Origin of the sequence: Kosmotoga sp. DU53 (assembly GCF_001639905.1) — a bacterium.
GTDB lineage: Bacteria > Thermotogota > Thermotogae > Petrotogales > Kosmotogaceae > Kosmotoga > Kosmotoga olearia.
Map to the genome: position 1 here is coordinate 57,234 of NZ_JGCK01000014.1, position 40,984 is coordinate 98,217.

The following is a 40,984-nucleotide window of genomic DNA, read 5'->3' on the forward strand; positions in this document are numbered from 1 at the left end:
GCTTATGACCTTACCCTTATCGCTCTCAAACTAGCTGAGAGAAAAGAAGTTAGGCTTCCAGTTATGGTTAACCAGGATGGCTTTATTATCTCCCACGGCGTGGAAGTCGTAGAGCTTCTTGACGATGACGTGGTTAAGGAATTTATCGGAGAATCCACTCCGATGTACTCTCTTCTTGACATAGATCACCCTGTCACTTACGGGCCACTTGACCTCTACGATTATTACTTCGAACATAAACGCCAACAGGTAGAAGCTATGGAAAATGCTTATAAAATCTTCCCGGAAATCGCCGAAGCATTTGAGAAGATTTCCGGTAGGAAATACTGGTATGTTGAACCTTACAAAGTTGATGACGCTGATTATGTAATGGTTGCTCTCGGCTCAACAAATGGAAGCATCAAATACGTTGTAGATGAATTGAGAGAACAGGGGAAGAACGTTGGTCTTTTGAAAATCACCATGTTCAGACCCTTCCCGAAAGAATTTATAAGAAAATATCTTGACGGTAAGAAAGGTGTTATCGTTCTTGATCGTTCACTGAGTTTCGGCGCGGAAGCACCTCTCTACTCCGAGATCAAATCTATCCTGTACGAGGCTAACTCCAGGCCTGCTATCGGCTCTTATGTCTATGGTCTCGGTGGAAGGGACATAACACCCGCAATGATAAAACAGGCTTTTGAAGATGCACTCAGTGGTAATCTCAACAGCGACGAACAACGTTACCTCGGCTTGAGAGAGTGACTTGGGGGTGAAATGGTATGGCTATTAATGTGATACAGCTTGCAAAGGAATTCGCCAAAAAGGATATCGGTATAACTCAGGGTCATCGTCTTTGTCCAGGATGCGGCGCACCTAACACGGCAAAGATGGCCTTGATGGTTGCCAAGCACCTCGGGTACGAACCCGTTGTGGGTTTTGCCACAGGTTGTATGGAAGTTTCTACCACAATCTACCCATATTCCGCATGGAGTGTTCCATACATCCACAACGCTTTTGAAAACGTTGGGGCTACCATAAGCGGTGCTGAGACAGCATATAGAGCACTCAAAAAGAAGGGTAAGCTTCCAACGGATAAACCAATAAAGTTCTTCGCTTTTGCAGGAGATGGCGGAACCTACGATATAGGGCTTCAGTCTCTTTCAGGTGCAATTGAAAGAGGTCATGATTTCGTTTACATCCTTTATGACAATGAAGGATATATGAACACTGGAAACCAGAGAAGTGGTTCCACACCTCCTGGAAGCCAAACAACAACGGCGCCCGTTGGAGAAAAAATACCCGGAAAGCTGCAGCTCAAAAAGAATATTGTAGAAATTGTTGCGGGGCATGAAAATGTTTACGCCGCCACAGCTGCTATCGGCGAACCCATTGATTACATGAACAAGCTCCAGAAAGCCATCGAATTCGACGGGCCCGCTTTTATAGCTGTTATGGCTCCATGTGTCAGATTTTGGAGAATTAAAGAAGATTCTGCTCCGGCTATCTCAAAACTTGCTGTCGAAACCCTGTACTGGCCGTTGTACGAATACGAAAGAGGAATCTACAGAATAACCAGAAAACCGAGAAATATAAAACCGGTAGAAGAATTCCTGAAGGCACAACAGAGGTTCAGAGCCCTTCTCAATCATCCTGATAGAGATAAAATAATCGATATGCTCCAGAATTATGTCACCAAGAAATGGGAAAGGCTCCTCGCTCTGGAAGAAGCTACAAAGGATAAACCACTTCGTTAAAATTAATGTTTAAATGGAAAGCTTGCTATGATATAATCCGTAAAGTCAGGGGAGGTTAATCGCCTCCCCTTGTTGGTTGAGGTTTTGTGAGGAAATATAATGGTGTGTGGAGGGAGTTGAAGAACCAATGCATGAAACAAGATGGATGAGAAAAATTCAGGTACCGATCATCTGGACGATCGCTATACTTTTTGCTGCCGGGGTTATCTGGTGGTCAGTGGCAACCTATATGTCCGGTAAAAGTCGTGAAACTGGAAGCACGACACCCACCAACAGTGCAAGACCCGAGGACGCCTTTGCGTATCTTACCAAAGACGGTACCCCCCTCGAAGATCCTATTTACTGGATCTCTTATTCTGAATATGATGATACTGTTAGAGATGTTTTATCCAGTCTAAGTCAACGGAACATACAGCTTGATCCTTATTTCAAAGGTTCGGCTGGAATGAGCGAGATCGATGTTCGATATATGGTTCTTCTTGATTTAATCGATCAAAAAATAACTCATATATTACGCAAAGAAGCACAACATCTATCCAACAGAAGATGAGATAAACACCAGGGTTGAGGAAATAGTTTCTAAATATACCAGCGATGAAAATTACAAAGCACAAATAGAGCAATATTACGGTTCTGTTGAGGCTTTCAAGGAAAAGGTCAGAAAAAGTATTTTCCCTTCAGTGTTAAAGGAAAAGGTTCAGAACGATGTCTTGAAAGATGTTGATCAAAAACTAAAGACTTATTTTGAGGAAAACAAAGATGAGATAAAGAACAAATACGAACGGGTTGAAGCAAGTCACATACTCTTGACTTCAGAAGCCAGTGCTCTGGAACTAAAAAATGAGCTTTTAAACGGTGCAATTAATTTTTCAGATGCAGCAAGTGAATTTTCTATCGATAGGAATTCAGCTGTTCTGGGCGGAAGTCTTGGAAGTTTTGGACACGGACAGATGGTAAAGGAATTCGAAGATGCTGCTTTCTCAGCAACCCCCGGAGAAATTGTTGGGCCGGTTGAGACTAAATACGGTTTCCATCTGATAAAAGTTGCAACCAAAACAGTTTTCGATACTTTCGATGAACTTAAGTCAAGCAGCGCTTACGATCAGTTCAAAAATGATTATGAAAGTGACGAATTTAAAAAATGGTTTGAGAATTACAAGAATAACGAAAAATTCGGATATGTTATAAACGACGAAGAATTGAAAATCTACAACGAATTTAAAAAAGTCCAGAATGCTGGAAATACCGATGAATATCTCAAAAAATTGAGTACCACCATTTTCAACGAAAGTGGTGGAATTTCGGTTGAAGGTAGTTATTTGCCAATTGCAATCTTTGTGCAACTTTCAGATGAAAAACTAAACAACCTGAAATATGAACTCAACGACCTTAAAGAAATGAAAAAGTTGAGCGAAACCACACCTGCTACTATTTTGTCCTTGAGTAATGAAGAGATTGAGAAAAAACTATCAGAACTCAATGACAGCACAGATACGAAGTTGAAAGATCTATACAGCGACGCAAAAAAATTGAAGGAATATCAATCTAAGTACGGCGAAGATATAAATTCTGTGAATGAATTACTGGAAACAAAACAAAAGGAATTTGACGAACTGAACAGCAGATTTGCTACAGCCGTGAAGTTTCTTTACAACATGATGCCCTATTCCTTCGAGGTATTGAACTACATGTATCGTGTCGATTCTGAAAATCCAGAGGTTGTCCTAAGATACAATGAAGGTGTGTACACTCATAATTTAAAACCATTACTGGATAGTCCAAGCACTTTACAGAGTTATCTTGATTATTACAAACAGCAACTTGGTGATAATGCGAGAATGTTTCTTATAGACTATCCGCTGCAGAAGATAGAGAGGGATTTGAATACCAAAATTATAAATGCAACCAATGCGGCAACAGATTTGAAGGTTTCAGCCCTTTACCTGCTTGTGGATGCTTACGAAAAATTAGCATCCTTGCCGGATCAAAACAACATCCTGGTTGAACTGTACTTGAGAGGTGAAAAACGTTATCTAAACGAGCTGAAAAAACTTCTCCCAAACGATAATGATGTTGCGTCTAAGCTTGAATTCGTAGAAAAGCAAATTGAAGAACTTCAGCAAGAAACAACCCCACCGGCCACTGAGTAATAAAAAATTCGGGGTGGCCTGAAAGCCACCCCGAATTTTTCTAAACGTGCTTTTTGTTTTTTGGCTGGGGCGGGAGGATTCGAACCTCCGGATGTCAGATCCAAAGTCTGATGCCTTACCAGCTTGGCTACGCCCCAATGCAAAACTAATTGTAGCATTGCTAAATGATACTGTCAAGAACGCAATAACCTGACCATGGGGGTGAATAAATTGGAAAATATCAAAGTTAAAATCAACAAACTCAACACCGAAATTGAGGTGCCGAAGGGAATAGCTTTTTATGAACTCGCCGAAAGGTTTCAAAAGCACTACGATTCTCCCATAATGGCTGCAAGAATGGAGAACTCCCTTGTTGAGTTGCGAAGAAAGCTAGAAAAAGACGCGGTAATCGATTTTATTGATCTTTCCAACATCGATGGTATAAGAATCTACACAAGAGGAATACTTTTCATTCTCTTTATGTCTGTCAGGGAGGTTCTTGGAAAAGTCAAGCTTTACGTCCACCATTCGCTGGGTTCCGGCCTGGTTTGCGAGGTCGTTGGAAAAAACGTGGGAAAGGAAGAACTTGAGAAAATAGAATCAAAGATGCGAGATATCGTTGAACAGGATCTCCCTTTCTCAAAAGAAACCATCGATAAATTTGAAGCCATCGAACTGTTCAAACTAGATCAACAGATGGAAAAATCTTTGTTGTTCAAGTACAGAAAAAAGAGTACCGTAAACATCTATAAATGTGATAACTACTTTAATTATTTCTACGGTTATATGCCCATGTCCACGGGCTGTCTCAAACACTTTGAACTCTTGCCCTATGGAGAATATTTCATTCTGAACCTTCCCACCCCTTCATCTCCAAACAAAGTTCCAGCGTTTGTTGATCAGCCAAAGCTGGCCTCAATATTCATGGAGCATGAACACTGGGGGAAAATCTTAAATGTCAAAACTGTTGGAGAACTGAACAAGATAATAGCAAAAGGTCCTGACAGCATAGCTGAACTGATAAAAATAGCCGAGGTTCTTCACGAGAAGAAAATAGCTTACATTGCTGATAAAATAGTTAATAGAAAAGGAACCCGGTTGATCCTAATCGCTGGACCTTCAAGTTCAGGAAAAACAACCTTTTCGAAACGTCTAATGATCCATTTGCGCGTTCATGGATTGAGACCCGTTCAGATTTCTCTCGACGATTATTTCGTTGACAGAGAAAAGACACCGAAAGATGAGAACGGCGAGTATGATTTCGAATCCATATATGCCCTTGATCTGGAGCTATTTAATCAGCAGATGACCGAACTGCTCGCGGGTAAAGAGGTCCACCTTTCTCGTTTCAATTTTAAGGAAGGTCGTCGATACTTTAGAGATGAAACCGTGAAAATCGAAGAAGATCAACCGATTATTGTAGAAGGCATTCACGGACTCAACGAACTCCTTACAAGTTCCATTCCACGGGAAAAGAAGTTCAAGGTCTATGTCAGTGCTCTAACACAGATGAACCTTGATGACATGAACCGAATACCAACAACCGACGTCAGACTTTTAAGGAGAATTGTTCGCGATCACAAATTCCGGGGCCACCCGGCTCAACAAACAATACATATGTGGGGTAGTGTGAGAAGAGGAGAGGAGAGAAATATTTTCCCATTCCAGGAAGAAGCTGATGTAATGTTCAACTCAGCACTGGTTTACGAACTAGCTGTATTGAAAATGTTCGCAGAACCCTTACTCTTAGAAATAGACAACAGCGTCCCTGAATATTCAGAGGTAAAACGCTTGCTGAGATTTATAGATTACTTTTTACCAATAACCAATCTTGAAGAAATTCCGAGAACTTCCATAATCAGGGAATTCATCGGAGGGAGTTCTTTCAAGTATTAAAGTGAGGTGGACACGGTGAACGAGAACATCTCAAAAGATGACCTCATCAAACGTCTAAGACGAATAGAAGGGCAAATCAGAGGACTTCAGAGAATGATTGAAGAGGATAGAAATTGCCCCGATATAATGACTCAGGTGTCCGCTGTGATGTCAGCTCTTTCTAAAGTATCTGAAATGATCGCTAAAGGCTATGCCCATCAATGCCTTATGGAAATAAGCGAAAAAAAGGATATAGCAGAACTTGATAACTTAATCGAGACTCTTCTGAAGTTCAGGAGGTTATAGTTTGCTTAAATATGGTGATAAGGTTCTAATCTATTTAGAAGATGGCTCTGAGTATATAATCACCCTTGAAGAGGGAAAATTTCTGGGAACCCATTTCGGAAATATTTTTCACGAAGATATTGTCGGAAAGGAATACGGTGATAGCATAAGCTTACGGAAACACTCAGCGTATATACTTAATATAGGGATTGTCGATCACATATTCTCGCTCAAAAGGAAAACGCAAATCGTTTATCCCAAGGATATGGGATTTATCCTTTTGATGCTTGATGTAAAAAATGGTGATCTTGTTGTTGAATGCGGTTCCGGGAGTGGCTCGATGACCTCGGCCCTTGCAAGAGCTGTAGCACCGGATGGTAGGGTTGTTTCTTACGAAAGAAGGGAGGAGTTTCACAAACTGGCTAAAGAAAACGTTGAATGCTTTGGCCATTCAGAAAATGTGGTTTTCAAACTCAAAGATATCTCCGAAGGAATAGATGAAAGCAATGTGAATGCGTTTTTTCTCGATGTACCGGAGCCTGTTCCACACCTAAAAACTGTCAGTAACTCGCTCATTGGTGGAGGTCGGTTTTGTGTTGTCTGTCCAACGGCGAATCAGGTACAGGATGTGCTCAGAGAATTGAGAAGGTTACCGGTAATAAAAGTGGAGATCTGGGAAACATTCATCAGAAAAATGAAGCTCAATCCGGAGCGTTTTAGACCCGAAGACAGGATGGTAGGCCACACCACATACATGGTTTTTGGAATCAAGGTAAATGAGGGAGGAGTCAGGTATGAAGAGAATCGTTAAAAGTGTACTTATTGTCGGGATTATTGCTGTTGTTTTTGTTCTCAGCGCATTTAAAGCGTTGACATACGACGAGATGCTCAACAAATTTCAGCCGGTATTCGAAATCATCTCTTACGTGCAGCATAGTTACTATGACATAGAAAAGGTTGATTACGATAAGGTTCTTGACGAAACACTCAAAGGGGTAATGAAAGGACTGGATGATCCTTTCGCGTGGTATTTTACACCGGTACAAAAAACCGAGAACAAGATAGATACAGAGTCCAAATATGGTGGTATAGGTGCCGTTGTCCAATACAATACAAAATACGACGCTCTTGAAGTTGTAGCACCTATGGTTGGGAGCCCTGCCGAAAGGGTTGGTTTAAAGGTGGGAGACATAATCTTTGAAGTAGATGGCCATAAAGTATCTGAGACAGGATATTACGAATCAGTAAATCTTCTTCGTGGAAAACCAGGAACAGATGTCACAGTTAAGGTCTATAGAAAAGGCGAAGATGAACCCCTTGTGTTCACGATAACCCGAGCAGAAATCGAAATTAAAACGGTTAAATATTCAGCGATAGACTACAACAACCATAGAATCGGTTACGTAAGAATAACGCATTTCAGCGAACCCACTTACAATGAGTTTCAGAAAGCGATGTTCTCTCTTCTGGAAGCAGATGGACTCATTATCGATCTCAGAAACAACCCGGGTGGTTTGCTTGGAAGCGTTTTGAACATCTCGAGTCTTCTTATCCCGGAAGGTTTGCCTGTCATAACAATCCGTGATAGAAACGGAGAAGAAAGAATTTACAGATCCTGGGGAAGCAATTTTAGTGATTTTATAAAGGGTAAGCCTATAGTGGTCCTGGTTAATGGGGGAAGCGCTTCTGCCTCCGAAATACTGACAGGAGCTCTGAAGGATCACAAAATAGCCACCGTTGTTGGTACAAAAACCTTTGGAAAGGCGGCGGTTCAAACCGTTTATGACCTTTCAAATGGCGGCGAAATATGGCTCCCAACAGCACATTACTTCACCCCCTCGGGTTCCGATATACATTTGAAGGGAATAGAACCTGACATAACTGTGGAGGCTTCTGAAACAAGCACAAATGACGGCAGGGAACTAACGGTATCAAAGGTTCAACTTGACCCTGAAACCGATGTACAGCTGAAAACCGCCCTCGAAATCATTGCAGACAAACTTGGTGGTGCCGAATAATTTTCTATGCGTCCCCTAGCTTATGTTTTGTTGATAGGAATTTTTGCAATAACCTTTGGTTCGGTTATTGTAATCACAAGTTCAAAGGCTTTAACGATAAACAATACAATAGAACGCTATCCCGTACCGGTTTTTAAGGCAAGAAACTTTTTCAAACCGGTTTTTGACGAACTCAAAAAAAAGCTTGAGAGGAATAGAATTCTGGTTTCAGTACTGAAATGGATTGAAGACAGGCAATTTGACAAATTGCACCTGCAGATCAGTGATACAACCGTTGAGTTATGCACCCCGGATATAGAGATATACGAAGCTATCATAAACCGTTTAGTAATGGAAATCGGGGCCAGAGGCGAAAAAAAACAGGAATACTTGAAGTTCTTTGGGAAGCGATATGTTGAATTTAGCGAAATAAGATTGGGGGCTTTCATCGTTCGATATATTCCCGGGTATATTCCTGTAAATGAAGATGATTTTGATACCGCAGAACTGCCAGAATATTACGTTCTTGAAGACGATAGCCCTGGTAAGATAGTTATGTCTGTATTAAAAGGAAAAGCCCCTATTGTTGTATATTCATCTGAGAATGAACTTAAAAATCTTGAAGCCACCCTCCAGAAATACAGTCTGCTGGCTTTACCAGCAAAAGACTATCTGAGGTGAACCATGGAGATATTCTTTGATCTGATTTTCAGGCCCAGACGAGCTATGAAAAAATCCAACATCTATTCTTTGATAACATTGCTTTTCATCGTTGGGGTTTTTATCCCATTTCATCTCCAATTTTCAAAGAGATTGTCTTCACTAACCGGTTATGAAATTCTTGGCGTAAAAGCTTTCATTATCTTTGTCATGATTGTAATCTTCTACGTTTTCGGTACCGCAGGAATTTATTTTATCCTTTTAACCTTTGATCGAAAAATTCCGTTATTCGCTGATTCTGAGCTATTTTCCATACGTTTTTACTCCTATCAGTCTTTTTTTTGGCAACATGGGAAGTTGTTTTTTCCTTGTATTAATCGGATGGTCCTTTTACCTTGAATATCTCGCTGTTAAACTCAATACAAAAGCCGATATGACGAAATCTCTCATGACAATGCTAATATTTAAAAGCCTCAGGGTGATATCAATCCTCTGGCTTATTTTTCTGTGGTGATCATTATGCAAAAACTAAGCAGATTCGTTTTCACGTATCGCGTACCGATAGTAGTGTTTTTCGTCGTTATATCAGCAATAGGATTCTACCTTTCAACGAATCTTGTGGTTGATTCTGATCTCCTGAAGTTACTTCCACGGGAAAGCGACGTTGTGAAAAGATACGAGAATTTTGTTAAGTGGAGTAGTACAAACGATGTTACCTTTATAGTTTTAAAAACCAACAACAAAACCCAAAAAGGGCTTGACGAACTAAAAGCAGCTGCCAAAAAGCTGTATCAGGATTCTTACACCTTTCCACATATAGAAGACTTTATTAGATTCGATCTATTATCAAACCTTGGTGCTCTGAGCCTCGTTCTGGTCGATCCTTCGGTTCTTAAAGAGCTATCTCCCGAAGAATTTGATTTTTCTGATGAGTTTAAACGCCTGGTGAACTACGACTTTTCGGCTATTCACGATATCGGTATCGCTTTCTCCGAAACATTACAGTTAAAGGATAAGATTTTGAGTGATTCCACAACGACCTTTGAAAGTTTTGTAAGGATACCATCAGAATTTCCTGAAAATGACCCCATGATCCTTGTCATGGGGATCAAGCTTGATGGTCCTTCATCTGATGTTGATTACGTTGATCTGGTTATACCTCAATTGAGAAAATGGGTGAAGAGTGAAATAAGTGAATACAATATAAGCTTTAACCTGACAGGGGATCACCAAGCAACCTATGAGTCACATAAACAGGCAAGCAGAGATTTTATGGTCACTACAATAGTGTCTTTGATCGGTATCGCCTTGCTTTTTTATCTGGCCTATTCAAGCTTTAAAGTTACTATGTACATCTTTATCTCACTTGCCACATCTATGTTTACCACACTCGGGCTCGCATTTTTGATATTCGGAAGATTGAACATAGTCACGACGTTCGTAAACGCTATAACTCTCGGTTTGGGTATTGACTATGGAATTCACATAATAACAAGATTATCGGATGAAGTAAAACGGCGCAGAGACCCTGTGCTCTCGTTGAAGCATACCTACTACGCTGTCACCAAACCTCTCCTGGTAAGCCTTTTGACAACGATCTTGGTCTTTATTCTTTTAGCTATTATAGATTCTCCAGCCATTAGAGAACTCGGTATTTTAACCTCCGTTGGGCTTTTCGTGTTTTTTATTACCATGTATATCTTTTTACCGGCACTATCAATCGGTTCTTTTTTGAAACCAGGTAAAGTAATGAAGATTCACTCTCTCGATCGATTCTTCTATGCTACCTCTGCAGTTGTAAAACGATATTCCATGATATCCTTAAGCATTATAGTTACAATCTTATTGATCTTCAGTTATATAGGATTTGTCAGTATTTCAAATTTCTCCTATACCCCGCCTGGATTGATGTCCGAAGAATCTGAAATGCTGAGCACTTTGCACCTTCTTGAGCGGGTCTTCAAAGCCGATGTCACCAATTCTGTACCAATACTGGCAGACAATATAGAACAAGTGGAGGAAATCTCGCGAATTCTCGATGAAAATGAATACGTCGAGGGAAGCTTTTCCATCCTTACCATATTTAAAGAAGATAGTGATGAATACATGAAGCAGTTTAAAGAAGTGGTTCGAACGCTGGATAGATTCAGAGGGAATCCTTTAATGGAAGCATTCCTGAAAAAAGCAAATTATTATGACGAACTCTTTGTGCTGTTAGACGAATCCGAAAAGATCGAATCTGGAAAAGAATTGATAGACTTTATCTCTGAGACACTCCCGGAATCTCTACAAAAAGCAATTCATATATCTCTCTCCTGACGGGAAAAAATATTACATAGTTACTGCGTATCCCGCAGCACATCTTTATTCCAGTAACTTCATCAAACGTTTCTTTGATAGCCTTGGGGAGCTGGTAGAAAGAGTAGAGGGTTATCCAAGAATCTTTTATTACATAATGGATATCATAAAGAAAGTGTCTTTACCGGTTTCTGGTGTTGCGATATTGCTTGTTTTTCTGATTGTATCTTTAGAAAGAAAGAATATTTTCGACGGATTGAAAGTTACCTTTTTGATGATAGGCATTTTACTTTCAATGTTCGGTATCATGAATCTAATTGGAATTAAAACCACCTTTATAACTATAATCACCGCTCCACTGATTATCGGTATTGGAGTCGATTCCCTGGTTCACATGATCCACTCTTCTACAACGTACAATCTTTTTGAAGCCGGGCGTACACTGAAATCAGTAACAATGTCTTCAGCTACAACAATGCTCGCATTCTTCAGTTTTTCTCTGGCCGAAGGTAGACTATTGAGAAACTTCGGTTTGACTCTAACCGTTGGGGTTTTCCTTGCCTTGCTGGTTGCAGCCTTTGCTATTCCTGTGCTACCATGGAATAAAGAACGTTGAATGGAGGGTTAGAATATGCCTTTACACCTGCTTGTTGCTTATCTTGTTGCCGACCACGCTTTCGTAAACAATTATAAGCTTGGTGATTTAGCAAAAACCGGGTGGATAAAACACCTTATCTGGGTTTTCCTGGTTTTTCTCGCTTTTACTTTTGATCGTTTTCTCGGAAATGCATTCGGATTGCTTCTTCTTATCGGTGCCTTTGTATGGGAAATAGCGCTGAGATTTCTAAGAATAAGACTCGGGAACGATCTAAGCGAGGTGCTTTCTATCGGATTTTACATTCTGTTGTCGTTTCTTTCTGCTGATCTTTTGAAAACATCCTATATTACCCCGGAATTTTCATGGTATCTTATGGGGATGCTTGTGGTTACTGTTGGCGTAACGTATTTTCTGAGAAAGGGAATAATCGACAGGAACGCTACCGACACCGTTGGAATCTCTGAAAGACTCGTAATATTTATATTCACCTTCGCAGGTCATTATGAATGGGTTGCAATTTCTATCCTTTTAGGTCTGGTATATCGCTTGATTTTTTCCAAAGAAAAAAAGATCGAGTGGTTCATAAGTCCCACAGTGGGCATCGTGATTTCTATAGTATGGAAAATTACAATGCTGGGAGTATTCTGATACATGATTTATGCCATAGGCGATATCCACGGTTGCCTCGAAAGTCTTAAAAAGCTCATAGAAAAAATAAATCCTTCGCGCACTGATATGTTGATATTCGTTGGAGATTATATCGACAGAGGCCCCAATTCAAAAGGAGTAGTCGATTTTCTTATAAAATTATCCAGAAGTCGAAAATGTATTTTCATTCGTGGTAATCACGAGCAAATGTTGCTCGATTACCTGAACGGTGGAAAAACAAGAAAGTTGTGGCATTTTAATGGAATGGAATATACGATAAACAGCTATGGTGGGATAGATAAAATCCCAGAGAAACACATTCGCTTCTTCGAGAAAACCATCCTTTTCCATGAAACCGATGAATATGTTTTCGTTCACGCGGGCGTTCGACCGGGTATTCCGTTAAACAAGCAAAAAGACGGAGATCTTCTATGGATAAGAGATGAATTTATATACGCTGAATGGCCAGTAAAAGACAAAGTAGTCATTTTTGGTCACACACCAGTTCTCCAGGAACCTCTGATTATGAAGGACAAGATTGGTATTGATACCGGATGTGTTTATGGTGGAAAGCTAACCGCTCTTAGGTTGGATGACATGTGTTTCTTCTCAGTTAAGTCTATCTTCTAACGTGGATGTTTTTTGGGGGGGATAGGATGAGTCATTATTCAAAAGTAAAAAGTGTCACGATGCAGGGACTTAAGGCCATCGAAATACTCGTGGAGGTGGATCTGGACAAAAAAGCGATTCTTCAAGATGTAGACATCGTCGGCCTTGGCGATACCGTTATCAAAGAAAGTAAGAAACGCATCAAAAGTGCCCTCAAAAATTCCGGGTTCTCTTTTCCCAACGGAAGGATAACCGTGAATCTTGCTCCAAGCGATGTAAAAAAAGAGGGTTCTTATCTAGATCTTCCCATAGCTGTTGGAATCCTGAAAGCTAATGGTATTATCAATTCTTCAACAGATAATTATATATTTTTCGGAGAGTTGGGGCTTGACGGTTCTGTACGAAAGATCAGGGGGGTTCTTCCTGTTCTTCTGCAACTTTCCGGAAAGCACGCTGCGGCAGTCAAATTTATTCTTCCTACTGAAAATACTCATGAAGCCTCTACGGTTGAAGGTATAGAAATTTACACAGTAAAAGACATCAGAGAACTGGTATTGATGTTAAATGGCGATATACAAAAGAGTCCTTTAAGTTATGTAGAACCAACCTTTGAAGCAACTGACTCAGAAGATTTTTCTGACATAAAGGGACAGGAGTTCGCCAAAAGAGCAGCTGAAATAGCTGCCGCTGGTGGTCACAACTTGCTTCTTCGAGGTTCTCCAGGATGTGGAAAAACGATGCTTGCTCGCAGAATGCCAGGAATTCTTCCGTCTTTTACACTGGAAGAAGCTATGGAAACCACCATCATATACAGTGTAGCTGGACTTCTGAATGGAAAAGGTCTGGTAACAAAACGGCCATTTCGTGCCCCTCATCACACCGCTTCGACCACATCTATAATAGGTGGTGGAAGCGATGCAAAGCCCGGCGAGATCAGCCTGGCACATAACGGAATTCTCTTTATGGATGAATTCCCTGAATTCAGGAGAGATGTACTGGAAGCTCTCAGACAACCACTAGAAGATGGTGAAGTCACAATATCCCGTGCAAAAATTTCTGCTACCTATCCGGCCAGATTCATGCTCGTGGCAGCACAAAATCCGTGCCCTTGTGGTTGGTATGGAGACAAAACCCACGAGTGTACCTGTTCCTGGCACGAAATAAAACGTTATAACAAAAAAACCTCTGGTCCAATTGAAGACAGAATCGATATATTCGTCGATATGCCCCGGTTGGAATTCAGCGAATATTCCAGCGTAAAATCTGGCGAAAGTACAAAAACGATTCGAGAACGTGTAGAGCGCGCCAGAAAGCGCCAAAACCTCCGCCTGAAAAAATACAAGATCTTTAGCAATAGTCAGTTAAATCATAGGCAACTCGAAGAAATTGTAGATCTTGATAGTGAAGGGAAAAAACTTCTCGAAGCTGCTGTCGATAAATTGAAACTAACCGGCAGAAGCATAGACAAAATACTCAAGGTTGCTTTAACCATTTCAGATATAGAAGAAGAGAAACACGTGTTTCCACGACATCTTGCAGAAGCTATTCAGTACCGCAAGAGAGAACTTAGCTTTTAGAAAACCCTCGGGTTACCCTGAAGTAACATTGTTATGTTAGAATATTTGTGAAAAAAGTAACGTATATTGAAAAGGACAACGTATATCCTGAGGCCAAGGGAGTTTTCCTGAAGCCGAGGGGTGGATCGGAAAAATGAATTCAATAGGAACTAAATTAGTTCCTTTGAAGATAATCCATCCCCGGCTTTGCCGGGGATTTTTGTTTGGAGGGGTAAACAATGAGAACGGAAGTGAGAAGTTTCATCAACGTTGAAGAAATCGAAGAGCACTTGGAGAAAAATTCTTTTCCCAGTAGAGAAAGAATCGAGGAAATAATTCAAAAGTCTCTCGACAAAAATCGACTGAATCCAGACGAGGTAGCAGCATTGTTGAACGTCAGAGATCCTGAACTGAGAGAACTAATCTTCGAAGGTGCAAGAGAACTGAAAAAACGGGTATATGGGAACAGAATTGTCCTTTTTGCACCATTGTACATCGGAAATAAGTGCATCAACAATTGTGTCTACTGTGGTTTCAGGGTTAGCAACAAGGAGGTTGTAAGGCGCACACTCAATTTCGATGAACTCAAACTCGAAACGAAAGCCCTTGTAAACAGGGGACACAAAAGGCTGATACTCGTTTATGGAGAACACCCTGATTACAATGCGGATTTCATAGCAAAAACCGTCGAAATCGTTTACTCCATCAAAGAAGGAAATGGCGAAATCAGGCGTGTTAATATCAATGCAGCTCCGTTAGAGGTCGAGGATTATAAAAAAGTTAAAGAAGCCGGGATTGGAACCTATCAGATTTTCCAGGAAACTTACCACCCTGGAGTATATAAAAAAATGCACCCAACAGGACCAAAAGCCGATTATCTTTACAGGTTATACGGTCTTGACAGAGCCATGGAAGCAGGGATAGATGATGTTGGAATTGGTGCTCTTTTCGGACTTTACGATTGGAAATTTGAAGTTATGGGATTACTTTATCACACAATACATCTTGAAGAACGTTTTGGAGTAGGGCCGCACACGATATCGTTCCCAAGAATCGAACCAGCAATAGGAACTCCTATCTCCTCGAAACCACCGTTTTCCGTAAATGATGAGGATTTCAAACATCTTGTCGCTACTTTGCGATTAGCTGTGCCTTATACTGGCATGATCCTCACAGCGAGAGAACCCATAGAGATACGCAGGGAAGTCTTAAAACTTGGGGTATCTCAAATAGATGCAGGTTCAAATATCGGAATAGGGGCTTATTCTAAAGAAGATAAAGAAGCTTATAAAAAATCCCAATTTACCCTTGGGGACACGCGACCGTTGGATGTCGTTATAAAGGAACTCGCACAGGAAGGTTACATCCCTTCTTTTTGTACAGCCTGCTACAGATTAGGTAGAACTGGCGAACACTTTATGGAATTTGCTATCCCTGGATTTGTTAAACGCTTCTGCCAACCAAATGCTGTCCTTACATTCGCCGAGTACCTGGCAGATTACGCTTCAGAGGAAACAAAGGAAGTAGGCAGCAAACTGATAAAAAAAGAGATAAACAACGTCGAGGATGAGAAATTAAAAGAAACCCTGAGGCGGTACTATGAGAGAGTTCTCAATGGAGAAAGAGATCTGTATTTCTAAGATCTTAGAAATTCTAGAAAGGTTCGCAAATAAAGATACAAAAGTATGGATAGCCGAAAAATTTGGCAGACGTTGGTCCTATATCAAGGGATTCGGCGAGGAACAATATGTTCCGGTAGAAATAGTTTTGGAGTTTGGAAAATACGCGGTTTTCGCCGAAAACCTATCGGAAGTTCAGAAAGAAAAACTACAGCAGGAAATTATGCGAAAGTTGAGGGAAAATGATGGCGAGTAGTAGATTTGATATCGCGAAAAAAATTGAGGTTGAAGGTTCTAAAGAGCTACAGAGAATCGTCAAGAAAGTTCTAACAGAAGAAGAACTATCAAAAGAAGAGATAATCTATATCCTGTCGCTAGAAAGAGGGGAAAAAGACAGGGAACTGCTCTTTGAATTCTCAAATGCTATTAGAAAAGACTACGTCGGTGAGATGTTTTTCATAAAAGGAGTTATAGAGTTTTCCAACTACTGTCGAAAAAACTGTGACTACTGCGGGATACGTGCTGCAAATAAAATCCCCCGTTACAGAATGTCAGAAAAAGAAATCATAGAGATTGCAAAAACGATGCTTCCCATTGGAGTGGATACGATAATACTTCAATCTGGAGAAGATCCTTACTACGATATAGAAAAACTGGAAAGGATTGTCTCACGTATCAAAAAAGAAACACATCTCCCTGTTTCTCTCTCCATAGGCGAAAGACCAAAAACCGAATACTTAAAGCTCAAAGCTGCAGGCGCCAGCAAAACCTTGTTGAAACACGAAACGATGAACAGGAAAATATTCGAAAGTGTGCATCCTGATGATGATTACGACAAGCGGATAGACCTCCTTCTCTACACTGTCTCTATCGGATATATTGCCGGTTCAGGAAATATAATAGGCCTTCCAGGACAAACCATAGAAGATGTAGCCGATGACGTTCTTTTCTTGAGGGATTCCGGCGTCAGGATGGTCGGCCTTGGGCCTTTTATACCAGCCAAAGGAACACCTCTCGAAAATCATCCTTACGGAGACCCTGAACTCACTTTGAATACCTATGCAGCTGTAAGATTATGCATTCCAAAGGTTTTCATGCCGTCCACCACAGCGTTGGGAACTATCGATGAAGACCTGCAATTTGAAGGATTCAAAGTTGGTTGTAACGTTATAATGTGCAATTTCACACCGGAAAAGTACAGGAAAAACTACACGATTTACTCTGATAAAATCAAAGTTGATTTCTTTAAAACAGCAAAAAGAATGAAAGATATGGGCCTCAAGCTAAATCCAAGGATTCTGAAAAACCTTGAGGAATACAAGAAGGTGATCATATGATTGCTACCGGTGGTTATAGAAAGTATCTTGCATTCTTCGGAAAGCGAAACGTTGGAAAGTCGAGTTTGATAAACGCTCTCGTTGGACAGGATGTGTCTATTGTAAGTGATGTCCCGGGAACAACAACTGACCCGGTTTATAAATCATTAGAGATACACCCGATAGGTCCTGTAACGGTTGTCGATACCCCGGGTGTGGATGATGTCGGTGAGCTCGGTGAACTCAGGGTGAAAAGGGCCCTAAAAGCCATGTACAAGGCAGATATTGCCATTTTGGTTGTAGATCAACGCTGGAACGAATACGAGGATTGGCTGATAGAACAGTTCATTAAAATGGATTTACCATTCGTGATAGCAGTAAACAAAATAGATCAATCCTGGAACACTTCGGAGATAGAACCAAAGGTTTCTCCCTACCCTCATTGTTTCGTATCAGGACTCAAAAAAACTGGTATTGAGGATCTTCGAAGACTCATCAGTGAAAATCTTCCACAGGAAGAGGATATACCGCTGCTTTCCGATTTAATTGAAGCTGGTGAAACTGTCCTTCTGGTCGTTCCAATAGATCTCGGTGCACCTAAAGGCAGACTTATTATGCCGCAAGTTGAAGCTATCAGAGAGGTCCTGGATAGAGAAGCACTATGTCTCGTGGTTAAGGAAAGGGAACTACGCTGGGCTCTACAAATGATGAAAGAGGCACCTTCTCTGGTTGTCGCCGACTCACATCTTATAAGCAGAATCGCAGCAGATGTGCCGGATGAAATTCCACTGACCACTTTTTCCATACTGGAAGCCAGGCACAAAGGTGATCTTGTTGAGATGGTCAAGGGAATCAAACGAGTGGAAGAACTCACGCCTGAGAGCAAGATAATGATCATGGAAGGTTGTTCCCATGCTCCTCTTGTCGAGGATATCGGAAGGGTCAAAATACCTCGATGGCTTTCGAACCATATTGGCGGTGGCCTTTCTTTTGAAATAAGGGCAGGAAGGGATTTTCCCGAAGATATAGGAGAGATAGATCTTATTATCCACTGTGGTGGCTGTACTTTAACAAGAGCCATGATGATGCGGAGAATCAGAGAAGCCCGTCGGCGTGGAATACCAATAGTGAATTATGGAGTGTTGATATCTTACTTACACGGTGTTCTTGAAAGAGTTCTAAGGCCGTTCCCTGACGCCCATACGATTTATATCGAGGAGATTGAAGGTGTAACTCATGAGAATTGAAAAAGATGCACTCGGAAAACTTGAAATTCCCGATGATGTTTACTGGGGAATTCATACGGCCAGGGCATTAAAGAACTTTCCATCTACCGGTGAAAAAATTGACGAGGAATTTATCAGATGCTACGGTTATATAAAAAAATCGGCAGCCTTCCTCAATAAAAAACTTGGATTTCTTGAGACAAAAATCGCTGATGCTGTCATACAAGCTGCTGATGAGCTTATATCAGGTTCTTTGATGAAATGGGTTGTTGTGGATCCGTTATGTGGGGGTGCTGGTACCTCAATAAACATGAATATCAATGAGGTTATAGCTAACCGCGCCACGGAGATACTTGGAGGAAAACTAGGAGAGTACATTGTCCACCCATTGGATCATGTGAACCTTCATCAATCTACAAATGATACCTTTCCGACAGCCGGCAAAATGGCTACAATAGCCCTCCTAAAACAGCTGGTTGAGAATGTTACTAACCTTCAGGACAGCCTCCAGAAAAAGGAAGCTGAATACAGAAAAATGATAAAACCTGCGCGAACCCAGCTCATGGATGCAGTACCGATTTCTTTGGGGCAGGAGTTTGGCGCCATGGCAGAAGCCATTAGCCGCGATCGCTGGAGACTTTACAAAGTTGAAGAACGCATCAGAATGGTGAATCTTGGCGGAACGGCAGTAGGTACTGGAATAGCAGCAGATCGAAAATACGTTCTCTCGATAGTTGAAACGTTACGAACCGTTTCAGGCATAAAGATAGCTAAAGCGGAGAACCTGATAGATGCCACCCAAAATATGGACGTCTTTGCTGAAATTCATGGTTTGCTAAAAGCCCTGGCTACAAACCTCATAAAAATATCTAATGACATAAGATTACTTGGAAGCGGCCCAGGTTCAGCTATCGGAGAGATAAAACTTCCAAAGCTGCAGGCTGGGAGTTCTATAATGCCTGGTAAGATAAACCCGGTAATTCCAGAATATGTTGTACAACTATCATTAGCGGTTCTGGGGCATGATGCCATCATTAACTTCGCGGTTTCTTCAGGAAATTTAGAACTAAATGCCTTTGTTCCCGAGATTATTCATTACACTCTCAAATCTTTAAGATTCCTCACAATAGCCGCAAATTCACTAGCAAACTATATTTTGAAAATAGAAGCCAATCCCGAAAAAATGAGAGAAAACTTGCTTAGCAGTTCCGCAATACTGACTCCGCTCATAACGACCTATGGTTATGATAAAGTACAGGAGTGGATAGAGTTATCAAGCAAAACCGGAAAGAATTTGTGGGAAATCGTTAAGGATTCCCTGGGAGAGGAAGCTGAAAAATTCAAAGCAAAACTTATTTCCAATAAATCCACTGGTATTGGTTTTTCACACCAAGACTTTGAGTAAAAGGAAAAACATGTTATTATTTCCTTGAAAAAGCTTCTATGCTCTACGGAGGTATTTCAATGAACAAAATTCATATAGCTCTTATAGCTCACGATAAGAAAAAAATCGATCTTATCGTTTTCGTGAAAGAACATCTTGATGTGTTCGAAAAGTGCGAACTCTACGCCACAAAAACCACAGGTAAGCTTTTGAGAGATAAACTAAAGCTGAAAGTGAACACAGTTCAATCCGGTCCCATTGGTGGGGATCTTCAAATAGGTGCCATGGTGGCGAATGACAATATAGATTTTGTAATTTTTCTCAGAGATCCCTTAACTGCTCAACCTCACGAACCAGATGTTTCTGCTCTTTTGAGAGTTTGTGATGTCCACAATATTCCTTTAGCAACAAATCTAGCAACGGCTGAAGCACTAATAGCTGAAATAAATGCTCTCATGGAAAAAACAAATATGGAAGATGAAAAATAAGCTAATTATCTCACAGGAAAGTCAAATTCTTTTGAAAGCCTTTTGAAATCACTGGAGTTGTGCCTGAAATTCTTCCCCTCGATCATGAGAAACCAGTGAGAAAGTTCATGCAAAACCGTTTTATTGAACAGTTCTTCATTATCAAGAATAACAGGAGAAAGTTCTATTCTGAGTGGTTCAAAGTTTCCTCCGCGCTTTCTATAAACCAGTCTTCCTAAAGATCTTTTCAATCGTTTGTTTAAAATCACCGGTATATCCAGAAATCGCCCGAAGGACTTAAGTGAAAGCTCTCTTACTCTTATTTTCAAATCATCGTTCTTCAGTTCATTTCACCTCACAGCTGAAATATGGAAGTATCCCAGTAGAACCAAAAGAAAAACCAAACCTGATTTCAAGTGAAAAGGCAAGATAGGGATACAAAGTTTCGAATTTATAAAGAGAAACCTGCCATTGAAAATCCTCAGAATCAATCATTGTCGAAGTCATAAAACCATATCCTTCTCTCGAAAAAACAAGAATGTTACCGGGTAAAGATAGATTCCTTCTTGAATTCAGGTACTGAAATTCCAGATCCCCTGCAAATACCAGTGGACTTTCAGAATAGAAACTCCCGAATTTCACTGGAAAGATGGCAGCATCGCCAAACAGGACGAGCCTGCTCAGATTCTGACTGCTTATCAACCAATTTTTCCTGCGATAGGAAAGACTCAATGCTAGAGAAAGCTCTAAGGCGTTAGTATCATCAGTTTGTTTGCCGCTAAAACTAATCACAGAGGATAGAGCCGAAACTCCACCGAACAACTCTATCGAATCTGCAAAAGTCGCATTCGTATTGAACACCATGTAAAATGGAATACCGTATCTCAATACCCACCCAACACTAAAATTGCTAAAAATAGCATAGTCACGGGATATTGAAAAAGAAAGTCTTAGCTCTGATGCTGAGACTGTGAGATCAGTTTGTAAGTCAAGTTTTGAATAATCACGAGAGCTCAAACCCACTGTGAAAGCTGGATCCTTTATGCCATCCTCTAAATCAAGTCCCATAAACACCTGGGACGTTGAAAGATAATCTTCAAAAATCCCTCCAATCCCTTTACCATAAGGTACCAGGGTGAGAAACCGCATATTGTTGAGCGGAGAATACTTTTTTGTGATTAAAAATCGAGAATCGTATTTGACTTGTTCCCTTGGTTTTTTTGAAATAAACTCAATAGTTTCAATTACATTTGTTTTCTCAACTTTGAAAAGCTTTCTCCCATTATTTTGAGAAACGACCAACAATTCGTTCCGGTTTTTGAGGGGATACTCGCAGTACCTGGGAAAGCGAGCAACCACAAAACATTTACCGTTCTCTGGATCGAATTCTCCAATCTTTGTCCCGGTTTTATCACTAAGCGCTACCAAAAACGTGTCGTTGTTCCAGCTTCCAAGAGCAACATCAGTGTTTACTTCGTAGAGTTCGAGTTTCTTTTGCAAAAAATTATATATTCCCACATAGTGTTTACCTGAATCATTCATTCTGAATGCGAGAAATCTGGCACCATCGTTTGCTGTCAGCTGGCTTATATACACCAGTTCATCTGGTGCTGAATATATCTTGAGTTCTCTCTTGTTCTTCAAAGATAAAGTACTCAGGGTGAGCTTGCCAAAATCATTCTTTAATATCACCAAGAGATCCTTAGAAAGGATTTCAACAGCCAAAACATGGGAGATGCCGGAAAAATTCAGTTTCCCGTTTTCAAGAAAATAAAGTCTGCTTTCAAGGGTATCCCCCACTCTTTCCAGTGTTGTAAATGCTATAAAACCGTTTAAAGCAGAGAAATCTGTAATTCTTTTTGTGGTAGAAAAGATATTCACATCATCTTTGAAAATCCTGCTGATTCTCATTCTTCTATCATAAATAAGGTAGTAAAAATTTTCCTTTTTGAAAATAGCTTTTTCGACGCTAACAAAATTGTCCTTCGTTGTAATGTACTCAACATAGGAAAAATCTGTCTTGAGTTTTTCTTTGTACTTTTCTCTTTCAGCCTCTACAAATTCGGTTTTAAGCTGTTCAAAAGTTTTATTGTAAACTTTTTTGAACGCGTAATCGATACCAAGTAGAACCTCAATTCCATCCCTGAGTCTCAGGAAATCTCTGAATTTTTGCATTCCGTAGTGCTCTACTAAATAGCTTACAAAAGCGTATCCAAAATTATAGTAGGCTTCTCCTCCCACAGGATTGTATCCGGATATTATGGTTTCGTTCTCAAAAGGATTCGGCAATTCAAGCTGATCCAGCATAAAAGAGAGCCTTCGATGATCGTAAGTATCTGCTCCACAATATTCACTTCCCAGCTGTGCGATCCCTTCTATCAACCACGCTGGACTCAACGCTTGAGGGGAAACAAACCTGGAAAGAGCTATTTTGATTGGTTTGAGTACATTTGAAACTCTACTCAAATGAAAGACATGGCTGAGTTCATGCGTAATAACCGTCCGCAACCAATATTCATCGAACCGCATATAGTAATTGTTTCCGAGAGAAATAACGCGCATTCTCCCAGTAGATTCGGCATAACCATTGGAAAAATCCTCATATGTTGTCAATATAAAAATAACTTTATCATGAGGTATGTTCCCAAAAAGGGTTTGCAACTCTACATAGGTTTCTTCGGCGATTCTCGAAACGATGGCGAGAAGCTCAGAAGCTTCAGCATGGTAGACATAGATGAAGTGTTCGGATTCCGCCACCATCCAATCAAGATCTCTACTTGAATAACCAAAAACAATCGAAAACGCCAATACAAAAAAAGCGAGTAAAATTGTCGCTTTATTCAAATTCACCCCTCCTCATACAGTATACTATTAGAAGGGGGGTTTTTGAAAAGTACCGAAATAATTCAAGCCCGGAGAAATCTCTCCGGGCTAAAGTATATCTGAAGATAAAGAAAGCTTTGTTTTTTTGATCATCAATGAGAAATTCAGGATAACTGTTTCAATTCTTCTTCTATGAACTCCACCAGTTCTCCTATATAATCCTGAGAGAAATCGAACTTTATTCCTGCGGTCTTGTAAAGTTCTTCAAGAGGTTTTGAATAACCAAGTTTTAAGAACTTTTCGTAATCTTCTATTGCTCTCTTTCCCTTTCTACGATAATTTCTATAAATGGCAATCGCACCAAGTTGTGCAATACCATATTCAATGTAATAAAAAGGCGATGTAAATATATGAAGTTGCTGCATCCAGACAACACCTTTTTCTTTATCTAGATCCGACCAATCCACACCGGTGTTAAAGCGGTCCATGAGTTTTTTGAAATATTCCGTTCTCTCCTCTGGTGTATGTTCAGGATTTGTGTATATCCAATGCTGAAAAGCATCTACAATCATGCACCATGGCAGGAATTTTACCGTTCCCTCAAGTTCTCTTCTTTTTGCATGTATGTACTCTTCTTCGTTCGGAAAATACTCGTCCCAGTGATCGAGAGTGAGCAATTCCATGGACATAGAAGCCAATTCCGAAGCCTCCATTGGTGGTCGACGGTAGAAATGTATCGGCTCGTTTGCCATTGCAAACGAATGCATAGCATGACCGGATTCGTGAAGGATTGTCCTAACATTATCTTCAGTGCCAACCGCATTCATGAAGATGAAAGGAGCCCCCGTTTCAGCCAAAGAATAATTGTATCCACCTGGAGCTTTTCCCTTACGATTCTCAAGATCAAGAAGTCCCGAATTACACATCTTATTCAAATTAACACCAAACTCTGGTTTTACCTTATACAGTATCCTTATTGCCTTTTCTACAAATTCATCTATCGTTTTGAAAGGTTTTAAAACCTTTCCATCAGGATCAACACTGGTGTCCCACGGCCTTAAACTATCAAGATTAAGTTTATTTCTTTTCTTTTCATTCAGCTCCGTTACGAAAGGAACAACCACCTTTTCAACAGATTCATGGAATTCGAAAAGTTCATCTGGAGTGTAAGCAAATCGTCCTTTCTCTTTATGTTTGTAATCGCGGTAGTTATCGAAACCAGCATTTTTAGCCTGCTGGACACGTATTTCTTTGAGGTCATCAAAAAGTTTGTCCAATTCGACGCTGTGCTCAAGGATCTTTTGCATTCGTAACCGCCAGGAATTCTCACGTGTGTTCCTATCTGGATCAAGTTGGTAAGCCCCCAACTGTTGCAACGTCTTCTCTTCACCTTTGAATTTAACCGTTATCGAACCAATAATAGCACCGTATTTACTCGCCAATTTCGCTTCCCGGGCTTTAAGTGGAAGGTTCTCTTCCTTGAACATTTCGATCTTATTGGCTATAATTCTGTCCAGATTCTCATAACGTTCTGAATCCAGTTGAGAACGATAAGGACTTTCATAGAATCTTTTTGCTATTTTCATTTGGTAAGGTTCCGATCGCAACACAATATTGGAGAGAAAGTCGTTATAAGCTTCTCTGTATTCGTTTTTGTCTGCAAATCGTGTCATTCTAATATAACGCCAGGCGTTTTCTTCGCCGATGATATTCATCAACTCGCTGAACTTCTCCATCATTTTCACCAGATCATCTGCTGAAGAAATTTCCTGTTCGAGAATACCTTTAAATTCTCGTTCCACAATTTTCCAGTCAATAACATCCAGATCTTCCGTAAAATATTTCCTTGGCTTTTTTGTTATCTTTTCCTGGGTATAAAGCATTCTTATCCCCCATTCTTTATGGCATTCTTCCGCAATATTATATCATTTGATAAGCTAAACAAACTAAATTCACCTTCGCATTTTTGATCCAGCCCGTGAAAAACGTAGAATAAAACTCAAGAATCTACCAAATAAAAACGGGCCTAAATGGCCCGTTGATTCAGGGGGAGCTTTACTGCTGACTATCCACATATTCCCGAATCGCCGAAATTTCAAAACCATATTTTGATTTCAAATCCTTCAACATAGCGGTCAACGGTTCATCTTCTGATATACCGAATTCCTGTAAGAAAGCTTCAAAATCTGGTACCAGTTCTTTTATTTCTCCCAGGGTGGTGGAACCCTTTATACTGACTTCTGTCGTTTCTTTTTCGGGTTGATACACCAGTTCATCTTCACCAGTCTGCGCAATATAATCGGATGGCCATTTGCCACTAATGATATATGCTAAAACACCTGGCTCAGATTTCATAACAAGTTGTTTCACAGTAGCTCCTTCATCAAGACCTGCATTTTTAATTATTTCAGATAATTCTGATGAATCTATATTTGCGACAGAGTACAACTCTTCCACCGGTTGGTTTATTACTTCCACAGCTGTTCTAATCACTTCCGGAGAAATAATTTCCTCCTCTTCAGGGATTCCTATTAACTCAGCCAAATCCTTTAGCTTTGTTTCAGTCGGAATGCTCTGAGGTATTCCCAAAGAACCGTACAACACACCTTTAGATACATCGTAGTGATCAAGTATTTCCTGTAATGTTGAAGACCCACGTATGTCGTCCGTTGTCTCGTAAGTTTTTATTCTTTCAGTTATAAAAGCACCATTGGCCATTGCTATCGCTATTGGGGCAATAAAGGCAACTAACACAAGAACAACATAGGCAGTATTCGGAATCACCTTTCTTGGCTTCTTTTCTTTCTTTGCCGGGATAAGATCCAACTTGAGCGTGTCTTTATTCTTTTCATTGATTGGACAGCTTTCCACACATTTGAGACATCTAATACAACTTGGGCTTCTAAGTGCGTCTGTTTTGGACACAACAATTCCAACCGGACAAGCTCTATCACATTGTCCACAGTTTACACAGGTGTTTTCATAGCGCTTTATATTCAACAAGCTGAAAGAATTGAAAAGCCCATTGATAGCTCCAAGGGGACAGGCATATCTACAAAATGGTCGTTCTATGAGCAAGGATAATCCTAATGTCAACGCAACTACAATGTATCCTGACAACGCTATTTCGTCGGTCCATATGTTGAATAGATTGTAATACGGGTCAAAATCAGCAAAGACAAGGTTGACTGTTCTCGCGGTTTGAATTACGATGTAGCCAAGCACAAAATACTTACCAAATCTAAGTACCTTATCCAGTTTCTTCGGTACTTTATTGTAATGCTTTCTAAATATTTTTCTTCCAAGCTTACCGAACCACTCCTGAACACTTCCAAGTGGACAGATCCAACCACAGAATGACGCCCCCGTAAGAACCAGGAGAATTATGAGTGCCAGGATCATGATGAAATTCGACTGGTGAAGTTTTTTAACGTAGTCACCGGTAGTTACAAAATTGTACATCGTCACAACCCCGCCAAAGGGACAAATCGCATGAATACTCGCAACACCCGGGATTGTGTAAATGTTTTTTTCATCAAGATAGTGGCCTACAGATATGAATACGATCAACGCCACAAAAAAAATCTGAATCCAGAGTCTCAACCTTTGAACCTTCATACTCTCCCTCCTGAATCCAAAAATAATGTGATGTTTTTCACTTATCGTATCCTAGTATTTTAAGCTTAAAAAAAGCTTAGATATTACTTAGAAAATCCTTAGATTATTCACAAAATACAGTTGCAGTTTTACTTTTTTCATGGCTTCTTGGCTTAAGTTTATTTTGGTTCGCTTCTTGATTTATCTATTTTTAGATAAAATATTTTTAGTAAAACAACAACTTCTCAACAACGAAGAGATGAAGTGTTAAAAGAAATCATTAGTGGGCTGCTGTATTTTTAAGGAGAAACGCCACCGGAACTCCCCGAAAATGAGAATCGACCGCTGAGGTACCAAGAACCTTTTCATTGTAAAATGAAAAGTACCACTAGCCCCCTTGATAAAAGGATTTAAGTCATCCTGATTGTCAAGGGGGTTTTTCATCATTGTTTTCTGCTTAAAACCTGGATTCTTTTTAAGATTCTAAGCCCTTGTTCTTTTTTGCCTTCTATGTGACTCTGTTAAAATTTCAGCACAAGTTCATTTGTAGGGATATAATTAAATAAACGTAGTCTATAAGGAGGGTCTGAAAATCGTGGAAAATAAAGATCTTCATTTTGATACTCTTGCGATACATGCGGCTGAAAAAACCGATCAAAATCAAGCATTAAATCCACCTATATACATGACCTCGACGTTCACTTTTACGGACTTACAGCAAGCTGACGATACATTCAGCTTCAAACGAAAGGCATTTGTTTATACCAGAGGTGGGAATCCAACGATAAACCTTTTTGAAGCTAGAATGGCTGCTCTGGAATCCGGTGTTGATTCCGTAGCCTTTGCTTCTGGTATGGCGGCTATAACTTCTGTTTTGTTGTCCTTTGTTAAAAATGGTGATGAAATCCTTGCGCACAGAAACCTCTATGGTTCAACTTTTGGGGCTACCGCGCATCTTTTTCCGAATTATGGAATAATTACACGCTATGTGAACATGTCAGACTTAAAACAAGTTGAAAAGAGTATCACCCCAAAAACAAAGGTGCTTTATCTTGAAACTCCAACAAATCCATCTCTGGAGATAATTGATATTGCTGAGTTATCTAAAATCGCAAGAAATTATGGCATCAAAGTTGTTGTGGATAACACCTTTGCAACACCGTACTTTCAGAAACCCCTCGAACTTGGGGCTGACGTTGTTGTTCATAGTGCAACAAAATATATTTCCGGTCATGGGGACGTTGTTGCTGGTGTAGCAATTTCTAAAGATCAGGAGTACATTCACAGATTAAAGTTTGGCTATATGTGCGAATTGGGAGGTGTTTTGAGCCCATTTAATGCCTGGCTCCTCTTAAGGGGATTAAAAACACTTTCATTAAGAATGAAACGGCATGAGGAGAACGCTATGGCAATTGTGCGATATCTCAAAAATCATCCTCTCGTTGAAAAGATCATGTATCCCGGGTTAGAAGAACATCCTGGCCATGAGCTGGCAAGAAAACAAATGACTGGATTTGGTGGTATTGTCAGCTTTGAACTCAAAGGTGACGTGGAAACGGCGAAGGCTTTTGTTCGCAACCTTAAGCTTATAAAACTTGCTGTTAGCCTCGGGGACGCTGAAACCCTCGTTGAAGTTCCAGCTCTTATGACTCATAGGGATTATCCCGAAGAAAAACTGCACGAGTTTGGATTCTCGAGAAAAACCGTGCGAATATCTACCGGATTGGAACACCCGGATGATCTTATAGAGGATATCGAGAGAGCCCTTAAAGGAGTTGAGTGATATGCGTGCCCTGTACTTCGATGAGAAGCTTTCCATGGTCGAGGTTCCAAAACCATCTCCAGAAGATGGCGAAGCACTTATAAAGGTTTTAGCAGCAGGTATATGTAACACGGATATTGAGATAGTGAAAGGTTACATGGGATTCAAAGGCATTCCAGGTCACGAGTTCGTTGGAATTGTTGAAAAGTCCGCTGATCCACGTTGGGTGGGGAAACGTGTTGTCGGGGAGATCAATATAGCCTGTAATGAGTGTGATCTGTGTAAAATAGGGTTGAAAAAACATTGTCGGAATATAAAGGTACTCGGTATAAAGGACTGGAATGGAGCCTTCGCTGAGTATCTTGTTCTCCCCGTTGAAAACCTTCACGAAGTCCCTTCGAAAGTTTCTAACCGCCAAGCAGTTTTTGTAGAACCTTTAGCTGCCGCTATTCAGATACTGGAACAGGTCCACATCAAACCAACAGACAGAGTTTGTGTTATTGGTGATGGTAAACTTGGCCTGTTGATTTCTCTTTCTTTGAACGCCCATGGTGTAAAACATATTCTTGTTGGCAAGCATCCTGAAAAAATGAAGATAGTTTCTGACAGAGGCGTAAGTACATTGTTTCCTGGTGATGTTCAAAGTTTTGATAGATTTTTCGACGTTGTTATCGAGGCCACCGGGAATCAAGCCGGTTTGGAAACGGCTCTAAACATCATCAGACCCCAGGGAACAGTAGTATTGAAAAGCACTTATGCGTCAAAAGCTTCTGTTGATCTCTCTAAAGTTGTGGTTAATGAGATAAATATAATAGGTTCAAGATGTGGTCCATTTGAGCCAGCCTTACAACTTTTGGAGAAAGATTTGATTGACGTAAATCCCTTGGTGTCCCAGGTTCTTCCCTTTGAAAAAGCTTTAGAAGCTTTTGAACTGGCGAAAACCAAAGGGACACTTAAAGTTATTCTAGAGGTGGAAAAATGAAATACGAAATAGTTTATTTCGACCTTGATGGTACCCTTCTCGATTTTGAGCGTTCAGAAGCTGAGGCTCTGACAGCACTCATGGCTAGCGGGGGATACTCTCTGAATGCCAAAGAACTTGCGCTTTATAAGGAAATCAACAAAAAGTGGTGGAAAGCCCTGGCAGACGGAAAATACTCCAAAGAGTATATCGTTGTTGCCCGCTTTCAGGAGTTTTTTGAGACTATTGGATTCAATAAAATTACGCCTGAAGAAGCTTCAAAGTCTTACCTCATCGAACTTTCAAAACGCGCCTATTTTTTACCAGGAGCTGAAAAATTTTTGCTAAAACTCAAAAAAACTGGAAAAAGAATGGCAGCAATAACCAATGGCGTCGATTTAGTCCAAAAAAACAGAAGCAAAATTGCTAATTTAGATAGGTTCTTTGAATTCATTTTAACTTCAGAAAAAGTAGGGAAAGCTAAACCGGCCCCGGACATTTTCTTCGAAGCTGCTAAGATTTCCGGAGTACCGATAGACCGTTCTCTTTATGTCGGTGATAATCTGGAAACGGATTACGTTGGCGCCAAAAACGTCGGAATGGATTTTATCCTTTACGCACCAAAGGGAAAAGGAATATCGAAACTAAACGATCTAAAAATCGCCAAAAGTTATGACGAACTGTTTGAAATGATTATGTGAGCTCCTTTTATACAGAATTTTTAAGCTTATAGGTATTTCAAAAGAGAAAATTCTCTTTCTTCAATGAATTTTCTGATGTCTCTTATGGTGAATTCACCAGTAGCACCATAATGTGAGCATACCATAGCTCCCATAACGTTGCCAAAACTCAAACAATCTTCTATGGGAGCATTTTCTTCTCTTAATAATGCATGTATAAATCCAGCGGCGAAAGCATCACCGGCTCCGGTAGTATCAACTACGTCTATCTTATAAGCCGGGGCTTTTATTCCATCTTTTATGGAAGTTGAACCCAGATGACCGCGAGTAACTATCACTCTTTTTGCTTTTGGCTCCCCGTATTCTTTTAGAAACCCCCATTCCGCTTCATTTAAAAACAATGTATCCACATTTCTTGCAATTCTAAGAACCCTTTCGGGGCTTTCAAAAGTCACGATTCCTCCAGGCGAGTAAAAAATTGGCTTTTCTTCAAGGGTTCTAACAACATGCTCTGCCTGCTTCACCGATAACCCCGCGAGATAGTAAAGTTCTGATTCAGGAAAGTCAGAAAGCTCAGGAATAAATGCTTCATTTGCTCCCCTATAAGTATAAAGGTATCTTTCGCCTTTATCCGCAACATTTGCAAAACACAAACCGGTATGATATGTCGACAATTTTTTTATACCTTTTGTATAAACCTTACGATTTTCAAGTTCTTTTATAAGCCAATCCCCAAAAAGATCGTCTCCAACAGCCCCTATTAAAGCCACTTCATTTCCAAGCCTGGAGAGTTGAACAGCTGTATTGGCAGCAGTCCCACCGAGAACGAGTCTTAAAGAGGTTACACGATTCTCTTCCCTGTTTTCTGATCGCGATGTTCTGGCTATAATATCAAAATTTATGTTCCCTATAACAACTATCATAAAATCACTCCCGTCTATACTATTATTTAAATTATATATGCAGCATTCCTGGTTGGAAAGTATTAAAAGAAATAAGAGTAAAATTAAAACAACGGGACAGGTTAAATGAAATCGCTGGGGGGAGAAAATAAATGTGGAAACATATTTTGGAAACTTTCGCAAGAAAACCCATATCTGTTTTTCTCCTAACCATTTCATTGATTCTTCTCGGAATAGTTGCCTGGCAGGATATCCCTATAGATCTCTTTCCCAACATATCCTTTCCTTATGCTGCGGTGGTTACTCCCTACCTCGGAGCCGGGCCTGAGGAGGTTGAAGTCAATGTTACAAATCCCATTGAAGAAGCTGTCGGTCTTGTAAGCGGTGTTAAGAGAATTTCATCGCGTTCCTTTGACAGTTTTTCTGTTGTTGAGGTGGAATTTGAGTGGGGAACAGATATTTCCTATGCCGTTTCAAAGATCCGTGAGCTCATCGATGCCTTTGCCAGAGACCTGCCTGAAGACGTTGATCCAATTGTTGTGGAATTCAACCCTGCTATGATTCCAGTATACGTGGTTGGTATTGGAACGAAAGAGCCAAATAACATAGAAACACTCTCAAAAGATTTGCAACAGAATCTTTCACGTTTAGATGGCGTTGCTAATGTGGAGATTCTTGGAATTCCAGACAAAGAAGTCCTGATAGACGTCGATCCTGAAAAACTCGAAAAAATGGAGATTCCTTTTGATTCCGTAAAGATAATGTTGAGTGCAGGCATGAAATATCCCATGGGGAAGATAACAGAGGAAGATAACGTTTATCCCCTATCCGTCAGTACAAAGTTCGCATCCTTAAAAGAACTCGAAGAAACAATAATAGGATTTAGGGGAATGAGTAGATATATAAACTTCCAGTCGTTATCAAGTATTTCCGATGGACTAAAGCTTCCACCATTCTTTGTACCTGTTAGATTAAAACAGGTTGCTGATGTCGGGATAAAACAAAAGGAAGTTCGAGGTGGTGTAAGAGTTAATGCCGAATCTGCAGCCGTTCTGGTAGTACAAAAGCGTGGTGGAATGAACACAATAAAGGTAGCAAAGAAAGTTCGTGAAAGACTTTCACTATGGAAGGAAGAGCATCCAGGAGTAGTTATTCAAACAATCACGGACACGAGTGAATTCACCAACATGGCTATAAACGGTCTTTTCAAAAATCTTCTTCTCGGTGCGATAGTTGCGACAATAGTAATATACCTGTTTTTACGAAGTGTTAGCGCTACACTAGCAGTCACGGTATCCATTCCCCTTTCTCTACTTACAGCCATCATGCTTATGTATTTCTCAAAACTCAATTTTGACCTCATGACACTTGGGGGGTTAACTGTTGCCGTAGGGATGGTTGTTGACAACAGCATTGTTATACTCGAAGCGATATACAGATACCTTGAGGAAAAGATGAACCCTGTGGAAGCTGCATCAAAAGGGGGAAGAGAAGTCGTAGGAGCGATATTTGCTTCAACGATGACCACTTTAGCAATGTTCGTTCCTTTCGCCTTTATAACAGGTTTTGCGGCACAGTTGTTCAAATTCTTCGCGATTTCTCTGTCCTTTACCCTCATCGCTTCTTTCTTTATTGCAATAACGGTGGTTCCCGCTTTTGCTAATATAGTTAAAGCCAAACCGTCCAGAGATCACAGAATTTTAAAAGGATACAAAAGAGTCCTCGACAAACTCCTCACGCATAAAAAAGGCGTTATAATCGCGTTCGTAATTATCTTCGTTATTTCAGTGTTCGGGTTACTGTCCAAAGGGCTTGAATTCATTCCTGAAGTTGACAGCGGTGTTTTAAACGTCAGCTTTGCGCTGCCATCTAACACTCCCTATACGGTAGTCTCCAAAGCACTGGAAGAAATTGAAAGCTACCTTATGGAAAACAAAGATGAGCTACACATCGTTTCTACTTACAGCGTCTTCGGTCAACCCGGAACCATATTAAGTGCATTACGAGGTATTCAGGAAAATGAAGCCGACATGCAGATAAATCTAACCCCCTCGAACAAAAGGGACAAAAGCTCTTCAGAAATAGCCGAATCTTTAAGGTCACATATTGAGAAGGTAATGAAAAAATACAACGGTTCTTACAAGATATCCTCAGGTGCAATAGAGGTTGAAAGCATCTTCGGGACCCAGATCCGGGTAACCTTTTATGATAACGATTTAGAAAAACTCCGTCAATTGGCCGAAGAATTCGCGAGAAAGCTCGAGAAAATATCCGGTGTTATTGATGTCACCACGAGCTTTAGAAAACAACAACAGGTTTACGAATTGAGTATCGACAGAGGCAAAGCATTGACAGCTGGCGTATTTTTCATGCAAGCGCTTGGTGCGGTACAACCCTATACAGTGGGAATTAATACAGGGAATATCTTCATTGATGGTGAAAATATACCCATTATCCTTCACCTAAAGGATTCTCTGAATCCAGACACAATAAGAAAAATTAAAATCCCCTCCTTTTCGGCAAAAGACGCGTACATGGGCATGATCGCCGATTTAAAGAAAAAAGTCGTTCCATCAACCATATTCCATAGAGACGGCCAGAGGATAGCATTTGTAAATGCTTCGGTTTTTAATAGACCTCTTGGTGATGTTGTTAAAGATATTGAAAATATGGTCGATAGTGAGTATAAAGCTGAAAACAGGCCTGAAATTGGTGGTCAGGCAGCGAATTTACAGGAAACAGTGACGCAGTTTCTAAAAGCGATGATCATGGGAATCATTCTGATGTACCTGATAATAGGTGCACAGTTCGAATCTCTGGTTTATCCACTGGTAATATTCTTCACATTGCCAATGGCCCTGGTCGGAGTAGCTTTAGTAGTTTATCTCACAGGAATCACTGTGAATGTGAGCACGCTTATGGGAATGTTGACCCTTGCTGGAATTACTGTCAACAATGGAATTGTCATGATAACTTACATAAACCAATTAAGAGAAAGAGGGATGGAGAAGCGTGAAGCTATTATTGAAGGAGCTGCTAGACGATCAAGACCAATATTGATGACCACCCTGACTACTATTATTGCACTAATTCCAACAGCTGTTTCGAATGCCGCAGGTTCAGAACTTGACAGACCTATGGCTCTAACAGTCGTTGGAGGTCTTCTGATGGGAATGGTTTTCACCCTATTCCTCATCCCCTTGCTTTATGACATAATAGACAAAATCTCTCTCCGCTTTACTAAAAAAAAGACTTTTTCTGAAAAAGGTATAAGATGCTAAAATGGTAAAGGGGTGATTGGTTTGAAAAGCTTCCCAGCTGGATTTATGTGGGGCGTAGCAACCGCAGGCCATCAAATAGAAGGGGGAAACTATTTTTCTGATTGGTACAAATGGGAAATGGAAGGAAAGGTAAAAAACGGAGATACTTCCGAAACAGCTTGTGATAGCTGGAATCAACTTGATAGAGATCTTGAGATTCTCAAAAAATTGAGTGTTAAGGCTTATCGTTACTCCATAGAATGGGCCAGGGTAGAACCAAAACTCAACAAGTTCGATGAAGAATCTCTGAATAAATACAGAGATTTTACTATTAAATTAGTAGAAGCAAATATAAAGCCTATCATAACGCTGCATCATTTCGTCAATCCCCAATGGTTCGCTGAAATCGGTGGTTGGGAAAGCAGAGAAAATCTTCGTTACTTTCTTAGATACGTAAACAAAGTTGTTGATACCTTAGGAGAGTTTGTACCATTCTGGATAACGATAAATGAGCCAAATGTCTATGCGATTAAATCTTATCTTATGGGCGAATGGCCACCAGAAGTCAAAGATCGTGGACGAGCTTTTCAAGTTTTAAAGAACCTTTTGATAGCTCACACGGAAGCATACGACATAATAAAGTCCAGATATCCTTCTGCAATGGTCAGTGTAGCTTACAATTTTGTGCCTTTCTATCCATACAGAAAATGGCATCCGCTTGACATAATAACAGCTTTCACACTTAACAAAACCTACAATTATGCATTTTTGGACTCAATAAAACACGGTAAGTTCTACAAACCAATTGGCTCAGGAGAAAAAAATAAAAAGCTGAAAGATAAACTCGATTTCATTGGTGTTAACTACTATACAAGATATTTCGTCAAATACTCAAAACCTGAACCAGAACTTGTAGATACCGGGAACAAGAAGACGGATATGGGTTATGAATTCTATCCTGAGGGTTTGAGGACAATTATCATGAAATGTCATAAAGATTACTCTTTACCAATTTTAATAACGGAAAACGGCATCGCTGACGCCACCGACGAAAAACGGTGGAAATATATAAAAAAAGCACTGGAAGCGGTTCACAAGTCGCTTAAAGGAGGTGCGAAAGTAATAGGTTACATGTACTGGTCTTTGATGGACAACTTTGAGTGGAGCGAAGGCTACTCCATGAAGTTTGGTCTGTACAAAACAAAAAGAAATCCCCTCGAACTCGTTCCCAGGTCAAGTGCTTCAAAATATGCTGATGTTATTAAAAACAACGCACTTACAGATGATGATTAAAATTATTTCCTGAGTAGCATATAAAGCTTGTTGTTTTTTGAAACAACTTTCAGAACCTCAAATCCTGCGCCAATAAAAAGCCCTCTCAAAACATTTTCGGGAGGTTTAAAATGATAAACCCCTGCTTCGATAAATTCACCAATAAACGCCGGTATTCCTCGGGATTTCATCGCATTAACTGTTTTAGAGGCCCTTTCCGCTTCACTCGTTTCGGCTACCACGAGACCTTTAGCGCTATGTTTCAATGCTCTGTAAAGCCATCCGATCAGATTCAGAGTGGATTCAGGCGTACATGTGTTCATAACGTTTATACAAAGGAATCCATTGAACGTTCCTACATAACCCATTGCTGTTTTTTCTAAAAGGACCTTACAAACACCCTTTTTATTACTCTTGACAACTTCATTTGAATCCTCCAGAAGGAGCCCAACAATTTTTGTATTACTTTCAATCAGTTTTTTCCATAACGCGTACGCACTGCAGTTAACATCCACTATTATTTCTCCGGGTTTGAAATAACTCATAAATTCAGAAAATATCCCTCTGAAGGCAGTGTCAGACAACAATGAGTTACTTGAATCTTCCGGTGTTGATTCGTTTGGTGCACGATACATATCAAGCCAACGTTTTCGATCCAAAACATATCACCTCTATGACTATGTTATTATCTTCGCGAATTAAATCCAACAAAAAAAGAGGGTTGTCTAAAGATCATGGCGATGAATTTCGTAAAGAATTCTTTGTGAAAGTGATAAAATTTAACCAGTTTCTAATAAAAGGAGGGAATTGGATGAAGAAGTTTCTGGATGTAATTATCCTCTTACTTCTTGCTGGCACCATATTTGCCTGGTCTGGCCATGACGTTTTAACGTACTATATTCTTAAAAGCTTAAACATGGATTTCTCTTTTGAAGTACCGATAACCGTGTATTCCTACGAAAATCTTGAAACAAGGGAATACAACCTTGAGAAAGCTTCCTTTGATGATTTACTCGGTAAAGATTACATTCCCGGTGAAGACAACAGACTTTTTAAGCCTGTTTTTGAAAACTCAAAGCTTGAAAACGGGAAAGCACCTATCTGGCAAATCCTTTCAGTTTATTCATACGAACCCGATCTTGGAATGGATCAGAATCTTGAGCTAAGCAATCTGCAGTGGATGACAGGAGGTAGCCAGGGTTGGAGGCATATGGAATATCATCTGTTCTGGCTACGTTTCGGAGAAGTTTCGGAAAGCGTGGCATACTTTACCGAACTTTCAAAAAAAGCGTGGGAAAAAGGAGACCCTTACTGGGCTTTCAGATTCATGGGGCGGGCGATACATTACTTCGAGGACATAGGACAGCCCTATCATACCTTCCCGGCTCCATTTTGCGAACTTCTAAAACTCATGATCGATATGAATAAATGGATGACTGTGTTCACCAACTACCATCTGGTATATGACTATTACTCTGGATATTTACTCTGGAACCAAAATGCAAAAGTTGTAGAAGCAATTAAAACAGCAAAACCGATCAAAATAACTGATCCCAGAAAAGATGCCTTAAGGTTAAGAATATATGCAAGAAGAAAACTCCACAAAATTTACTACGAAATGAAAAAGATCATGAAGGATGACTTGGAGGTTTCTTCTGAATTCATGCCAAGTCCAGCTTACTTTGATCTTCTAACCGTCGAAGGAAAAACCAAAAAACTTGAGGAATTGACAGCCGATCTCCTTGGAAAAGTTGCTTCTTATATTAAAGGCTACCTCATCTACATGAACGAAGAAATGCGTTGGGAAGATAACCTACACTAATAATATCAAAGTCCCGGGAATTATTCCCGGGACATACTTGCTAAAATATAGTAATCGAACCTGTAAAAGAAATCTTCTCCAGCAACAGCTATCGGATACGGATAATCCTTGGAATACAGAACGTAAACATCTCCTGCTTTCAAATAAACCTCAATGGGAAGCTCGAATTCAACATCCTTAAGAGTTATTTTGTTAACCGTTTTCTCTGCGTCCTGATAAAAGCTTTCTACCAAAGTGCTTTCAACGTTGAGAGGAGTATCTACCGGGAAACTGCCTTCACTGATTTTTTCGAGCAATTCGGTATTTGCAGATACGGTTACGGGTAATATGGATTCATCGTAACCTTCTTTAGTACAGTTCTTCCATATCTTCACAAACCCTTCTCCTACTTCCGAAAGACTGAGTTTAAACCATTTTTCGTAAATGCGACTGTCAATTTGATTCCAGGATGTTTCACCCAATACCTGGACATTCTCGAATTCAAAATGATAATCGTCCATTGAATCAAGAACACAACGCCAATGCGTTTTTTCCACGCTAACCTTAATGATCACGATATCGCCTACTTTACCAGATACTACCTCTGGTTCAAAGCTGAAAACACAGGAAAGCGCAAATGTTGACACCAGCAAAATAGTGAACAGGAATACCTTTTTCATATCAATCACCTCCAGATTTAATCTCTAAGGAATTTTTTGGGCAAGCGCAACAACATTCGCCGCACATTATACATTCATCTGAAACTTCACCAGGTGTTTCCATAGCACCCATAGGGCACTTTTTCAAACACAGATTACAGTTGACACAACTATCATTTTTCTTCACTTTGAATATACTGAATCTTGAAGCAAAAGCCATCAAAGCTCCGTAAGGGCAAAGATATTTACAGAAAGGCCTGTAGATGAAAATTGACAGAATAGCAAATACAGTGGTTATAAGAATACCAATTATCGCGAATTCAAAAGTGAACAAACTTTTGAAGGGAGTAAATCCGCTGAAAACCCTCCCGGCTGAAAGTGCAGCTATTACGACGATAGCAAGAACAATGTATTTCACATACCTCAAAAGTTTATCTGTTTTGTACGGAACTTTCTTGCCATATTTTTTCATGTAAAGTAATTCCTGTACTCCTCCAAAAGGACAAACATATCCACAATAAATCCTGCCAAAGATAAAACTTATAATCACTGGTATCAGAAACATCAGAAGATAAGCGGTCTCATACTTAAAGAGCACGTTTTGTACTGTCGTGACAGGACAAAGCACACCTCCAAACAAGAACCCCAAAATTGCTATAGAAACAATCATGAGAACTTTTCTGTACTTGAAGGCTCTTCTCAAAGTTATCCAGATTCCGATCGCTGAAAGGCCACCAACAGCGAGTGTCTTCCACAACAGGTCATGTTTCCAGTAAGAAGACTGTTGAACCTGATCCTGGATTTGTGTTTGACTTCCAGGAAGATTGAAGTCAAGATCACCTGGGAATGAATCGGCAAAGAGTATATACGTGAAAAAAATCACTAGCACTACTAAAAAAAATCTCCTTATATTCTTCATAATTCTCACCTCCAAAAGCAGTCTAAAACCTTAAACTTAGAATTTGCTTAAAACTCCTTTAGAAAACACTTAGAAAAAATGCTTTTTCTTTGTTGCTCCTGTATAATTCCTTTGACAACGTTTGTTCAGGAGGGATGGAACATGAAAATTTTTGAAATCGAAAATTATCTAAATGAGATTCTGGAACCATGGAATTACACCGATTACTGTTATAACGGAATACAAATCGAAGGAAGGCACGAGGTAAAAAAGGTAGCTGTTGGCGTTTCCTTTAACAAAGCTTTTATCGACCATGCTCTCGAAGAAAGGGTTGACATGCTCCTTGTACACCATGGGATATTTGGAAGTGGTTTCTTTTCACTCAAAGGATATATAAAACGCAGGGTTGAGAAGGTCATCAAGAACGATCTAACCCTCATGGGCTATCATCTTCCGTTAGATGCTCACCGGGAATACGGTAACAATGCAACCATATTGAAACTTCTTGGTCTCGAACCCGGTGAACAGGTTGAAGTCGGATACATTGGTGAGTACGAAGAAGCAGTCTCATTTGATGATTTTTATAAGAGATTAAAGCAAATTTTCCCGAACCAACCGATATTAAAATACGTGAATTCTGATTTTGTAAAAAAAGTTTGCGTGATTTCCGGTGGTGCAGCAGGTGACCTCAGAAAGGTTGAAGGAAAAGTTGATACATTCATTACTGGCGAAGTGAAAGAACAGACAAGAGATGAAGCCAGAGAAATGGGAATCAATTTTATCAACGCGGGACATTACGCCACAGAAACCTTCGGCGTTAAAAATCTTGGGAAGCTCCTCAAAGAAAATCTAGATCTGGAAGTAGTTTTTATAGATGTTTGGAATGAGGTCTAAACCGAGAATCCGAGAGTTCGAGAAAAAACAGGACGCTTGCAAGGCTGTCAGCTGATGGAGCGACGCTTGCGAAGGCAGCAAGAACAAAAGGACGGGTATAGGGTCCGGGGGTTGGAAAAAGCTTCGAGAACCGAGATTCGAGATCCGAGAATGCAAAATGCAAAATCGTTGCAGGTTGTGGATTGTAGGTTGTACGCAAAGAACTTCATATTTACCCCCTAAAAGGATTGGACAAAAGGAGAGCAACAGCATAGAATAAAGGAAAGAAAAAGGGGGTAAAAGGAATGAAAGAAAAAACACCGCGAAGATACAGTTCAGAATTCAAAATCAAATTGGTTAAGGAGTATTTAGGGACAGACAAGAGTTACAGAGAATTGGGAGTCGAATATGATGTGGATGCTTCACTTATCATGAGTTGGGTAAAGCGCTACGAAAGATACAAAGAAAATGCGTTCCAGCCTCCGAAAAGGAAGCGTTCATTCATAGCAGATGAAAGCAAGATACCCGCTTTTCTTAAAGAAGAGCTCGGCCTGGATAAGATAAAAGAACACAGTGATGATCCTGAAGAAATGAAGGCCGAATTGGAAAGATTGAAATTGGAACTTGCTGAGAGAGACCTGAGAATAAGAATGCTCAAGGAAAAATTAAAAAAAACGAACGTGGAAGAGAACCAGGGAAAAAAGTAACAGATATTACGATCCTCTGTATTGCTAACAAGTACATAAATTGGGGATTTCGTGTTGGTTTTGTTCTTGAAGTTTTAGAGATACCAAGGAGCAGCTATTACAGGAGCAAGAATCCGGGCTTTTTCCTGAAAGGCAGGAGAGGAAGAAAGGAAAGAGGTTATGCCTTTAATGTTTTTGGAGGTATCACAAAAGACGAAGAGATAGAAAAACTGCTGCTGTGGTTTAATGCGATCGAATCTCCTTTACAGGAGGAATATTATTTGAAGTACATGGGTTCAAAAAAGATAGCCAGATATATCCGGAACGTATACGGAATCATAGTAAATCACAAGAAATTGCACCGACTCAGGAAAAAGCTTGGACTTGTTGGGAAGTACAAAAGGCGT

At 40.1% G+C, this 40,984-nt stretch carries 35 protein-coding genes, 1 tRNA gene and 1 pseudogene (1 of these 37 running past the window's edge); 28 read left to right on the forward strand and 9 right to left on the reverse strand.

Annotated features, from left to right (window positions below):
* From porA to DU53_RS01800, 4 genes are all read left to right on the forward strand, one after another.
* Window positions 1-744: the 3' portion of a pyruvate synthase subunit PorA gene (gene porA, locus DU53_RS01785; protein WP_012744893.1), read on the forward strand. The gene continues 426 nt to the left of window position 1, outside the view; only the last 744 of its 1,170 coding nucleotides appear in the window; the start codon falls outside the window, past its left edge; its stop codon occupies window positions 742-744.
* Between the two features lie 17 nt (window positions 745-761).
* Complete coding sequence (locus DU53_RS01790) at window positions 762-1,736, forward strand: thiamine pyrophosphate-dependent enzyme (protein WP_012744894.1); 975 nt, start codon at window positions 762-764, stop codon at window positions 1,734-1,736.
* Between the two features lie 127 nt (window positions 1,737-1,863).
* On the forward strand, window positions 1,864-2,286 hold the full coding sequence (locus DU53_RS01795) for a hypothetical protein (protein ID WP_063727151.1): 423 nt from the start codon (window positions 1,864-1,866) through the stop codon (window positions 2,284-2,286).
* 130 nt (window positions 2,287-2,416) lie between these two features.
* Window positions 2,417-3,886, forward strand: coding sequence for a peptidylprolyl isomerase (locus DU53_RS01800; RefSeq protein WP_063727153.1), 1,470 nt, complete (start codon window positions 2,417-2,419; stop codon window positions 3,884-3,886).
* A gap of 61 nt (window positions 3,887-3,947) precedes the next feature.
* On the opposite strand, the gene DU53_RS01805 is transcribed toward DU53_RS01800, so the two are convergent.
* Window positions 3,948-4,023: transfer RNA gene (locus DU53_RS01805), tRNA-Gln, on the reverse strand.
* 73 nt (window positions 4,024-4,096) lie between these two features.
* Between DU53_RS01805 and DU53_RS01810 the strand changes: the two genes are divergently transcribed.
* The 16 genes from DU53_RS01810 to DU53_RS01885 all read left to right on the forward strand — a co-directional run bounded on the left by DU53_RS01810 (window position 4,097) and on the right by DU53_RS01885 (window position 20,424).
* Window positions 4,097-5,761: a nucleoside kinase gene (locus DU53_RS01810; protein ID WP_012744896.1), complete on the forward strand. Its 1,665-nt coding sequence runs from the start codon at window positions 4,097-4,099 to the stop codon at window positions 5,759-5,761.
* Between the two features lie 15 nt (window positions 5,762-5,776).
* Window positions 5,777-6,046 carry a metal-sensitive transcriptional regulator gene (locus tag DU53_RS01815; protein ID WP_012744897.1) on the forward strand — a complete coding sequence of 90 codons (270 nt, stop codon included), beginning with the start codon at window positions 5,777-5,779 and terminating at the stop codon, window positions 6,044-6,046.
* Window position 6,047: 1 nt separating this feature from the next.
* The gene (locus DU53_RS01820; RefSeq protein WP_012744898.1) at window positions 6,048-6,836 is read left to right on the forward strand and encodes a tRNA (adenine-N1)-methyltransferase; all 789 of its coding nucleotides are present in this window, start codon (window positions 6,048-6,050) and stop codon (window positions 6,834-6,836) included.
* Window positions 6,820-8,043 carry a S41 family peptidase gene (locus DU53_RS01825; protein ID WP_012744899.1) on the forward strand — a complete coding sequence of 408 codons (1,224 nt, stop codon included), beginning with the start codon at window positions 6,820-6,822 and terminating at the stop codon, window positions 8,041-8,043. Before DU53_RS01820 ends, DU53_RS01825 begins: the two co-directional genes overlap by 17 nt.
* 30 nt (window positions 8,044-8,073) lie before the next feature.
* Entirely contained in the window at window positions 8,074-8,703 is a 630-nt protein-coding gene (locus DU53_RS01830) for a hypothetical protein (RefSeq protein WP_148207964.1), read from the forward strand.
* Between the two features lie 498 nt (window positions 8,704-9,201).
* A complete protein-coding gene (locus DU53_RS01840; protein WP_235599659.1) occupies window positions 9,202-11,001 on the forward strand; it encodes an MMPL family transporter in 1,800 nt (599 codons plus the stop codon).
* Between the two features lie 136 nt (window positions 11,002-11,137).
* Complete coding sequence (locus DU53_RS12680) at window positions 11,138-11,596, forward strand: hypothetical protein (RefSeq protein WP_235599660.1); 459 nt, start codon at window positions 11,138-11,140, stop codon at window positions 11,594-11,596.
* A gap of 15 nt (window positions 11,597-11,611) precedes the next feature.
* Window positions 11,612-12,226: a hypothetical protein gene (locus DU53_RS01845; protein ID WP_012744903.1), complete on the forward strand. Its 615-nt coding sequence runs from the start codon at window positions 11,612-11,614 to the stop codon at window positions 12,224-12,226.
* Window positions 12,227-12,229: 3 nt separating this feature from the next.
* Complete coding sequence (locus tag DU53_RS01850; RefSeq protein WP_012744904.1) at window positions 12,230-12,856, forward strand: metallophosphoesterase family protein; 627 nt, start codon at window positions 12,230-12,232, stop codon at window positions 12,854-12,856.
* 26 nt (window positions 12,857-12,882) lie between these two features.
* Entirely contained in the window at window positions 12,883-14,412 is a 1,530-nt protein-coding gene (locus DU53_RS01855) for a YifB family Mg chelatase-like AAA ATPase (protein ID WP_012744905.1), read from the forward strand.
* Window positions 14,413-14,630: 218 nt separating this feature from the next.
* Window positions 14,631-16,031: a [FeFe] hydrogenase H-cluster radical SAM maturase HydG gene (gene hydG / locus DU53_RS01860; RefSeq protein WP_012744906.1), complete on the forward strand. Its 1,401-nt coding sequence runs from the start codon at window positions 14,631-14,633 to the stop codon at window positions 16,029-16,031.
* A complete protein-coding gene (locus DU53_RS01865) occupies window positions 15,991-16,266 on the forward strand; it encodes a hypothetical protein (RefSeq protein WP_012744907.1) in 276 nt (91 codons plus the stop codon). Before hydG ends, DU53_RS01865 begins: the two co-directional genes overlap by 41 nt.
* On the forward strand, window positions 16,256-17,347 hold the full coding sequence (gene hydE / locus DU53_RS01870; protein WP_012744908.1) for a [FeFe] hydrogenase H-cluster radical SAM maturase HydE: 1,092 nt from the start codon (window positions 16,256-16,258) through the stop codon (window positions 17,345-17,347). Before DU53_RS01865 ends, hydE begins: the two co-directional genes overlap by 11 nt.
* On the forward strand, window positions 17,344-18,573 hold the full coding sequence (hydF, locus tag DU53_RS01875; protein ID WP_012744909.1) for a [FeFe] hydrogenase H-cluster maturation GTPase HydF: 1,230 nt from the start codon (window positions 17,344-17,346) through the stop codon (window positions 18,571-18,573). The genes hydE and hydF overlap by 4 nt, the downstream gene beginning before the upstream one ends.
* Window positions 18,563-19,957, forward strand: coding sequence for an aspartate ammonia-lyase (locus tag DU53_RS01880; protein ID WP_012744910.1), 1,395 nt, complete (start codon window positions 18,563-18,565; stop codon window positions 19,955-19,957). Before hydF ends, DU53_RS01880 begins: the two co-directional genes overlap by 11 nt.
* A gap of 59 nt (window positions 19,958-20,016) precedes the next feature.
* A complete protein-coding gene (locus DU53_RS01885) occupies window positions 20,017-20,424 on the forward strand; it encodes a methylglyoxal synthase (RefSeq protein ID WP_012744911.1) in 408 nt (135 codons plus the stop codon).
* Window positions 20,425-20,429: 5 nt separating this feature from the next.
* On the opposite strand, the gene DU53_RS01890 is transcribed toward DU53_RS01885, so the two are convergent.
* The 4 genes from DU53_RS01890 to DU53_RS01905 form a co-directional block, all read right to left on the reverse strand.
* Entirely contained in the window at window positions 20,430-20,732 is a 303-nt protein-coding gene (locus DU53_RS01890; RefSeq protein ID WP_012744912.1) for a SprT-like domain-containing protein, read from the reverse strand.
* 16 nt (window positions 20,733-20,748) lie between these two features.
* Window positions 20,749-23,247 (reverse strand): hypothetical protein, encoded by a 2,499-nt coding sequence (locus DU53_RS01895; protein ID WP_012744913.1) that lies wholly within the window; start codon window positions 23,245-23,247, stop codon window positions 20,749-20,751.
* Between the two features lie 143 nt (window positions 23,248-23,390).
* Window positions 23,391-25,109 carry a M3 family oligoendopeptidase gene (locus DU53_RS01900; protein ID WP_012744914.1) on the reverse strand — a complete coding sequence of 573 codons (1,719 nt, stop codon included), beginning with the start codon at window positions 25,107-25,109 and terminating at the stop codon, window positions 23,391-23,393.
* Between the two features lie 172 nt (window positions 25,110-25,281).
* Window positions 25,282-26,844 carry a 4Fe-4S binding protein gene (locus tag DU53_RS01905; RefSeq protein WP_012744915.1) on the reverse strand — a complete coding sequence of 521 codons (1,563 nt, stop codon included), beginning with the start codon at window positions 26,842-26,844 and terminating at the stop codon, window positions 25,282-25,284.
* Window positions 26,845-27,415: 571 nt separating this feature from the next.
* Here DU53_RS01905 and DU53_RS01910 point away from each other — a divergent pair.
* The 3 genes from DU53_RS01910 to DU53_RS01920 are packed head-to-tail and all read left to right on the forward strand — an operon-like array spanning window position 27,416 to window position 30,247.
* Window positions 27,416-28,606: a PLP-dependent aspartate aminotransferase family protein gene (locus tag DU53_RS01910; RefSeq protein ID WP_041288618.1), complete on the forward strand. Its 1,191-nt coding sequence runs from the start codon at window positions 27,416-27,418 to the stop codon at window positions 28,604-28,606.
* A 1-nt stretch (window position 28,607) separates the two neighbouring features.
* The gene (locus DU53_RS01915) at window positions 28,608-29,567 is read left to right on the forward strand and encodes an alcohol dehydrogenase catalytic domain-containing protein (RefSeq protein ID WP_012744917.1); all 960 of its coding nucleotides are present in this window, start codon (window positions 28,608-28,610) and stop codon (window positions 29,565-29,567) included.
* Window positions 29,564-30,247: a YjjG family noncanonical pyrimidine nucleotidase gene (locus tag DU53_RS01920; protein ID WP_012744918.1), complete on the forward strand. Its 684-nt coding sequence runs from the start codon at window positions 29,564-29,566 to the stop codon at window positions 30,245-30,247. The genes DU53_RS01915 and DU53_RS01920 overlap by 4 nt, the downstream gene beginning before the upstream one ends.
* Before the next feature lie 26 nt (window positions 30,248-30,273).
* Here the strand turns inward: DU53_RS01920 and DU53_RS01925 are convergent, their stop codons facing one another.
* Window positions 30,274-31,149 carry a carbohydrate kinase family protein gene (locus DU53_RS01925; RefSeq protein ID WP_012744919.1) on the reverse strand — a complete coding sequence of 292 codons (876 nt, stop codon included), beginning with the start codon at window positions 31,147-31,149 and terminating at the stop codon, window positions 30,274-30,276.
* A 131-nt stretch (window positions 31,150-31,280) separates the two neighbouring features.
* On the opposite strand from DU53_RS01925, the gene DU53_RS01930 reads away from it, so the two are divergent.
* Window positions 31,281-34,409, forward strand: a complete 3,129-nt coding sequence (locus DU53_RS01930) for an efflux RND transporter permease subunit (protein ID WP_063727157.1) — start codon at window positions 31,281-31,283, stop codon at window positions 34,407-34,409.
* Between the two features lie 12 nt (window positions 34,410-34,421).
* Window positions 34,422-35,681 carry a glycoside hydrolase family 1 protein gene (locus DU53_RS01935; RefSeq protein ID WP_369816065.1) on the forward strand — a complete coding sequence of 420 codons (1,260 nt, stop codon included), beginning with the start codon at window positions 34,422-34,424 and terminating at the stop codon, window positions 35,679-35,681.
* Window positions 35,682-35,683: 2 nt separating this feature from the next.
* On the opposite strand, the gene DU53_RS01940 is transcribed toward DU53_RS01935, so the two are convergent.
* On the reverse strand, window positions 35,684-36,319 hold the full coding sequence (locus tag DU53_RS01940; RefSeq protein ID WP_012744922.1) for a hypothetical protein: 636 nt from the start codon (window positions 36,317-36,319) through the stop codon (window positions 35,684-35,686).
* Between the two features lie 152 nt (window positions 36,320-36,471).
* Between DU53_RS01940 and DU53_RS01945 the strand changes: the two genes are divergently transcribed.
* Complete coding sequence (locus DU53_RS01945; RefSeq protein WP_012744923.1) at window positions 36,472-37,482, forward strand: phospholipase; 1,011 nt, start codon at window positions 36,472-36,474, stop codon at window positions 37,480-37,482.
* A gap of 20 nt (window positions 37,483-37,502) precedes the next feature.
* On the opposite strand, the gene DU53_RS01950 is transcribed toward DU53_RS01945, so the two are convergent.
* Together DU53_RS01950 and DU53_RS01955 are read right to left on the reverse strand one after the other, a co-directional pair.
* Window positions 37,503-38,141: a hypothetical protein gene (locus tag DU53_RS01950; RefSeq protein ID WP_012744924.1), complete on the reverse strand. Its 639-nt coding sequence runs from the start codon at window positions 38,139-38,141 to the stop codon at window positions 37,503-37,505.
* A 1-nt stretch (window position 38,142) separates the two neighbouring features.
* On the reverse strand, window positions 38,143-39,039 hold the full coding sequence (locus tag DU53_RS01955; RefSeq protein ID WP_012744925.1) for a 4Fe-4S binding protein: 897 nt from the start codon (window positions 39,037-39,039) through the stop codon (window positions 38,143-38,145).
* 141 nt (window positions 39,040-39,180) lie between these two features.
* On the opposite strand from DU53_RS01955, the gene DU53_RS01960 reads away from it, so the two are divergent.
* Window positions 39,181-39,912 carry a Nif3-like dinuclear metal center hexameric protein gene (locus tag DU53_RS01960; protein ID WP_063727159.1) on the forward strand — a complete coding sequence of 244 codons (732 nt, stop codon included), beginning with the start codon at window positions 39,181-39,183 and terminating at the stop codon, window positions 39,910-39,912.
* Window positions 39,913-40,196: 284 nt separating this feature from the next.
* Window positions 40,197-40,984, forward strand: a pseudogene (locus DU53_RS11780) (transposase); the annotation flags it as partial.

What these genes read in the sequence shown, in the direction of transcription:
- DU53_RS01790 (WP_012744894.1), top strand. Translation starts at nt 762, where the DNA reads ATGGCTATTAATGTGATACAGCTTGCAAAGGAATTCGCCAAAAAGGAT.
- DU53_RS01795 (WP_063727151.1), top strand. Translation starts at nt 1,864, where the DNA reads ATGCATGAAACAAGATGGATGAGAAAAATTCAGGTACCGATCATCTGG.
- DU53_RS01825 (WP_012744899.1), top strand. Translation starts at nt 6,820, where the DNA reads ATGAAGAGAATCGTTAAAAGTGTACTTATTGTCGGGATTATTGCTGTT.
- DU53_RS01840 (WP_235599659.1), top strand. Translation starts at nt 9,202, where the DNA reads ATGCAAAAACTAAGCAGATTCGTTTTCACGTATCGCGTACCGATAGTA.
- DU53_RS12680 (WP_235599660.1), top strand. Translation starts at nt 11,138, where the DNA reads ATGGATATCATAAAGAAAGTGTCTTTACCGGTTTCTGGTGTTGCGATA.
- DU53_RS01845 (WP_012744903.1), top strand. Translation starts at nt 11,612, where the DNA reads ATGCCTTTACACCTGCTTGTTGCTTATCTTGTTGCCGACCACGCTTTC.
- DU53_RS01850 (WP_012744904.1), top strand. Translation starts at nt 12,230, where the DNA reads ATGATTTATGCCATAGGCGATATCCACGGTTGCCTCGAAAGTCTTAAA.
- DU53_RS01855 (WP_012744905.1), top strand. Translation starts at nt 12,883, where the DNA reads ATGAGTCATTATTCAAAAGTAAAAAGTGTCACGATGCAGGGACTTAAG.
- hydG (WP_012744906.1), top strand. Translation starts at nt 14,631, where the DNA reads ATGAGAACGGAAGTGAGAAGTTTCATCAACGTTGAAGAAATCGAAGAG.
- DU53_RS01865 (WP_012744907.1), top strand. Translation starts at nt 15,991, where the DNA reads ATGAGAGAGTTCTCAATGGAGAAAGAGATCTGTATTTCTAAGATCTTA.
- hydE (WP_012744908.1), top strand. Translation starts at nt 16,256, where the DNA reads ATGGCGAGTAGTAGATTTGATATCGCGAAAAAAATTGAGGTTGAAGGT.
- hydF (WP_012744909.1), top strand. Translation starts at nt 17,344, where the DNA reads ATGATTGCTACCGGTGGTTATAGAAAGTATCTTGCATTCTTCGGAAAG.
- DU53_RS01880 (WP_012744910.1), top strand. Translation starts at nt 18,563, where the DNA reads ATGAGAATTGAAAAAGATGCACTCGGAAAACTTGAAATTCCCGATGAT.
- DU53_RS01885 (WP_012744911.1), top strand. Translation starts at nt 20,017, where the DNA reads ATGAACAAAATTCATATAGCTCTTATAGCTCACGATAAGAAAAAAATC.
- DU53_RS01900 (WP_012744914.1), bottom strand. Translation starts at nt 25,109, where the DNA reads ATGCTTTATACCCAGGAAAAGATAACAAAAAAGCCAAGGAAATATTTT.
- DU53_RS01905 (WP_012744915.1), bottom strand. Translation starts at nt 26,844, where the DNA reads ATGAAGGTTCAAAGGTTGAGACTCTGGATTCAGATTTTTTTTGTGGCG.
- DU53_RS01915 (WP_012744917.1), top strand. Translation starts at nt 28,608, where the DNA reads ATGCGTGCCCTGTACTTCGATGAGAAGCTTTCCATGGTCGAGGTTCCA.
- DU53_RS01920 (WP_012744918.1), top strand. Translation starts at nt 29,564, where the DNA reads ATGAAATACGAAATAGTTTATTTCGACCTTGATGGTACCCTTCTCGAT.
- DU53_RS01925 (WP_012744919.1), bottom strand. Translation starts at nt 31,149, where the DNA reads ATGATAGTTGTTATAGGGAACATAAATTTTGATATTATAGCCAGAACA.
- DU53_RS01930 (WP_063727157.1), top strand. Translation starts at nt 31,281, where the DNA reads ATGTGGAAACATATTTTGGAAACTTTCGCAAGAAAACCCATATCTGTT.
- DU53_RS01945 (WP_012744923.1), top strand. Translation starts at nt 36,472, where the DNA reads ATGAAGAAGTTTCTGGATGTAATTATCCTCTTACTTCTTGCTGGCACC.
- DU53_RS01950 (WP_012744924.1), bottom strand. Translation starts at nt 38,141, where the DNA reads ATGAAAAAGGTATTCCTGTTCACTATTTTGCTGGTGTCAACATTTGCG.
- DU53_RS01955 (WP_012744925.1), bottom strand. Translation starts at nt 39,039, where the DNA reads ATGAAGAATATAAGGAGATTTTTTTTAGTAGTGCTAGTGATTTTTTTC.
- DU53_RS01960 (WP_063727159.1), top strand. Translation starts at nt 39,181, where the DNA reads ATGAAAATTTTTGAAATCGAAAATTATCTAAATGAGATTCTGGAACCA.